This window comes from Candidatus Micropelagos thuwalensis (assembly GCF_000469155.1).
GTDB classification, from domain to species: domain Bacteria; phylum Pseudomonadota; class Alphaproteobacteria; order RS24; family RS24; genus Micropelagius; species Micropelagius thuwalensis.
The window spans coordinates 802,954-860,624 of record NZ_AWXE01000004.1 but is presented as its reverse complement, the minus strand read 5'-3'; the positions used below and the strand labels follow the sequence as shown (position 1 = coordinate 860,624).

General features: G+C 45.4%; 53 protein-coding genes, 2 tRNA genes, 1 pseudogene and 1 riboswitch (2 of these 57 only partly in view). Of the genes and pseudogenes, 21 read left to right on the top strand and 35 right to left on the bottom strand.

The features are described 5' to 3' along the window. The 18 genes and pseudogenes from gspF to RS24_RS10020 all read right to left on the bottom strand — a co-directional run. On the bottom strand, positions 1–120 hold the 5' portion of the coding sequence (gene gspF, locus RS24_RS08780) for a type II secretion system inner membrane protein GspF (RefSeq protein WP_021777853.1). 1,152 nt of this gene lie to the left of the window's left edge; 120 of the gene's 1,272 nt are visible here — the first part of the coding sequence; the start codon lies at positions 118–120; its stop codon lies off the left edge, out of view. Next, positions 120–1,640 carry a type II secretion system ATPase GspE gene (gene gspE / locus RS24_RS08775; RefSeq protein WP_021777852.1) on the bottom strand — a complete coding sequence of 507 codons (1,521 nt, stop codon included), beginning with the start codon at positions 1,638–1,640 and terminating at the stop codon, positions 120–122. Before gspE ends, gspF begins: the two co-directional genes overlap by 1 nt. 8 nt (positions 1,641–1,648) lie before the next feature. After that, complete coding sequence (gene gspD, locus RS24_RS08770) at positions 1,649–3,580, bottom strand: type II secretion system secretin GspD (RefSeq protein WP_021777851.1); 1,932 nt, start codon at positions 3,578–3,580, stop codon at positions 1,649–1,651. Positions 3,581–3,777: 197 nt separating this feature from the next. Beyond that, positions 3,778–4,605 carry a type II secretion system protein N gene (locus RS24_RS08765; protein ID WP_021777850.1) on the bottom strand — a complete coding sequence of 276 codons (828 nt, stop codon included), beginning with the start codon at positions 4,603–4,605 and terminating at the stop codon, positions 3,778–3,780. Between the two features lie 28 nt (positions 4,606–4,633). Continuing rightward, on the bottom strand, positions 4,634–6,280 hold the full coding sequence (locus RS24_RS10165; RefSeq protein WP_420885953.1) for a TonB-dependent receptor domain-containing protein: 1,647 nt from the start codon (positions 6,278–6,280) through the stop codon (positions 4,634–4,636). A 471-nt stretch (positions 6,281–6,751) separates the two neighbouring features. Further along, positions 6,752–7,171 (bottom strand): annotated as a pseudogene (locus tag RS24_RS10160) (TonB-dependent receptor plug domain-containing protein); the annotation flags it as partial. 83 nt (positions 7,172–7,254) lie between these two features. Next, positions 7,255–10,116 (bottom strand): hypothetical protein, encoded by a 2,862-nt coding sequence (locus RS24_RS08755; protein WP_021777848.1) that lies wholly within the window; start codon positions 10,114–10,116, stop codon positions 7,255–7,257. A 156-nt stretch (positions 10,117–10,272) separates the two neighbouring features. After that, positions 10,273–11,349 (bottom strand): CNNM domain-containing protein, encoded by a 1,077-nt coding sequence (locus RS24_RS08750; RefSeq protein WP_021777847.1) that lies wholly within the window; start codon positions 11,347–11,349, stop codon positions 10,273–10,275. Between the two features lie 107 nt (positions 11,350–11,456). Then, a tRNA-Phe gene (locus tag RS24_RS08745) sits at positions 11,457–11,531 on the bottom strand. Positions 11,532–11,644: 113 nt separating this feature from the next. Continuing rightward, positions 11,645–11,845: a DNA gyrase inhibitor YacG gene (locus tag RS24_RS09895; protein WP_021777846.1), complete on the bottom strand. Its 201-nt coding sequence runs from the start codon at positions 11,843–11,845 to the stop codon at positions 11,645–11,647. Then, positions 11,838–13,070 (bottom strand): Rne/Rng family ribonuclease, encoded by a 1,233-nt coding sequence (locus tag RS24_RS08740; protein ID WP_021777845.1) that lies wholly within the window; start codon positions 13,068–13,070, stop codon positions 11,838–11,840. Before RS24_RS08740 ends, RS24_RS09895 begins: the two co-directional genes overlap by 8 nt. A gap of 20 nt (positions 13,071–13,090) precedes the next feature. Beyond that, positions 13,091–13,729, bottom strand: coding sequence for a Maf family nucleotide pyrophosphatase (locus tag RS24_RS08735; protein ID WP_021777844.1), 639 nt, complete (start codon positions 13,727–13,729; stop codon positions 13,091–13,093). Then, a complete protein-coding gene (gene infA, locus RS24_RS08730; RefSeq protein ID WP_021777843.1) occupies positions 13,689–13,907 on the bottom strand; it encodes a translation initiation factor IF-1 in 219 nt (72 codons plus the stop codon). The genes RS24_RS08735 and infA overlap by 41 nt, the downstream gene beginning before the upstream one ends. Positions 13,908–13,956: 49 nt before the next feature. Further along, positions 13,957–14,445 (bottom strand): UPF0262 family protein, encoded by a 489-nt coding sequence (locus RS24_RS08725; protein WP_021777842.1) that lies wholly within the window; start codon positions 14,443–14,445, stop codon positions 13,957–13,959. Continuing rightward, positions 14,445–15,743, bottom strand: a complete 1,299-nt coding sequence (gene hisD, locus RS24_RS08720; protein WP_021777841.1) for a histidinol dehydrogenase — start codon at positions 15,741–15,743, stop codon at positions 14,445–14,447. Before hisD ends, RS24_RS08725 begins: the two co-directional genes overlap by 1 nt. Before the next feature lies 1 nt (position 15,744). Next, positions 15,745–16,194 (bottom strand): DUF2948 family protein, encoded by a 450-nt coding sequence (locus RS24_RS08715; RefSeq protein WP_021777840.1) that lies wholly within the window; start codon positions 16,192–16,194, stop codon positions 15,745–15,747. A gap of 27 nt (positions 16,195–16,221) precedes the next feature. Continuing rightward, entirely contained in the window at positions 16,222–17,496 is a 1,275-nt protein-coding gene (gene murA, locus RS24_RS08710) for a UDP-N-acetylglucosamine 1-carboxyvinyltransferase (protein WP_021777839.1), read from the bottom strand. After that, positions 17,496–17,633, bottom strand: a complete 138-nt coding sequence (locus RS24_RS10020; RefSeq protein WP_192814067.1) for a hypothetical protein — start codon at positions 17,631–17,633, stop codon at positions 17,496–17,498. The genes murA and RS24_RS10020 overlap by 1 nt, the downstream gene beginning before the upstream one ends. 76 nt (positions 17,634–17,709) lie before the next feature. On the opposite strand from RS24_RS10020, the gene RS24_RS08705 reads away from it, so the two are divergent. Further along, a tRNA-Thr gene (locus RS24_RS08705) sits at positions 17,710–17,784 on the top strand. A gap of 41 nt (positions 17,785–17,825) precedes the next feature. Here the strand turns inward: RS24_RS08705 and RS24_RS08700 are convergent. From RS24_RS08700 to RS24_RS08685, 4 genes are all read right to left on the bottom strand, one after another. Next, positions 17,826–18,512 carry a glutathione S-transferase family protein gene (locus tag RS24_RS08700; protein WP_021777838.1) on the bottom strand — a complete coding sequence of 229 codons (687 nt, stop codon included), beginning with the start codon at positions 18,510–18,512 and terminating at the stop codon, positions 17,826–17,828. A gap of 169 nt (positions 18,513–18,681) precedes the next feature. Further along, positions 18,682–19,641, bottom strand: a complete 960-nt coding sequence (locus RS24_RS08695; RefSeq protein ID WP_021777837.1) for a ribonucleotide-diphosphate reductase subunit beta — start codon at positions 19,639–19,641, stop codon at positions 18,682–18,684. 66 nt (positions 19,642–19,707) lie between these two features. Next, positions 19,708–21,540, bottom strand: a complete 1,833-nt coding sequence (locus RS24_RS08690; protein WP_051295636.1) for a ribonucleoside-diphosphate reductase subunit alpha — start codon at positions 21,538–21,540, stop codon at positions 19,708–19,710. A gap of 512 nt (positions 21,541–22,052) precedes the next feature. Further along, entirely contained in the window at positions 22,053–22,352 is a 300-nt protein-coding gene (locus tag RS24_RS08685; RefSeq protein WP_021777835.1) for a DUF1475 family protein, read from the bottom strand. 157 nt (positions 22,353–22,509) lie between these two features. Here RS24_RS08685 and msrB point away from each other — a divergent pair, with 157 nt between their 5' ends. Continuing rightward, a complete protein-coding gene (gene msrB, locus RS24_RS08680; protein ID WP_021777834.1) occupies positions 22,510–23,061 on the top strand; it encodes a peptide-methionine (R)-S-oxide reductase MsrB in 552 nt (183 codons plus the stop codon). Between the two features lie 20 nt (positions 23,062–23,081). On the opposite strand, the gene RS24_RS08675 is transcribed toward msrB, so the two are convergent. Beyond that, positions 23,082–23,999, bottom strand: coding sequence for an alpha/beta hydrolase (locus tag RS24_RS08675; RefSeq protein WP_021777833.1), 918 nt, complete (start codon positions 23,997–23,999; stop codon positions 23,082–23,084). A gap of 222 nt (positions 24,000–24,221) precedes the next feature. Here RS24_RS08675 and RS24_RS08670 point away from each other — a divergent pair, with 222 nt between their 5' ends. Genes RS24_RS08670 through RS24_RS08655 form a run of 4 tightly spaced genes read left to right on the top strand, consistent with a single transcriptional unit; the run spans position 24,222 to position 27,181 of the window. Further along, complete coding sequence (locus tag RS24_RS08670) at positions 24,222–25,148, top strand: sulfite exporter TauE/SafE family protein (protein WP_021777832.1); 927 nt, start codon at positions 24,222–24,224, stop codon at positions 25,146–25,148. Beyond that, the gene (locus RS24_RS08665) at positions 25,148–25,906 is read left to right on the top strand and encodes a TIGR02186 family protein (RefSeq protein ID WP_021777831.1); all 759 of its coding nucleotides are present in this window, start codon (positions 25,148–25,150) and stop codon (positions 25,904–25,906) included. Before RS24_RS08670 ends, RS24_RS08665 begins: the two co-directional genes overlap by 1 nt. 40 nt (positions 25,907–25,946) lie before the next feature. Then, positions 25,947–26,702, top strand: coding sequence for a cytochrome c biogenesis CcdA family protein (locus tag RS24_RS08660; protein ID WP_021777830.1), 756 nt, complete (start codon positions 25,947–25,949; stop codon positions 26,700–26,702). Between the two features lie 8 nt (positions 26,703–26,710). After that, on the top strand, positions 26,711–27,181 hold the full coding sequence (locus tag RS24_RS08655; RefSeq protein WP_021777829.1) for a DUF3429 domain-containing protein: 471 nt from the start codon (positions 26,711–26,713) through the stop codon (positions 27,179–27,181). Between the two features lie 16 nt (positions 27,182–27,197). On the opposite strand, the gene RS24_RS08650 is transcribed toward RS24_RS08655, so the two are convergent. Genes RS24_RS08650 through RS24_RS08635 form a run of 4 tightly spaced genes read right to left on the bottom strand, consistent with a single transcriptional unit; the run spans position 27,198 to position 31,317 of the window. After that, on the bottom strand, positions 27,198–27,812 hold the full coding sequence (locus tag RS24_RS08650) for a TetR/AcrR family transcriptional regulator (RefSeq protein ID WP_021777828.1): 615 nt from the start codon (positions 27,810–27,812) through the stop codon (positions 27,198–27,200). Positions 27,813–27,869: 57 nt separating this feature from the next. After that, positions 27,870–29,309 carry a quinone-dependent dihydroorotate dehydrogenase gene (locus RS24_RS08645; protein ID WP_021777827.1) on the bottom strand — a complete coding sequence of 480 codons (1,440 nt, stop codon included), beginning with the start codon at positions 29,307–29,309 and terminating at the stop codon, positions 27,870–27,872. Between the two features lie 2 nt (positions 29,310–29,311). Continuing rightward, positions 29,312–29,686, bottom strand: a complete 375-nt coding sequence (locus tag RS24_RS08640) for a DUF952 domain-containing protein (RefSeq protein ID WP_021777826.1) — start codon at positions 29,684–29,686, stop codon at positions 29,312–29,314. Between the two features lie 35 nt (positions 29,687–29,721). Then, entirely contained in the window at positions 29,722–31,317 is a 1,596-nt protein-coding gene (locus RS24_RS08635) for a lysine--tRNA ligase (RefSeq protein ID WP_021777825.1), read from the bottom strand. Between the two features lie 116 nt (positions 31,318–31,433). On the opposite strand from RS24_RS08635, the gene RS24_RS08630 reads away from it, so the two are divergent. Next, complete coding sequence (locus tag RS24_RS08630) at positions 31,434–31,859, top strand: tellurite resistance TerB family protein (RefSeq protein ID WP_021777824.1); 426 nt, start codon at positions 31,434–31,436, stop codon at positions 31,857–31,859. Between the two features lie 196 nt (positions 31,860–32,055). Here RS24_RS08630 and RS24_RS08625 read toward each other — a convergent pair whose 3' ends face one another. After that, on the bottom strand, positions 32,056–33,204 hold the full coding sequence (locus RS24_RS08625; RefSeq protein ID WP_021777823.1) for a 2'-deoxycytidine 5'-triphosphate deaminase: 1,149 nt from the start codon (positions 33,202–33,204) through the stop codon (positions 32,056–32,058). Between the two features lie 135 nt (positions 33,205–33,339). Next, a riboswitch (SAM riboswitch) is annotated at positions 33,340–33,418 on the top strand. Positions 33,419–33,481: 63 nt separating this feature from the next. Here RS24_RS08625 and metZ point away from each other — a divergent pair. From metZ to RS24_RS08610, 3 genes are read left to right on the top strand one after another with little or no spacing between them, the layout of a single operon-like run. Next, positions 33,482–34,702, top strand: coding sequence for an O-succinylhomoserine sulfhydrylase (gene metZ / locus RS24_RS08620; RefSeq protein ID WP_021777822.1), 1,221 nt, complete (start codon positions 33,482–33,484; stop codon positions 34,700–34,702). A 39-nt stretch (positions 34,703–34,741) separates the two neighbouring features. Next, a complete protein-coding gene (gene apaG / locus RS24_RS08615; RefSeq protein WP_021777821.1) occupies positions 34,742–35,134 on the top strand; it encodes a Co2+/Mg2+ efflux protein ApaG in 393 nt (130 codons plus the stop codon). Next, positions 35,134–36,582: a TrkH family potassium uptake protein gene (locus RS24_RS08610; protein WP_021777820.1), complete on the top strand. Its 1,449-nt coding sequence runs from the start codon at positions 35,134–35,136 to the stop codon at positions 36,580–36,582. Before apaG ends, RS24_RS08610 begins: the two co-directional genes overlap by 1 nt. A gap of 20 nt (positions 36,583–36,602) precedes the next feature. On the opposite strand, the gene RS24_RS08605 is transcribed toward RS24_RS08610, so the two are convergent. The 7 genes from RS24_RS08605 to RS24_RS08575 form a co-directional block, all read right to left on the bottom strand. Beyond that, complete coding sequence (locus RS24_RS08605) at positions 36,603–39,776, bottom strand: efflux RND transporter permease subunit (RefSeq protein ID WP_021777819.1); 3,174 nt, start codon at positions 39,774–39,776, stop codon at positions 36,603–36,605. Then, positions 39,776–40,984: an efflux RND transporter periplasmic adaptor subunit gene (locus RS24_RS08600; RefSeq protein WP_021777818.1), complete on the bottom strand. Its 1,209-nt coding sequence runs from the start codon at positions 40,982–40,984 to the stop codon at positions 39,776–39,778. Before RS24_RS08600 ends, RS24_RS08605 begins: the two co-directional genes overlap by 1 nt. Positions 40,985–41,049: 65 nt before the next feature. Continuing rightward, on the bottom strand, positions 41,050–41,544 hold the full coding sequence (locus RS24_RS08595) for a hypothetical protein (protein ID WP_131443765.1): 495 nt from the start codon (positions 41,542–41,544) through the stop codon (positions 41,050–41,052). 124 nt (positions 41,545–41,668) lie between these two features. Then, the gene (locus tag RS24_RS08590; protein WP_021777816.1) at positions 41,669–42,565 is read right to left on the bottom strand and encodes an Hsp33 family molecular chaperone; all 897 of its coding nucleotides are present in this window, start codon (positions 42,563–42,565) and stop codon (positions 41,669–41,671) included. Positions 42,566–42,579: 14 nt separating this feature from the next. Continuing rightward, the gene (argF, locus tag RS24_RS08585) at positions 42,580–43,509 is read right to left on the bottom strand and encodes an ornithine carbamoyltransferase (protein ID WP_021777815.1); all 930 of its coding nucleotides are present in this window, start codon (positions 43,507–43,509) and stop codon (positions 42,580–42,582) included. A 2-nt stretch (positions 43,510–43,511) separates the two neighbouring features. Continuing rightward, positions 43,512–44,741 (bottom strand): aspartate aminotransferase family protein, encoded by a 1,230-nt coding sequence (locus RS24_RS08580; protein WP_021777814.1) that lies wholly within the window; start codon positions 44,739–44,741, stop codon positions 43,512–43,514. 141 nt (positions 44,742–44,882) lie between these two features. Beyond that, positions 44,883–45,725 (bottom strand): ABC transporter permease, encoded by an 843-nt coding sequence (locus RS24_RS08575; protein WP_021777813.1) that lies wholly within the window; start codon positions 45,723–45,725, stop codon positions 44,883–44,885. A gap of 214 nt (positions 45,726–45,939) precedes the next feature. Here RS24_RS08575 and RS24_RS08570 point away from each other — a divergent pair, with 214 nt between their 5' ends. From RS24_RS08570 to speB, 11 genes are all read left to right on the top strand, one after another. Further along, complete coding sequence (locus RS24_RS08570; RefSeq protein WP_021777812.1) at positions 45,940–46,431, top strand: GcrA family cell cycle regulator; 492 nt, start codon at positions 45,940–45,942, stop codon at positions 46,429–46,431. A gap of 42 nt (positions 46,432–46,473) precedes the next feature. Beyond that, entirely contained in the window at positions 46,474–47,292 is an 819-nt protein-coding gene (locus RS24_RS08565; RefSeq protein ID WP_021777811.1) for an SDR family NAD(P)-dependent oxidoreductase, read from the top strand. Positions 47,293–47,436: 144 nt separating this feature from the next. Beyond that, complete coding sequence (locus RS24_RS08560) at positions 47,437–48,510, top strand: extracellular solute-binding protein (protein WP_021777810.1); 1,074 nt, start codon at positions 47,437–47,439, stop codon at positions 48,508–48,510. 293 nt (positions 48,511–48,803) lie between these two features. Next, entirely contained in the window at positions 48,804–49,478 is a 675-nt protein-coding gene (locus RS24_RS08555) for a TorF family putative porin (RefSeq protein WP_021777809.1), read from the top strand. A gap of 52 nt (positions 49,479–49,530) precedes the next feature. After that, positions 49,531–50,853, top strand: coding sequence for an ammonium transporter family protein (locus RS24_RS08550; protein ID WP_081696263.1), 1,323 nt, complete (start codon positions 49,531–49,533; stop codon positions 50,851–50,853). A gap of 76 nt (positions 50,854–50,929) precedes the next feature. Next, positions 50,930–51,268, top strand: a complete 339-nt coding sequence (locus RS24_RS08545) for a P-II family nitrogen regulator (RefSeq protein WP_021777807.1) — start codon at positions 50,930–50,932, stop codon at positions 51,266–51,268. Positions 51,269–51,277: 9 nt separating this feature from the next. After that, positions 51,278–52,594 carry an ammonium transporter family protein gene (locus RS24_RS08540; RefSeq protein ID WP_021777806.1) on the top strand — a complete coding sequence of 439 codons (1,317 nt, stop codon included), beginning with the start codon at positions 51,278–51,280 and terminating at the stop codon, positions 52,592–52,594. Positions 52,595–52,730: 136 nt separating this feature from the next. Then, a complete protein-coding gene (speA, locus tag RS24_RS08535) occupies positions 52,731–54,668 on the top strand; it encodes a biosynthetic arginine decarboxylase (protein ID WP_021777805.1) in 1,938 nt (645 codons plus the stop codon). A 14-nt stretch (positions 54,669–54,682) separates the two neighbouring features. Continuing rightward, a complete protein-coding gene (locus tag RS24_RS08530) occupies positions 54,683–55,888 on the top strand; it encodes a saccharopine dehydrogenase family protein (protein ID WP_021777804.1) in 1,206 nt (401 codons plus the stop codon). Between the two features lie 19 nt (positions 55,889–55,907). Beyond that, entirely contained in the window at positions 55,908–57,071 is a 1,164-nt protein-coding gene (locus RS24_RS08525) for a carboxynorspermidine decarboxylase (RefSeq protein WP_021777803.1), read from the top strand. Continuing rightward, positions 57,068–57,671, top strand: partial view of an agmatinase gene (speB, locus tag RS24_RS08520; RefSeq protein ID WP_021777802.1) — the 5' portion only. It continues 281 nt past the right edge of the window; only the first 604 of its 885 coding nucleotides appear in the window; it begins with the start codon at positions 57,068–57,070; its stop codon lies off the right edge, out of view. The genes RS24_RS08525 and speB overlap by 4 nt, the downstream gene beginning before the upstream one ends.

Below are 57,671 nucleotides of genomic sequence, written 5' to 3'. Positions count from 1 at the left end.
GACCGGAAATAATGTTTTCGATTGCAGGCGTTTTCTTGCATCACGCAAACTATCAGCAGCGATCACACCTTTTTTCTTTTTCCCTTGCGCATCCAGCGCCTCATATTGATATGCAGGCATTACTCCGACCCCTTGAGCCGAGAGACCCGCAATACTTCCTCAAGCGTAGTTTCACCCGACAATACAAGCTCACGTCCGCTATCGGCAAGAACAGGCAAACCTTCGGCAATAGCCTGTGCCTCGATATCCAATTCACCGGCACCATTCTGAATCATGCGACGAATATCGTCGTTCACCATAATGAGCTCATATATTCCGACACGGCCGCGATAACCTGTATTTTGGCAGTCAAGACAGCCAGTCGGTCGATATAACTTAAGCTGACGGCTTTTCAGTCCAAGCTTTGCCGCAGTGTCTTTGGAAGCTTGATAAGGTTGCTTACATGATCCACACAATTGCCGCACCAGTCGCTGTGCAAGCACAGCTTTTACAGATGAGGCAAGTAAAAACGGCTCAACACCCATATCGACTAGCCGTGTAATGGCAGCCGCCGCACTATTGGTATGGACGGTGGACAAAACCAAATGCCCTGTCAAACTGGCTTGAACGGCAATCTCGGCTGTCTCGGCATCTCGTATCTCTCCCACCATCACCACATCCGGATCCTGACGGAGAATAGACCGCAAACCACTTGAAAATGTCATGCCGACTTTGTTATTCACCTGAGTCTGGCTGACCCCTTTCAAAGCATATTCAATAGGATCTTCAACAGTCATTATGTTGCGCGATTGGTCGTTCAAAAGTCCCAAGGCAGCATAGAGAGTTGTAGTTTTACCCGCCCCAGTCGGTCCGGTTACCAACAAAATTCCGTTTGGTTCTGATAAAGCGCCCTCAAAACGTTTACATATTTTATCCGCCATGCCGAGATCACTAAGACTCAAAAATGCCTGATCCTTATCGAGAAGACGCATTACCACGCGCTCACCATATCGGATTGGTAACGTAGAAACCCGCACATCATAGCTTTTGCCGCCAAGAGTCAAAGACAGGCGACCATCTTGCGGAAGCCGTTTTTCCGCAATATCTAACCGTGCCATCACTTTTACACGCGAAACAAGATAGGGAGCCAATTTGGCTGATAATGCTGCGATTTCTGTCAAAAGCCCGTCTATGCGCAATCGGACAGCAACTTTGTCCTCAAATGGTTCAAGATGAATATCCGACGCCCCGGCACGCACAGCTTCACTAAACAAGCTATTGAGAAGCCGGATAACTGGCGCATCATCATCCCCAGCAAGTAAGTCAGCAGATCGCTCAACACCCTGCAAGACACTATCCAGGTCGTCCCCGTTTGCCTCAGACAAGCTATCAACCTCGGCGTCAATACCGCGGCTCGCATACATTGTAGAAAGTAGGCTTTCAAAATCTTCATCGGAAAGTGTCTTAACTATATTGACGTCACGATAAGCCCGAAACACTTCGGCAATCATTCCCCGGTCAACGGTTTGTGACAGGTTCAGGCAAAAACCTTTTTTTTCAGATGATAGAGCCAACCCATAATCCCTGGCGAAAGCATAAGGTAATATCTCAGAAAAACGTTCTGCCTCTGCATTGGAGATAATCTGTGACGATCTTACCATGTGGAGGGTTACTCCTGTTCCGAGGTGACGCCCACGACATCTTGCATCATGTCATCCAGGGAGAGTTTTGTTTTAGCTTTTTTCTGGCTGTCCGAAATATAACCATATTTAAGTTCCGTCACTGCACGAGCATCTTCTGATGTTCTTACGATTGTTGGGCGCAGGAAAACCATAAGGTTAGTGTTAGATTTTGATTTTTGCTCTGAACTGAAAGCTTTACCAAGTACAGGAATACTTCCGAGCAGAGGTATTTTGTCGACTGATATGGTCTCGTCCTGCTGGATAAGACCACCAAGCACAATTATTTCTCCATCGCCAACCCTGACGGTGGTTTCCATTTCTCGTTTATTTGTTATCAACTCAGTCGAGGTCGTTGCTATAGGACCGGAGACAGAGGAAACCTCCTGCCTAATCTTAAGGCGGATTTCATCGCCTTCATTAATTTGAGGAACAACCTCCAACTGTACCCCGACATTTTTACGGTCTATCGTACGGAATGGATTAGCATTGGAAGACCCAAGCGCCTCACCCGTCGTGATGGGAATTTCCTGACCAACAATGAATTTAGCAGGCTCATTATCCAAAGTCATAATCGACGGTGTGGAGAGGATATTACTTTTCACGTCTCCGGATAATGCATTCAGAATAACCCCGAAAATGCCGCCATCACTTCGCGTCCCCGCGGCACCAACCGCCAGCCCGTTAATGCCAAGCATGCTATCAATAGCGGCAGAACGCAGAACGCCCGACAGATTTTCCACCGTAGCAGAGCTGCTACTGTCTGACGAATCATCCAGCACCAACGCTCCAGTCGCAGCGAGAATATTAGGTGATGTATTGCTGTAATTAGAAACTGTAAAAGGTACTTTACTGTCTTCGCCCCCGGCGAGAACATATTGCACGCCAAGTGACTTGGCCGCATTATTGGAAACTTCGACAATGATTGCTTCGACAAGCACCTGCGCGCGCGGTGTATCGAGAGAGTAAATTAAATCAATAATTTTCTTTTGGGCATCAGCACTTGCCTTAATGATAATTGCATTAGCCTCTACGTAATTTGAGATTATAATTTTTTCTGCAGAAAATTTATTAACCCCTACATCAGGTGCGGCAATGCTGTCTGAAAGCGCCTGTAAAGTCGGCAACAAGGTTTCAGAATTTGCATATTTCAGTTTCACAACTTTTAGCGAACCGTTTGATGCATTTTCAAGATCGAGCTTTTCTATGATAGGAAAATATCTCTCCACTGTCTGTGATTGACCCTTCAATATTAAAGAGTTACTTGCAATTATAGGTATGGCTTTGACTGATTGATAACTTGATTGATTATTAGAATTCTCGCTGGCTATCTGACGGGCTACATCCGCCATTTCACGGGCAGATGTGTTTTTCAACTTAACGATTTTAACAACCGAATTATCGACATCAATTTCGGCGATTATTGACTGAATGCGTGTAAGATTATGCGCATAATCCGATACGACAATGGCTTGCAATCCCTCACGCGCAAAACTTAATCCCTTAGGATTAACATATTGTTGCACAACCCCCAGAACTTTTACCGGATCGGCATAACGAAGAAAAAAGACTTTGGTGGCAATACGATCACCCTTCGCGTCCTCCTCAACGCTATCTTTAAAAGCAATATTTACAGGAATTATTTTATAACCACCATCAACCGTGGATGTAGCCGCATACCCATTGACTTTCAGCACTGAAAGAAAAATTTCAAACAGTAATTCGGCGTCAACATTTTTACTAGAAACAAGATTAACCTTGCCGGCGACACCTGGGTCGATAATGAATGTTTTACGTGTGGCGAGGGCGACATCTTCGATGAATTCTCGCAAATCCGCGTCCTTGTAATTCAGCCCCCCTGAAATTTGTGCGTTTGCGGTAAACGATATAAGTGTAAACAACAAAACGAATAAAATTTTCATGAGTACCAAATCCTTTTACTTATTGTAATTTCTAGAAACAACCTGGTGACACATGGCCACTATTAATTATTAAGATCTGAATTCGATAAAAGATCTGACGATGGAGAGTAAAATACTTGTTCATGACAGTTTTGTGACAATCATGTGACAGATTAACATTTATTGTGAATGGTGGAAATTAACGTACCAATATGATTTTAACGGTTTGCAGTGCTTGGTGCCGGGACCATAAATGACATGCTTTGTTTGTTCCCGCGCCGCTCAATCGTCATATTAACTTTCTGCCCGAAACGGATACCTTCAAGAGCTTCGGACAAATTTTCATAATTGTGGACACGTTCACCATTTATTTCCATAATGACATCATCAAGCATAAAAGCCGTGCCGGACAGCATAGCTGCATATTCAGGTTGAAGGATAAAACCCGCCGTCACGCCATTCTCATTTTTTACAGGTTTAAAATAGCTGGTCGTTAAAAAAGGCGGTTGTGCCTGGTCTGTTTTAACATTTTCGTTTTGTTCGGGCGGCGGCGTCGGCTCCAGCAAACCACGCAAACGTGAGTTGACCTTGCCGAATGTTACAGTTTCAAAACGCCCATTATTATTGATTTCTATACGGTCATTAAAAACGGCAAGTAATTTAATCTTATCGGCCATTTGTTCACCGACACGAACGTTTTGCTGTTCTTGAGCACCTATTTTGTAAATAACGCTTCCCATGCCGTTACCGTCTGCGCGAAGACCAAATAATCTAATATCCAATGAAGACTCTGCGGCACGCACCTTCACAATTTTATCTTCACCCGCAGTCAATTCGGGGAAGAACATATTTTTAAAGTCATAGGATTGCGAAAATTGCTGCATATCCTTAGCGACGGGTGTTTGATAAGCAGAAATCTTAAGGCGGCTCTTGTCGTCCAGAAATGTCGCGACATAATGAGCCAAAAGAAACGCCGCCGAAACAACAAGGACAATTTCTAGCGCATTAACGATAAACTTTGTCGACGGTGATTCAGCGGCGGTCATATTATCCAAAAGATTTCCATAAAAACTATCAGAATGAGTAATTCAGACCGATAGAAAGTGTTGTGCCAATATCATAGGATTCAGCTATCTCTGAACCTTGAAGCCTCTCAGCCCCTTCGTCCAGAAGATTCTTGACCTTTACAGACAAACCAACAGGGCGGTCATAAGCTGTATAAATATCACGGCTGTAAACCAGATTCAGCTCGAAAGGCGGTTTTTCAATTAGGTCAGGTCGCGAGTTTGTACCCAAGCGATAAACCCGTTCATCGACATAGTTAAGCACGACGTTAAAGAATTCGTTATGCTCAATATTCTCAAAGCCAAACTGAATATTGGCAAGTATCTCAGACTGGCCCTGCATAGGACCCACGAGATTTGTTACCTCACCAAAATTGGCAGCGCTACGCATCACTTCTGAGTCAATATATGTCGTATTGGCTTTTAAGAATAAATCGCGATTCATATATTTACCAAGTTGCTTTTCTATCTCGACTTCAATACCTGAAAGCTCAGCTTCATCGGCATTTGCCACTGTATCAAGCTGACCCTCACCGCCGATGGAAGCAATGGAGTACTCGATTGGATTTGTGATGTCCTTGTAGAACACTCCAACAGTTACAGAGTCACTATCACCAAAGTACCACTCATAACGAATATCGTAGTTCTTGATTTCAGCAAATTGTAAATTTGGATTACCTTCTTCCGTCCGGCCATCTTCACGAATGAAACGGGCAGGAGATAACTCACGGCTATCAGGACGGTTAATGGTTTCCGAATAACCAAAGCGCAATTGCATATTATCTGCAAATTCCCAAGTAAGAGTTGCTGACGGGAGGAAAGACTCTATCTGCTGTGTAACGAGAATAGGTGTAAGCGTAGACCGATCAGTCGCACGCACCAATTGCTCGCTGTCTTCGTAACGATAACCGGATGATATGCGGATAGTATCTGTCAAACGCGTGTCGATTTGCCAATAGGCTTGGTCATTCTTAAAATCAGCAGAGAAACTGTCGGCAGCACGTGTTAAAGACTGTAAATAAATCCCATTTGGGTCGATATTGACTGAACCAAAAATTACTTCAGGAACACGGAACAGTAAATCACGGTTCGTAACCTGGCCCATATTATAGTGGTAAGTCAGGTAGTAACTAGAACGCTCTTTTTCGTTATAAGCCGCACCGGCTTTAATGTCCGTTTCAAAACCAAACAGATTCGTAGCCTGCGTGAGATTAACAACAAAGTCGCGGGACTCATCTTCCATATAACCATATTCGGTTAGATTACCATCTGTCCGAGTACTGATACGAAAAGCACCAGGACCGTCATCGTAGAAATATTTATAACGACGACGTAACGGAACATCCCGAGAAGCGTTGGTTATATTGAGCGACCAATCAAGCATTGTCTCGCCAGCATCAATTAGATCAAACGTATGTTCACCCGATACCGCATTAGAAATAACTTCTCGCTCTTTCCAATCCAGACGTGTCGTATTTTCAAGATCATTGGAGTCGGTAGACCCGCCTTTTATCTGTACCTGCTTCTGGCTCGAACGAAGCAAAACACCTGTATATTTAATCTCACTATTCGCGTCGATTTCCCAGCCAACAGACAACAGTCCGTTCAAATTTGTGTTCCATGAGGTTGTATTAAAACCACAATATTCGGTACTCACACCCTGGCCTACACAAACACTATCTGAAAAGTTTTGTTGAATAACCAGACCGGCATCAGTTGCGGAATAAGAAAATTGCTCACCAAAATGGTTACGATATTCACTGGTATAATCGAGGGCAAAAATTACCCCAATTCTTCCATTATCGGTATCACGGTTAGTACCACCAGAAATTTTGGCCGAAACATCAGGAAGATTTTCATCAAAATCGATAGACCAAATATTCGGGATTGCTTCACCATATTGCTCTAAAGACGCAGGTGTCTGACTGGTAAGCTGATAATCATTTCTGAATATGCTTGGAAGTTCTCTATGACCATCATCAAAAGTCAGCCAGTCACGATCACTGCCATAATAGGAAAGTCCGTCTTCTAAAGTCGATTCTGAATTATAACCCGTTGATAAGCTTATGTTTAAAAACGGTTCATCTGGAACACTTTTTGTCCTAAGGTCAATAACACCGCCACCAAAAGCGCCAGGATATTCAGCAGAATATGTTTTCTGGACAAGAACATTTCCGATAATACTTGTCGGAAAAATATCAAGCGGAACAGCTGTTTTCAAAGGGTCAGGTGATGGCAATTGTGTGCCATTCAGAAGGGTGGATGTATATCTTTCTACCAAACCTCTGACGACGACATATTTACCCGTCGTATCAGGAGAAAGACCCGGAAGGCGCGTCAAGGCGACAGCTATATCGCTATCTCCAGCGAGTGAAAAGTCCTCAGCTTCCAGAACATTGGAAATCTCGGAGGTATTACGTTTTTCATCGGGAATAAAAACCCCTATGACCTGAATTTCATCAATATCCTGAGCATTAGTAAGAGCCGGAAAAGATACCAGCAAAGCAAAAGCGGCTAAGCTGGAATTTATTTGTTTAAAATTTGTCATTTTGGCAACCTGATTTTGAAGGCATAAACCGAAGAGTGAGTTGGCCGCCGCAGCAAAACTGCGACGGCCAGTATCCGTAAGGACTAGTCGTTCAACCAGACCGTCCAACCGGACGTCCAGTTGTCGGAACTCTGTACGGCTCCAACAAAACCAGCATCTTCAAAGAAGGTACCGAGAGCTGTTGGATCGGTATCAGTAATACCGTTTTCAGTTGCACCGTTAATGTAGCGCTTCTGTCCAGTCGTCGCACCGCTGAGAGTGGTTAAAGAGTTAGCCGTCGTGCTGTCATTATTGGCGTCTTCAGCTGCAAACCAAGCCCCGAGATCAAAGCCAGCGGCTGTATCGTCTTCACCGGCAGCTGTATCATCACCGAAAGCCGTATCTGCATCAATAAACACGGACTTAAGATTGATACCAGTTGTGGCACTATCACGATTTGCGTAAGTTGCTGCATCGTCAATGTCGATACCGTCCTGGAAACCAACCACTACAGTATTGTATATATTAGCGCCCGTACCCTCTCGTAACAGGATACCGATATCGGATTCTGCACCAGTTGCGGCTGGGAAGGAACCGACAAGTGTCAAGTTTGACAAGGATGGGAAGGCCCGTGGCAGAGCATCATTGTTGGATGAGTTACTGTCCGCTTCAATACCCTGATCGGTGTTACCCTGATTGGCACCGTTTTGAACAACGATTGCGTATTGGATATTACCAACATAACCGTTCGTCCAATCGATACTGTCATCATCAGCACCGGTCACGACAAGGTGCTTGGCATTTACCGTGCCGCCGAAGAACTCAATACCGTCATCAGCGCCGTTATGGACTTGGACGTAATCTACTTCCGTTCCGGAACCGACACCTTCAAAGGCAATGCCGTTCAGCTCGTTATCTGCGGTAAATGCATAACCTGCATATTTGACGACTGTGTAGTAAATTTGACCACTATCATCGGCAGCATCGTTACCACCGTATTTACCGCTATCGCCTTCACCATCGCGCTCACACAGATTGGTAAGAACCTCACAGTTTGTCCCTTTGTTGATTGGCGCACGACCATTTATAACTAGTCCGCCCCAAAGACCCGTATCCGAGTCAATGTTTCTTGAAGAGTCATCTTCAACCGTAAAGGTTACAGGTGCGGATGCTGTACCGTTTGAGTTCAATTTAGAACCGCGTGCGATAACTAGATAAGAAAGCGGGTTTTCGCGAGCAAACACAGAGACACCCGGATCAATTGTCAGCTCAGCTTTGTCACAAGTTGCGAGCTCGTTATCTTTGTCGGGGCCACAATCGACGCCAACGACAACCTTGCCGCGCAAGAAGTAACTAAGACCAGATACTAAATTAATGTCATCTGTAATAACGCCTGAAAGCTCACAACCTGTTGAACCGATAGCTGTTGTTCCGGTTGGGCAAGATGGCGTCGGGTTGATGCCATATGTCCAGTTGAGGGTCCAGTTATCAGTAGCTGAAGAGCTTTTCACTGCACCGATATAGGTTGCAAATTCGAACCATGTCAGTGTTTCTTCAGTGTTAACATTTACGGAAGTTACAGAGTTTTCATTATTACCGTTAATGAAACCATTCGACAATGTGCTGGCCAATTCAACATTATTGGCTCCGGCGGCGAATTTAGCAGCAAGACCTGTTCCTGCGGCTGTATCATCTTCGCCAGCACCTGTGTCATCTTTGAAAGAGTCCTCACAATCAAACAATACAGATTTCAAAGTAATGCCTGTTGCTGTTGTGCTGTTTGTGTAAGTTGCTGTCCCATCAATATCCCAGCAGTCTTCAAAATTGGAAACAACAGAGTTATAGATGCCCGCACCAGTACCTTCGCGAAGCAAAATCCCGATGTCAGACTCAGCAGGACGCGCACCAACGAGTGTCACGTTTGACAATACAGGACGAGCACGCGGCTTAGCATCATTGTCAGAAGAGTTACTGTCAGCCTCAATACCTTGGTCTGTATTTGCTTGGTTAGGGTTTTGCATGACGATCGCATATTGGATGTAACCGCGATAACCATTTGTCCAGTCGATACTGTCATCATCTGCACCGGTTACAACAATATATTTTGCGTTAGCTGTACCACCGAAGAATTCGATACCATCATCCGCGCCATTATGAACATGAACATATTCAATCGTCGTGCCGGAACCAACCCCCTGGAAGGCAATACCATTCAGCTCATTATCTGCTGTAAACGCAAACCCCGCGTAACGGACCTGCATGTAACGGAATGTACCGGAGTTATCCGTGTCATCGTCACCACCGTAAAGGCCGCTATCGCCTTCACCTTCACGCTCACAAATGTTGGCAGCAAGCTCACAATCGGTGCCTTTGTTAATAGTTGCTAGACCATTAACCACAATCCCGCCCCATTCACCGGTTTCAGATTCTTCAAGGGCAATTGGAGATGTACGACCACGCAGGTGATCTTGTTCGGAGGTGAAGATAATTGGTTGTGTTTCAGAACCAGTAGCTTCCAAACGAGAACCACGGGTAATAACAAGGTAAGAGGTCACACCAGAGGTCGGCGTTTGCTTACCGATAATTTTTGTTCCGGCTGGAATGGTCAGAACAGCATTAGTGCCGCCTGTACCATCTTTGGCTTCATTTTCACCGACGACTACTTTACCGTCCAACATATAAATGTTCGAGGCGCTGAGTGTCAGATCGGAAGCAATCGTGCCAGAAATAGAGCAAACTTCATCATCATTACTTAGTGTGACTTGAGTTAACCCGTCTTCACAATTGGCAGTTGCGCCACTGGAACCGCTAGAACTACCGCCAGAAGTAGTACCACCTGCGCCGGGGTTAGGACCGACCGTGCCAAGAGAGGCCAGTTCGGTATTACTGTCGCCATCACATGCGGCAACTGCCAGACCTAGAACGGCCGACATCATAAATTTACGAAAAAGAGTGAAAGATGGCATTTTGCCCTCCAATGGAATGTTGTACCAATTAATGGGCTCAATAAAACTTTAGAACATTACAGAAGTTTTACACTCATGTAACAATTTGTTTTTTTCAGGGAATAATTATCTTTTTAAAAGTTTTTCTCAATGAAAGTGAAGCATTTTTAAGGGTTGTCAGTCTTTCTTTTTAGTCATTTCCATATTCTCGGGGTTAATACCCATGCTTTCCATACGCGCCCGCCAGCGTTTGCGCGCCAACTTTTGCATATCATCTACCTTGTCCGACTCATCAATAATCTCCAAACCGATAAGGGTTTCCAGAACATCCTCCATTGTCACAATACCCTGCATCGTGCCGTATTCATCAAGAATTAAAGCAATTTGAGTTTTTCCATGTATCAGACGATCGAAAATGGTTGATGCATCCAACACATCCAAAAACATTAAAAAGGGCCGACGAAACTCTGATAGTGATTTGTCAAATTCATCTCTCGCTTGAGCCATCAGCAAATCATTTTTAAGCACATAACCCGTTATATCATCTTCGTTTTCTGCATATACCGGAATACGGGAAAAAGCATTTTTCGAATGAGTAGTGAAAAAATCTCTAACAGTCATTTTTTCTGAAGCAGACAAAACAACCGGCCTCGGGGTCATGATGTCACGAACTGATAATTGACGCAGGCGCATCAAATTCATCACTATTTTCAACTCTTTTGACTCTAACAAGCCCTCATCAGCCCCTATTTGAGCCATAGCCTCAAATTCGTCGCGACTGAAAGCATGACTACCGGCTCGCGACCGAGATAACATGCGTGTCAGCTTTTCAGACAACCAGACAAATGGAAGCAAAAGTTGCGTCAGCCCCTCTATAAGAACAGCAAAAGAGGGAGCCAGTTGCCGCCAATATACAGCCCCCAAAGTTTTAGGAATTATTTCAGAAAATATGAGGATTAAAAAAGTCAGAATTGCAGATGTCAGACCAATATATTGATTACCAAAGACAACCGCTGCTTGTGCGCCAACACCTGCCGCACCAACCGTATGAGCAATCGTATTTGCCGTAAGGATTGCTGCAAGAGGCCGATCAAGATTATTACATAATTTTTTGAGTTTCTTACCACTTCCCGACCCTTGGGCCTCCAGCAAAGCTATATAAGAAGGACGCACAGAAAGAAGGACAGCCTCTGCCACAGAGCAGAAAAAAGAAACCAGCACTGCGAGCAGTAAGTAAAAAATAAGTAGTGTCATTATTTAAACTTAAAAGATGCTTACCCAACTGTCACGCTCATCCCATTGCAATAGCGAAGAGAAAGCATTTTCCTTTGAAAGGCATCAATATTAATTTGAGAAAATTGTGGTGCCCGGGGGCGGATTTGAACCACCGACACGCGGATTTTCAGTCCGCTGCTCTACCCCTGAGCTACCCGGGCACTCTTAAAAGTGATGCGTACAGCCATAGAGCCGTTACCACCGCGTGTTTATAGGAAATTGGTGTGGTTCTGTCCACCATCAAAATGAGAGGTTTACCCGCAATTCGATATGATTAATGAATTTCACTAAACGTGTCTTCATCATCTGAAAAATGATCGGGCGGCTCAATAGCCGGCACACTGTAATGCCCTCCCAACCAGCGATGCAAGTCAACATTGGCACATCGTTCAGAACAAAATGGCTTAAAGGATTGAACGCTGTAATTCTCCTTACATATCGGACAGGTTACAGGCTTGTTGGTACTCTCAGTCATCTTCACCCTCTGTATTATCAAAATACCCTGCTGGCAAAGATTTCAACAAAGAAAGACGGTCACGCTTGCGGGTCATTTCAATCACACCGAAATTAGACATTTGACCAATACGCACTGGCACACGATCATTTTCAAATGCTGCCAGCAGACTGTCTTCTATTTTTTTACCGTCGGCTTCGTCCTGCATATCAATAAAATCAATTGCAATCAGCCCGCCAATAGCGCGTAACGGAATCTGACTGGCAATCTCGGTAACCGCTTCCAGATTAATCGCGAGCGCCGGATCACTGTGACTACCGGAATTCACGTCAATCGTTGTCATGGCCTCAGTGGTCTCAATCGTTATCCAGCCCCCCGATGGCAAATCAACACGTGGGCTGAGTGCCTTGTCGATTGTACCATTAATATCATAACGGTCGAACAGGATTTCACCGGACTCGCTCTGCGTGATAAGCGCTTCGGCCTGTGGCATGACTTTCTGACAATAGCTTCGCGCCATTCGGAAAGCCGCTTCGCCTTGAATTATAACAGATGCCGTATCGGGGCGGATAAAATCACGCAACCCACGCTCAACCCCACCCAAATCCTGATGTAAAAGGCAGGGCGGGTCATTATCATCCCCCTTATCCAGAATATCTGTCCAGATACCGGCAATCATTTCCATGTCTTTTTCGAGCAGTTCATTATCGACACCCTCTGCCGCTGTTCGCAACACCCAACCGGCAAGCCCGTCCATACCTTCAATACCCAACCGATCGCGTACCGTCTCGGCAAGATCAATCAATCTTTGTCGCTCTTTGTCATCTTCTATAGAACGCGAAACGGAAACTTTTGTACGGCAAGGCGTAAGAACTGCATAACGCCCAGGCAGGCTAATATCTGCAGTCAGTTGTGGCCCCTTATCACCATCGGCTGGACGGTTAATCTGAACCAGAACCGTATCGCCATCATGCACACAATCTTCAATCGGGGTGTCGCGGTCAGCATTGACGAGAAGCGTCCGGGCTTCACGCGCACCGAGAAACCCGTCTGAGTCTTCGCCAATATTGACAAACGCCGCCTGCAATCGCGGCACAACACGCGCAACTTTTGCAAGATAAATCTTTCCGACATCTTGATTGTCAGATCCAACCGGCTCAATACGCAAATCAATAAGTTTTCCGTCGTTAACATTTGCAACGAATACATGGCCATACTCAACTGACATTAAAACTTCATGCCCCATGCGCTTCTCCTCAATAACCCTCAATCATTATGTTCATTTTGTCCGCCCTTAAAACCGATACCAGCTAACAGCGAAGATGTTTCATATAAAGGTAATCCGACAACATTTGAGTAGGATCCATTTAAGGATTTTACAAATGCATCCGCCCGCCCTTGAATTGCGTAACCGCCCGCCTTGCCACGCCACTCCTGACTGTCCAGATAGGTCGTAATCTCCTCGGCAGACAATCTTTTCATGACCACGCGTGTATCTGCAACCCTGAGCATGCTCTTACCTTTATATATGAGACAAACACCGCTAAAAACCCTATGCGCCCGCCCTGATAACAGTTTAAGACACGCTTTTGCAGTTTCCTGTGTCTCTGCTTTTGGCAAAATTCTACGTCCCTGTGCCACGACTGTATCTGCCGCCAGAATAACCCAGTCTTCATTTTCGGGAATATGCGTCAGGACGGCAGCAGCCTTTTCTAAAGCGAGGCGGCGCGCCAATTCTCTGGGCGTTTCAGCAGATTTAGGTGTCTCGTCAATATCAGCAGGGCCAACATGTTCGGGCTTGATACCTATCTGAGCAAGCAGGTCAAGCCGACGCGGTGATGCGCTGGCGAGCCATAATTTCTGCCTATTTGTATCTATAGGTGATGCGCCCTTTTGTAAGATCATATGGAGTCATTTCTACAAGAACCTTGTCGCCAGCCAGAACACGAATACGGTTTTTCCGCATTTTTCCAGCAGTATGGGCAATGATTTCATGATCATTTTCCAATTTCACACGAAAGGTTGCGTTCGGCAAAAGCTCAACAACAATTCCCGGAAATTCAAGTAATTCTTCTTTAGCCATATATTTTTCCTGTTTAATTGCCGGAGAATGACCATAAAATAAGTTAAAATCAACCCCTCATTTGCAATACGCAAATCAGGGTAAAAAGGCGACGTGCCGTATCAAAATCCATTGTAATCACATCTGACAACTTCTCTTGAAGTAAGGTTGAGCCTTCATTATGCAGGGCTCTGCGTCCCATATCTATTGTTTCAATTTTATCGGGCGAAGCAGACCGGATCGCCTGATAATAATTTTCACAAATCAGGAAATAATCCTTCACAAGCCGCCGGAAACTCATCAGAGAAAGTTCAATATCCTTCAAAAGGTTATCCTCAAGGTCACACAGACGGAAATTAAGACCCTTTTCGGTGAGAGAAAGTGTGACACGATAGGGGCCGGGTGCGCAGTCTTTAGGCGAAAAACTGTTTTCTTCCAGCAAATCGAAAATAGCAACACGGCGTTCATGTTCAACATCAGGATTTCGGGCAATCAGCGCGGGATCATCCAAAGATAGATGAACAATTCTATTCGGGCTATCTTCCGGTGCGTCATTCATCAGTTTTTGTTCAATCTTATCGCAACAGATCGCGCATGCGCAGAAAGCCCCTCGGACTCAGCTAGACGAATAGCATCCATTCCAATTTCTCTTAAACTATCCACCGAACACGAAACGAGCGAACTGCGTTTCATAAAATTCAAAACGGAAAGACCTGATGCATATCTTGCAGCACGCGCTGTCGGCAGGACGTGATTAGGCCCGGCGATGTAATCACCAATAGCTTCCGGCGTATAACGCCCCAGAAAAATAGCACCGGCATTCCTTATATTATCAGACAAACTTTCCGGGTCTCTCACCGCCAGTTCAAGATGCTCCGGCGCCAATCGGTCAATTAGCACTGGCCCGTCTTGTGTTAAATCCGGCACAAGAACTACCGCACCGAAATTTTCCCAGCTTTGACGGGCAATCTCTTCACGCGGTAATTCACTTAATTGACGTTCCACTTCGCCACAGACGGTTTCAGCAAACACCTCATCATCGGTCATCAAAATAGATTGCGCCACGCTGTCATGCTCTGCCTGGGATAGAAGATCAGCAGCAATCCAAGCAGGGTCATTTTCAGAATCAGCAACAACCAAAATTTCCGAAGGGCCCGCAACCATATCAATGCCAACACTTCCAAAAACCTGTTTTTTTGCTGCTGCCACATAAGCATTGCCCGGGCCGACAATCACATCAACTGGCTGGATTGTTTCCGTGCCATAAGCAAGCGCTGCAACGGCTTGCGCCCCGCCGACTTTATATATCTCATCTACACCGGCACGTTTTGCTGCCGCGAGCACAAGCGAATTAACATTACCGTCAGGCATAGGAACAACCATAACGAGGCGCTCAACCCCAGCGACTTTTGCAGGTAATGCGTTCATCAACACAGATGAGGGATAACTCGCCAGTCCGCCGGGTACATAAATGCCTGCCGCGCTTACCGCCGTCCAGCGATGGCCTAATTCGACCCCCTGCGCATCTGTAAAGCGTTCATCCTGTGGCTTTTGACGCGCATGAAAATCCGCAATTCTTTTTGACGCAACATCCAGCGCTTGCAGGGTTTCTTGCTCACATTCTGCTTCAGCACGGTCAATCTCATCAGCCGATACGCGCAACATCTCTGGGGTCATATCATTGCGGTCAAAACGCTGTGTATAGTCACATAAAGCCGCATCACCCCGTTCGCGAACATCATTAATAATATCGCTCACAGCAAGATTGACGTCCTCATCCTGTTCCCGTTTCATATTAAGAAGTCGGGTGAAGTCAGAGTCAAAATCTGTATCTGTCTTATTTAGTCGCAAGACCATATTAGTTCTCGTTTCTCGGCTCATCATCATGTTGTGGTCTGCTTGAAGCAGACCATCCGGGCGTAACATCCTGCATTACCATATTCAATGCGTCTATTGTGAGACGAATTTCAGATCGCCCAGAAAAAATTATACGCAAAATACCTCCAGGAGGTTCTTGCGCCACAAATTCCATCGCCAGCAAAGATAAAATCTGATCACGACCAAACTCAACATCGCGGTAGGAAACCTTACGCACATCCGTAAAATGCACCCCTACCCTTACCCGTTGTTGAGTATCCTCATCCTCGACCTCCCAGCAAAAACGGTTCCCCATTACCGCAAAAAGCCGCATAGATTTATCAAATACCATATCTGAGGCGTTAATAATGCAATCCTGCATCATGGCAGAGATGACTTTTAAATCATCTTTATCGCAGGCTACCAGATGAAGCGGTTTATATGAGCTCATTCTATTTTTTAGACCTCTCTGCCATCCTCAAGAAATTCGGCTGATATCCGCTCCACAGCCAGACAGTTTTTTCTCAAGATTTTCATAACCTCGATCAAGATGATATACGCGTTGTATCGTCGTCTGGCCTTCGGCAATCAAACCTGCAATTACCAAAGTCACCGAGGCACGCAAATCAGTTGCCATAACGGGTGCGCCTTTAAGTGCCTGCACACCAGTTACCCGCGCCGTATCTCCTTGCAGCTGAATGTCAGCCCCCAGCCGTGCGAGTTCTTGCACATGCATGAATCTATTCTCAAAAATCGTTTCTCTAATATGGCTCACCCCATCCGCAACGCACATCAAACCCATAAAAGGTGCCTGTAAGTCAGTGGCAAAACCCGGATAGGGTTCCGTCACGACATTCACAGGACGTATATCTAATGTGCCTTTGACCAATAATCCGTCAGCTTTTGTTTCAAAAGTGGCGCCTGCTTGTTGCAACACAGGCGCTAAAGCCCCCAGCAAATCTTCATCTGCTCCCGTTAGCGTCACTTCGCCATTTGACGCAACAGCCGCACAGGCATAGGCGCCCGCCTCAATTCTATCGCGAATAACAGTATGAGTCGTCCCATTCAACTTTTCAACGCCATCAATAATCAGTGTGCGTGTCCCCAGCCCTTCAATTCGCGCACCCATGGCCTGCAAGCATCGTCCGACATCCATAACCTCAGGTTCACTCGCCGCATTATTGATAATGGTTTGCCCGTCCGCCAGGCTTGCCGCCATCATCATCACATGAGTAGCCCCCACAGAAACGAAGGGAAAATTAATTTGTGCGCCGGTCAAGCGATTAGATGGCGAGATTGACTTGGCATTCACATAGCCATCAACAACATCAATATCTGCGCCCATTTCCTTTAGACCTTGCAAATAAAGATTTACAGGGCGCGTACCAATCGCACATCCCCCAGGGAGAGACACGCGGGCCTGACCACAACGCGCGAGGAGCGGGCCGATTACCCAGAAGCTCGCCCGCATCTTTGACACCAGTTCATATGAAGCCATGGTTTGTGCAATGTTAGGGGCGTGAACTGTAAGCCCCTCGCCCTTGCCTTGTCCGAAAAGCTCAACCCGCGCGCCCAACTCTTCTAAAACATGGCCGAGTGTTGTTGTATCAGCCAGCCGAGGGGTACCCACAAGCTTGAGCGTTTCATCAGTCAAAAGTCCCAATATCATAAGTGGCAAAACAGCATTTTTTGATCCGCTTATTGGTAAACTGCCGATCAATCTGTTGCCGCCATTTATGACAATTTTATCCATTATTCTTTTTCCTTACCTGCCTGTTTTTGAGCCTTTTTCCGCCCCTCTTTGCGACGCTGAAGATTGGCCCGCAGTGCCGCACCCAGTCTTTCTTTGCGATCAGGCTTTGACCCTGATGAATTATTAGATGGTGACATTTGAAACCGTTAAAAGTGATTTGAATGAGACTTGCCTAATTGAACGTGCTGTGGCAGTTAAAGGCCTTAATAACAAGCTGCCGTAGCTCAGGGGTAGAGCACTCCCTTGGTAAGGGAGAGGCCGAGAGTTCAATTCTCTCCGGCAGCACCATTTCCCAGATTTTACCTCACGCGCCATGCCCGGTTCTCCGGTTACTTCTGCACCAGCTTTTCGGCTTCTTTGGCGAATTGCTCTGCATCCTTGCCTTCAGCCTTTAAAAGTTCAGTAATATCAAATGGTATCTTTGTTCCCGCCACGCATTTTGGCCGAGCTTCCATGGCATTTTGCCAACGCTGCAGATGATCTAAATCGCGGCTTTCAACACCTGACCAACTCGCCGTCCGTATCCAGCACCAATTCGCTATGTCAGCAATGGAGAAATCCTTTGCCAGCCACTCACGTCCATCCAGATGGGTGTTAAGCACCTCAAAAAGACGCCGTACCTCATTTTGATAACGGTCAATCGCTGGCTGTATTTTTTCTGGGAAATATCTGAAGAAGACATTAGCCTGCCCCATCATTGGGCCAATGCCGCCCATCTGAAACATCAACCACGACATTACCTCGGCCCGGCCTTCCGCTTCTGTGGGCAAAAGCTTTCCAGTTTTTTCAGCCAGATGGATCATAATCGCAGCGCTTTCAAACACTCTTAGGTCGTTCAAATCGCGATCTATAATAGCCGGAATCCGTCCATTCGGGTTAATGGCAAGGAACTCAGGTTTCTTTTGATCACCCGCCTGAATGTCAATCACATGAAAATTATAATCGAGTTCAAGCTCTTCAAGCGTGACGGAAGCTTTATATCCATTCGGAGTTGGAGATGTATATAAATCAATCATTCGTTACCTCATAATCAAAGGCAATGATGACCTGAATTTCAGGGACTTACAAGGGGCTAAAGTCAGCCGCTATAAGACAATTAGCCGACATATACATGTATGACAAAAAGGCAGTATCAGGGAGCCATTAAGGCTCATCCTGATTTGCTGTGGGTTTTGGCTTATGCGTTTATCCGAAGGCCTCGTCCCAAGTGCCCGTTGTAGATGCTTTCGAATATTCCGTGGCACGGTTCTCGAAGAAATTAGTATGCTCGATACCATTTAACATCTCGTCCATCCAAGGAAGGGGGTTTTTTTCGATGTCGTAAATCGGATTCAGATTAAGTTGGGTTAGACGACGATTGCCGATATAGCGGATATAATCTTTCACTTCACTTGGCTCCAGACCTTCAACACCACCCATCTCAAAAGCGAGGTCAATAAAGGCATCCTCATGTGTAACGACTGTTTCACAAGCCTTGTACAAATCTTTTTTCGTTTCTTCCGTCCAGATTTCAGGATTCTCATTAACGAAAGTGTTAAACAGACGAACAATAGAGTTGGTATGCAAGGTCTCATCCCGAGCAGACCAGGTTACAATTTGTCCCATGCCTTTCATTTTATTGAAACGCGGGAAATTCATCAAAATCGCAAAACTGGCGAAAAGCTGCAGGCCTTCTGTAAAACCACCAAAAACCGCAAGCGTTTTTGCGATGTCGGTTTTGGTTTCCACACCCCATTCCTGCATATAATCATATTTGTCTTTCATTTCGCCATATTTGAGGAAGGCTTCATATTCAACTTCAGGCATGCCGATTGTGTCGAGCAAATGCGAATAGGCGGCAATGTGAATGGTTTCCATATTTGAAAAAGCAGATAGCATCATTTGTACTTCTGTGGGTTTAAAAACCTGAGAATAGTGCTTCATATAGCAATTATTCACTTCCACATCTGCCTGTACGAAAAACCTGAAAATCTGCGTCAGCAAGTTTTTTTCACTTACTGTCAGGGTTTTGTGCCAATCTTTAACATCCTCAGCAAGAGGAACTTCTTCGGGCAACCAGTGAATACGTTGCTGGGTGAGCCAAGAGTCATACGCCCACGGATAAAGAAATGGTTTATATACAATACGGTCTTCTAGAAGTGACATGACACACGTCCTCTTAGTTTGATTTTTGTCTGTTCTGCATCCAAAAAAGTAAACCTTATCATAGACTTACTGGCAGGAAGCACATTCTTCATAATCAATGGTCGACACAGCAACAGTTTTTGCAGCATCCTGATCGGTAGGCGTTTCGCTGTCACTTCTTTCAGCACGTTGAATAGAGAGTGAGCGACAATAATATAAGCTCTTCACACCGCGCTTCCATGCCTGATAATGAATTTGATGGAGGTCACGCTTATGAATATCAGCAGGTAAGAATACATTGAGAGATTGCGCCTGATCAATCAGCGGTGCACGATCGCCAGCAAATTCAATCAGCCATCTCTGGTCAATTTCGAAAGCTGTCTTGAATACAGCTTTTTCTTCATCTGTCAGGAAATCAAGGTGCATAACCGAGCCACCACTGGTCACAATTGATGACCATGTATCGTCATCATTACGGCCTTTTTCATCCAGCAATTTAGCCAGATGGCGGTTACGGACATTAAATGAGCCTGAAAGGGTTTTATGCGTAAAGCTGTTACCGGCAATCGGTTCAATACCTGGGCTCGCTCCCCCGCAAATAATTGAGATAGATGCCGTTGGCGCAATCGCTGTCTTATTCGAAAAACGTTCCTGCATGCCACATTCCGCCGCATCCGGACACGCACCGCGTTCTTCTGCCAGTACGCGTGAAGCATGATCAACCTGCTCTTTAATGTGAGAGAAAATACGGTTGTTCCAAACTTTCGCCATGACCGATTCCCATGGAATCATGTTGGCTTGCAAATAGGAATGGAACCCCATCACGCCGAGCCCGACGCTACGCTCGCGCATCGCGGCATATTTCGCTTTTGCCATACTATCGGGCGCACGTTGGATAAAATCCTCAAGGACATTATCAAGGAAACGCATGACATCCGGCAGGAAGTTTGGGTCATCCTGCCAATCTTCAAATTTCTCGACATTAACGGATGACAGACAGCAAACGGCTGTTCTGTTTTCACCCAAATGGTCTTCGCCGGTAGGGAGCGTTATTTCAGCACACAGATTTGATGTTTTAATCTCAAGATTCAACAGCTTTTGATGCTCTGGACGTTGATTATTCACCGTATCCCGGAAAATCATATAAGGTTCGCCTGTCTCGATACGTGCTGTAAGCATACGAATCCACAAATCGCGCGCTTTTACAGAGGCTTGCACTGAATTGTCTTTAGGACTGCGAAGCGCCCAGTCCTCGTCATTTTCAACGGCACGCATAAAAGCATCAGAAATCAGAATTCCGTGATGCAGATTTAAAGCTTTACGATTCGGGTCGCCACCGGTCGGACGTCGGATTTCAATAAATTCTTCAATTTCGGGATGGTCGACCGGTAAATAAACCGCCGCCGAACCACGACGCAACGAACCTTGGGAAATTGCAAGGGTCAAACTGTCCATAACACGAATGAACGGCACAATGCCGGAGGTCTTACCGTTTTGACCAACCTTCTCACCAATCGAGCGTAAATTCCCCCAATAAGACCCAATACCGCCACCACGTGCGGCAAGCCAGACATTCTCATTCCAAAGATCGACAATGTCTGAAAGGCTGTCATTGGCTTCATTGAGAAAGCAGGAAATCGGCAGACCTCTATTTGTACCCCCATTCGATAGAACAGGAGTTGAAGGCATAAACCACAACTTTGAAATATAGTCATAAAGACGCTGAGCATGCGCTTCATCGTCACCATAAAAAGATGCAACGCGCGCAAATAGACTTTGATAAGTCTCACCGGGCATCAAATAACGATCTGTCAGTGTAGCTTTACCAAATTCAGTCAAAAGAGCGTCGCGAGAAGAATCAATTTTAACGCTCGGACGGTCTTCAAACTGGACAGTTTGACTGCCCCGTTCAAAATCCATCTGAGGTTGCGCGGTCACATCATGACCTTCGGCCTTACGGCTGCCTCTCAATTCCTGCGATGCTGTTTTCAACACGTCCTGAACCTGCTGCTCGGCAGCCTCTATCTGACCATCTTTTCTGTCGGTATTATTAAACATTCACCCGTCCTCAGTGCCAAAGATAAATTCCGATCAGACGAAAATTCATCTTAATAAGCTGTGTATTGCCATATTTTAGGTCTAAATTTGGGGGCAATTTACCGGCAGGTGCGTACATACACACCATGAAAAACGTCAATCATGGCCAAGAATTAGTCCCCAAATCTGACCCGTCACAAAATCCGACAAATCAGCAAAAACTACAAGATATAGTGTCTCAAACCATTTGATGCGTCAACAGGTAGTATATGTTTTTTTTTATATTTTTTAAGACTCATGCCCTAGTCATTGAAATTACTGGAAAATATTCTTAAAAAAAATTTCACCTAAACGCATTCATAGTCCTGAAACAATTGAAGCGACTTATCCACAGGTCATTTTGAATCAGTGATTTGGTCTAAACGGGTCAGAATCCAGACAGCCGTGACGATATTTCCGAGAAAATAAATCGGCACGGACCACATGGCCGCTTTTTTCCAGTCACTTTCAACTGTAAAAATAACTGCAGTCATACACACAACCCCGAGCACCAGATCCAGTATGGTTACTAGCCCCCACGGCTCCGCAAGCACTTTGTCAAAGCCACTCCACCCGACTGCCAGATAAGCCAGCACACAAGCCACCAAGAAAATAGACAAAGCAAAACCAACAATAATTTTTAATTTTTGAGACATTATATCCACCCAATTTCTTTCAAACGGTAGGCAGCATTTTAGGACTGCACAATTTCGTCACAATCAGGGACATAAAAAAACCACATCCCTTATTTAAACAATAATACATAGATGAGACGGGAAGCCAAAACCGTTATCTATTCATAAGGAGACTTACATGACAAAAAAGCCAAAAATGAAACCTATGCAGCCACTCGTGATAATTGTCCTTTTTATTTTTGCCGGCTTTGCTCTGCCTTCCGTAGCCTGGGAAGCACAGGGTTATGTCAAACCTGATGACGCAACCCTGGAGAAGCAACTCACCCCATTACAATATTATGTTACGCAGGAAGATGGCACGGAAAAGCCTTTTGACAATCTTTACTGGAACGAACAACGCGACGGCATATATGTCGATGTCGTTTCTGGAGAACCCCTTTTTTCCTCTAAAGACAAATATAAAAGTGGAACCGGTTGGCCGTCTTTTATCCGCCCCCTCGCGCCGGGCAATCTTGTCGAGAAGCCGGATAATTTCCTTTTCATAGAACGCACGGAATTACGCTCCAAACATGCGGACAGTCATTTAGGGCATGTGTTTGACGACGGCCCTGACCCAACTGGTTTGCGATATTGTATTAATTCAGCAGCCCTGAGATTCGTTCCTGTGGAGGACATGGCGACTGAAGGTTATGAGAATTATCTCGCACCTTTTGCATCATCAGAACAATAAAACCTCAGCCCTTCACTAAATCAGGCTGTCTCATCGGTTATCAGTGAGGCAATATGTGACGCAACAGCATCCGGTTTTTCAAATGGAAGGAAATGCGTCGTGTCCTCGACTGTTTTAAACGTCACAGGCTGACGGGTTTTCAAAAACGGCTTATTGGAATAAACCGTTGAGTCTTTTGCCGCTTGCACCAGCATCACATGACATTCCAACGCTTTGATGGCACGCGCCGAATTGTGCCGCTGAGCAATGTAGTTCTGTGCCTCCCATTCAGGTTGACAACAAAGACCTACGCCACCCGCCTTAGGTTCAATCGCTGAGTCGAGATAGGCATTAAGAAACCCGTCATCATCTGTCGTGAAAGCGCCGCGCCCGAAATAGGACTGTGCAATCTCAGAACGAGATTTAAAAATTTTGCGGCGGCGGCTGGATCGACGAATTAGATGACCAACGGGATGCGGAAGCTTGAGTTGATGTAAAAAGCCGGAGAGCCAGCCAAGATGATAAGGAATAATAACTGGATCAACGAGCACAAGCCCCGCGACAAGATCAGGCCGTTCGGCAGCAGCAAGGATAGATGTTGTCGCTCCGAGACTGTGACCCGTGAGATAGATTTTTTGTCCGTGCCTATCTGCAAGTTTCTCCACAAAACGAATCATGTCGTCCTTATAGATGTTCCAGCTTTTTAGGTCTTTCGGATTAGCAGGTAGTTTGGTCGACCCGTGGCCGCGAGCGTCCCAGGCATAAATATGAGCAATATCGGTAAGTCTTGAAAGTAACGGCGCATAGGTGCCACCACTAAAACCATTCGCATGAGCCCAATGCATAACAGGTGCATTTTTATGAGCATCCCAATGCAAATAATTTATACTGTCCTCGAAATAGCCGTTTGGTTGACCGTGCAATGGCATTTGTTGTTTTTGAGCTGATAGAGGTGACATGTTCTTCTCCACCTTACTAAATAAAAATTCAAGCTTAAAAACATAAATAGATTTATTTATCGGCGCGGCGAGTTTAAAAAGCGGATATTTGCCCCCAAAATGCACAGCACATTATTTCCTATAACTTTTAAGAGAACCCAAAACTCTGCACCTTAAGCTCTCTATGCAAATCGAGACCTGCGTGATAAATCATAACTTTGAACCACAACACAACAAAACCAGATGCAAATTTACTTACCCATTGCAGAGACCAGCGTTAGTATATACTTGCTGTTGGGTCTTGGTGGCCTCGTAGGCTTTTTATCCGGCATGTTTGGTGTTGGCGGCGGGTTTCTTATGACCCCGCTTTTAATTTTTGTCGGCATCCCCCCTACCGTAGCTGTTGCGAGTGAGGCCAATCAAATTTTGGCTTCTTCTATCTCTGGCGGAATGGCTCATTTTCAGAAACGCGGCGTTGATATACGCATGGGATGCGTTTTGTTGGCTGGTGGGTTGTTGGGTTCGGCTGTTGGCGTTCAGCTTTATGCTGTGATGTGGGAAATAGGTCAGATAGATCTCATGATATCCCTTTGTTATGTGGTTTTTCTTGGTGTTATCGGCTTACTCATGATGATAGAGAGTATTCGCGCCATCCATGCCCGACAAATTGGACGTCCCATACCCGCAAGAAGGCCCGGGCAACATAATTGGATACACGGTCTGCCTTTTAAAATGCGGTTTAAGGTTTCTCATCTTTACACCAGTATTATCCCGCCAATTCTTATCGGTTTTTTTGTCGGTATCCTGGCGGCAATTATGGGCGTCGGCGGAGGCTTCATCATGGTTCCAGCGATGATTTATCTGCTACGTATGCCGACAAATGTGGTGATAGGCACATCCTTGTTTCAAATTATTTTCGTTTCGGCAGCAGTGACGATTATGCATGCTGTGAAAAACCAGACGGTTGATGTCGTGTTAGCCACCATCTTGATAATCGGCGGTGTCGTGGGCGCGCAGATAGGTGCCCGTCTCGGACAAAAACTCAGAGGCGAACAATTAAGAGCCTTGCTGGCCCTCATTGTACTGGGCGTAGGCCTTAAAATGCTGTGTGATTTACTTTTCATGCCTGCCGAAATTTACTCACTTTCATCACTAGGGATGATGCCATAATGCGCGGGGGTATCACCACATGCCTTATAGTATGTATGTTGCTTACCGTCCCTGTATCAGCGGTCATGGGGAATGAGCTTGTAACCGACCTCTCCACGTCCGAAGTTGACATTCAGGCAAATTTTGACGGTGAAACAGTTTTACTTTTTGGCGCTTTTGAAACCTCAAGGAAAAATGCTTCGCCGGATATTGTGGTGATACTGCGCGGGCCTGATGAAGAATTAAAAGTCAGACGCAAGGGCAAAATCTTCGGTTTATGGGTGAACGCTGAGTCGCTATCGATCTCCTCAACACCCTCTTATTATGCAGTTGCCGCATCGCGGGGATTAGCTGATATCGCCTCTCCTGCAACACGACAAGAAATGGGTATCGGTCTGGATTATGTGCCCACAAAGCTTGCCTCAACCCATAAAGATAATGATTTATTTCTTAAAGGTCTTATCCGCAACAAACAAAGCCGTGATCTATATTCTGAAAACCCATCCGGTGTGAAAATTATCGGCAACCGTCTCTTCAGAACCGAAATTGCACTTCCTCCGGGCGTACCAATGGGAAGCTATGACGCAAAAATCATCTTATTTGACGCCGGAAAAGTTCTCAGCATGCATAATAACACGATAATTGTCGGCATTGCGGGCTTTGAACAATTCCTTCACCGCTTGGCGCATCAGCTTCCCATTCTATATGGTATCACAGGTGTATTGATTGCCGTCTTTTTTGGATGGATAGCAACAGTACTTTTCCGCCGCAGAAACTAGAGCACAAAACTAATAACAAGAGGTTTAATAATGGTGATACATGGATGAATTCGGGTTTTCCCTCGGGGCAGCTTTTCTAGGAGGTTTGCTGAGTTTTCTCTCGCCTTGTGTCCTTCCACTTGTACCTGGCTATCTCTGTTTTGCTGCAGGTATTGGTTTTGAAGAGCTAACAGAAGCGGATGAAAACGTCATCTGGGGACGTATTCTCCCTGGTGCGCTGGCCTTCGTGGCGGGCTTTTCAGTCGTCTTTATTTCTCTCGGCGCAGGCGCAGCTGCAATCAATCCGTTTATTTTGGGTCATAAGGATTTACTCGCCAAAATTGCTGGCGTCTTTATCGTCATACTCGGTCTTCATATGGCGGGTATTTTTAGAATTTCTTTTTTACAACGCGAACTTCGCGTCACCAAACCTGTCAATAGTGGCGAGAATAAAGGCGAAAAACAGCTTTTAACGGCTTTCGGTCTCGGCCTCGCCTTTGCATTTGGCTGGACGCCATGCATAGGCCCTATTTTGGCAACTATTCTAACGCTTGCGGCATCCAGCGACAGCTTGCAACAAGGCGTCGGACTATTGGCAACTTATGCGGCAGGTCTCGGTGTGCCTTTTGTTTTATCGGCAGTTGGCGTGGGATATTTTCTGCAAAGCTCACCTAAAATCAAACAGAGATTAGGCCTATTGGAAAAAATAACCGGTGGCTTGCTGATTACAACCGGAATTCTGATTTTTTCTGGTTCACTTCAAAACCTCGCCACCTATCTTCTGGATTGGTTTCCTGCGCTCTCTAAACTTGGCTAATTTAAAAGATGATGGAAGACACCCTGCAAGACACAGAGGCCATTCCGCCAATAGCTTTATGGCTTGGGATAGGTGGCCTCATTCCATTCCTCGCGCCCGCATTGCTTATCTGGATGCCCCCATCACAGGGCTGGCAAGGCATTGCTGGTACTTTTGGTATGGTTTACGGCGCAATTATTCTGTCATTCCTGGGCGGTGTCCGATGGGGTGGCGCGTTGAACCATCTGGATAGCCGCACCTTCATATTGAGTGTTTTCCCCGCTTTGCTGGCATATGGTGTTTTGGTTTTCCCGGCCATCCCGTTAGGGCCTTTGCTTCTAGCCGCATGCCATAGTGTGCAGGGGCTGTCCGATATCAGCGCCGCACGAAATGGCATGTTGCCGGTCTGGTATGCGCGTTTGCGCGCAGGACTTACGCTGGGCGCTGTATCATCATTATTATCAATTGCTTTGAATTTTTATCTCGCGGCGAATGCGTGAAACGATAACTCGCGCTTTATTTAGTCACAAAAGAACGAACGCCGCCAAGATAAAGCCGAGACGCAAAGCGGGCAGTCTGAACCGGGTCAGGCGGGGTTCGTGTCATCATTTCATCAAGTATGGAAAAGGCCGAGCCACTAATGGCGGATGTCATAAAATCCACATCCAAATCTGGAACAATGCCAGCCTGAATGGCTTGCAACAAATCCTCACGTAACTCCTCTAGACCCGCACGGGTTTGCGGTCCGGACAAATACCCCCCCTCGCGTCCACGATTTGAACGAAGCAAGCCATAATCATCTGGATTATTTGCATAATAGGAAAAATAAGCGAGGAAGCTTGTTTCAATAAAATCTTCAAAATTTTTCGCATCGGCGCGAACTGACCGCAGCTGCGCGCGCAATCTTGCACCAATATCGTCAATCAGAGCTACAAAAACTTCTTCTTTACCAGTGAAGTAATTATAAAACGTTCCGCTTGCCAGCCCCGTACGCCGGATGATATCGCGCACCGTTGTGCCACCAAATCCGATTTCGGTAAAAACCTCACGCGCCGCAATCAAAATGGCATCTTTATTATTTGCGCGCGTTGTGGCTCTTTTTCCAGCGACAACGGCTTCGGTTTTAGACATATCCCCTCCGAAACGTCTTTTGACTATACTCTCTATTTTCTTCTCTTACCCTGTATTTCATGCAGACAAAAGAGGTAATACATTCTCTGGAGGTCGCCCAATTGCTGCACCATTGGGCGTCTCAACAATGGGTCGCTCAATCAAAATCGGATTTTCCGACATGGCCTTTATCAAAACGGCCTCGTCATCAACCTCAGCAAGCTTTAATTCTTTATACAAGTTTTCATTTTTACGCATGGCATCACGCGCCGAAAGACCGAGTTTTTTCAAAAGCGCTTTAATTTGCTTTTCAGTTAATGGCGTTTTGAGATATTCAACAATATCTGGGCTCGTTCCATTTTCTTCTAAAAGGGCGAGCGTCTGCCGCGATTTTGTACATCTCGGATTATGTAAGATTTTCACTTTCATTTGTGTCCCCTTCTCTTTTGTCTCATTTGAACTTTCAGGTGAGACATCAACGCCTATCGCATCTTCGAGCGACTCAAAGCCTTCTTCGCGCAATAACTCAGCCAAATCGCGATTCAGCTTCTTAATCAGTCCCGGGCCTTGATAGACAATTGCCGTATAAAGTTGAATGAGCGACGCACCTGATTTAATTTTTGCCAGAGCATCGGCAGCATCGCTAACCCCGCCGACACCTATCAGCGTTAACTTACCTTTTGTATGTTTGTAGAATTCTTGCAAAACCGCCGTGGATTTTTGCATTAAAGGTCGTCCCGACAAACCGCCCTCTTCCCATTTATAAGGAGAGCTTTTAAGCCCATCACGATCGATCGTGGTGTTTGAGACAATAAGAGCCGCCGGTTTCACCTTGAGGGCAACTTTAGCAATCTCTGCAATGTCGTTATCCGTTAAATCTGGTGCAACTTTCAGGACTACAGGCACATCACCGGCAACTTTTTTCACCTGAGTAATAATTTGTGTCAACGCTTCAGCAGTTTGTAAATCCCTCAAACCCGGTGTGTTGGGAGAAGACACATTTATTGTCAGATAATCGGCAAGCTCAGAGAAAACTTCTGCGCCGATGCGATAATCATCTATACGGTCAGATGAGTCTTTATTGGCACCGATATTTACACCCACCGGAAACCCATGCGGCAAAAGTGCTTTATATGAAGACAATCTCGTCCGAACAATCTGATGCCCTTCATTATTAAACCCAAGTCGGTTAATAATGCCCTCATCTCTGGTCACACGGAAAATGCGCGGCGTTGGATTACCGTCCTGAGGTTGAGGGGTTACTGTTCCGATTTCGGTAAAGCCAAAACCCAGCCGACTGACAGCTTCAGGCAACTCACCGTTTTTATCAAACCCAGCCGCCATACCAAACGGGTTTGAAAATTTAAGACCCATCGCCGAGACTGAGAGGATATAATCATCGCGTCCGGGAGTAGGAATAAACTTACCTATTGTCGATAACACGCGAACGGTCAAGCGATGCGCCATCTCGGCGGGCAAGCAGAAAATTAACGGGCGTATTATTTTATATAATCGCATTATTACTCCTGATAGGCCGTTTCTCTTGTCATATCTTCAGGAAAAATATGTTTACGACCGTTCAGCCGTAAAGACCAGACTCTATCTGCAAGTCGCGGATCCAACGGCGCATAAAAATGTGGAAACAAAATATTGTCGCGCGATGCTTCCCATTTTAACGCCGCACTCAAACTGGCTACTGGAAAGCGCACCAGCACCAACCCATCCTGACCGGCAAAATATTTTGCCGCTGTCGTCTCGACTTCTTCAGGCGGAGAAAAATGGATAAACCCATCCTCAATGTCAATTTGTGTGCCAGTAAAAACACCCTTTTCGACTGCAGAACGCCAATCCTGTTCTGGGCATATTTTGTAGATAAAAATCACTTTAGAAGTCACGCGCCTGTCTCATCCTTCTAATTGCGCCGCCCTGATTAATCACCGGTTAAATCACCATCCAAAGCTTGATTAATCAGTTCACACGTGCGTTCCAGCCCATAGACAGCGATAAATGAACCAAAGCGTGGCCCTTGTGATTGCCCCAGCAGAACCTCATAAAGCGCTTTGAACCAGTCTCGCAAATTATCCTCAAAATAGGTTTTACCAATCGCATAAACTTCGGTCTGGATTGCTTCCGCATCCAAGTCATCTGATAAATCTGCAAGCTTGTCCCTTAAAGTTATCATGGCTTGCTTTTCAGTATCGTCTGGATCGCGATAGCTTTTCGTCGGCTTTACAAAATCATGATAATAAGCCACGGCATAATCTGCCATCGCATCCAACATGGGCAGCTCTTCGGGAGATGCCTCCGGCGCATAATTCTTGATAAAGCCCCAGAGTACATTTTTATCATCTGCATTGCTGACATTGACGAGATTCAACAACAGCGCAAAACTGACCGGCAAATCACCAGACGGGGGCTGACCGCCATGAATGTGCCATACTGGATTCGTCAGTTGCTCTTCTGCTGATTGAGTCGGAAACTTATTTAAAAATGTCAAATAATCGTCAACGTTTTTTGGAATAACATCAAAGTGCAACCGTTTTGCCTTACGCGGGCTTTGAAACATATAAAGCGACAAGCTCTCTGGCGCTGCATAAGTCAACCACTCTTCAATGGTTATACCATTACCGCGAGATTTAGAGATTTTCTCGCCATTTTCATCCAGAAAAAGCTCATAGTTAAACCCTTCAGGTGGTGAACCACCTATCGCGCGACAAATTTTTGAAGAAAGCGTTACGCTTTCGATTAAATCCTTACCAGCCATTTCATAATCCACGCCAAGCGCCACCCAGCGCATCGCCCAATCAGCTTTCCATTGCAATTTGCAAGCGCCGCCAGTGACAGGTGTTGTTATGTCTTCACCACTTTCAGGGTGGGTGTAACTTATGGTTCCTGCCGCTTCGTCGCGATCCGTTAACGGCACCATCAAAACTTTTCCGCTTGTCTGGCAAATCGGCAGAAACGGACTGTATGTTTTGCGGCGTTCCTCGCCTAGCGTAGGCAGAATAATACCAGTGACGGCTTCATAATTTGCGAGAATTTTCAGTAATGTTTCATCCATCCGGCCTGAAAAATAATAATCAGTGGCACTGGCGAATTCATAGTCAAATTCAAATCTGTCCAAAAACGCCTGTAAGCGGGCATTATTATGAGCGCCAAAACTATCATGTGTTTCAAATGGGTCAGGCACACGGGTCAGGGGCTTTTCAAGATGCGCCGCCAGCATATCGGCATTTGGCACATTATCAGGGACTTTTCGGAGGCCATCCATATCGTCGGAAAAACAAATTAGTCGCGTTTTCACATCCGGTGCCAGCGTTTCAAGAGCCTGGCGTACCATGGTGGTACGGGCCACTTCCCCAAATGTGCCAATATGAGGGAGGCCACTCGGCCCGTAACCTGTCTCAAACAGCACATCTCCTCGGCCTGATGCTTCTATGCGTTTCAGGATTTTTCGTGCTTCCTCAAAAGGCCAAACTTTACTGTCGGCAGCCAGAGTTTTCCAGTTTTCCAAATCTGATGTCATATAAATATCTTCTTAGATTTCAGTCGGCAATATTTCAAATATATGCGAGAAACTAGCGATTGAGAAAAGCTTGTCAAACAACATTATGTCCGTCACCATAAATTTAAGGAAGAGACATGACTATTCAGACCCCTATGACAGAACAACAGGTTCTTATTCATCTAATGCTGGCTATGGCCGCAGCCGATGAGGCAATCAGCGATGCCGAGTTGTCTCGGGTAGAAAGATTGATTGATTTTTTGCCGGTATTTGAAAATTTTCCGCCCGAAGATCTGGATATTGTCACAGAAAGTTTTGTCGAATTAATGTCAGTGGAGGAAGGACTCGACAGCTTGATGACCCTGCTTGCCAACACTTTACCTGATGAATTGCATGAAACCGCTTATGCGCTGGCTGTTGAAATTGCCGCTGCAGATCTGACGGTCACGCCGGAGGAACTTCACCTTCTTGATATGATCAGAGATTTTTTAAAAGTAGATAAGCTTGCCGCAGCCGCGATTGAGCGTGGCGCCCGCGCCAGATTTCACAAATTACCACAGTGAGGCATGCATTCATACAAATCGCAATAATCGCTATGACTTCATCAAAGACATTCTTGGCCTGTTTTCTATCTGGCTTCTTGCTGGTTTCATCACCTGTCGCGCCTTAGCACAACTTTTTTGGAAACCGTTTGTCTGGGAAAAGACAAATCACACCCCTATTAATTCAGGTATGAGATAGGCGAAAAAAATACAGCCCCTAGTCTTGAATAAAATGCTTTGAGAGCCGGAGCCCTTGACGCTGGTAGTTTGACTCAAGCGATTTGCCGTAAAGCACTTCCGGCCTGTCCGTCAAGCGTTCATAAATCAGCCGCCCTATAATCTGTCCATGTTCCAAAATAAACGGCACTTCACGGGAGCGCACCTCCAGCACGGCGCGGCTACCTTTGCCTTCAAGGCCAGCCCCGAAGCCGGGGTCAAAGAACCCGGCATAATGAACACGAAACTCACCTACCAGCGGATTGAACGGCACCATTTCTGCCGCATGTGTAGGTGGAATGGTGACGGACTCACGTGAGGCTAGAATATAGAATTCATCTGGATCTAGAATGAGCTGGTTCTTACCATGATTATAAATAGGCTCCCAATATTCATTCAATGGGAGTGCATTCACACGATCCACATCAATGAGCCCTGCATGTCGTTTGGCGCGGTAACCAATAAGCCCGGTTTGCTTATCTCCGGCGAGATCAATCGACAGCGCCAGCCCACCATCAATATTAGCATGCCCGTCAACCAGTGCACTTTCCTGATGCAAACGCTTAATTTCGGCATCTGAATGGGCGGGATTGCCGCGCCGAAACCGAATTTGAGATAACCGCGATCCCGCCCGCACCAGAATAGGAAACGTGCGGGGGCTAACTTCAAGATATAGGTGACCTTTATAACCAGGCGGAGCTTTATCGAATTCAACACCAAAATCCGTAATCACACGCGTGAATACATCAATTCTGCCGGTTGAACTTTTCGGGTTTGCAAAACCGCCGGTACGCTCCGGCAAGGCAAGTGCTTCCATCAACGGCACGAGATACACACATCCGGTCTCAAGCACAGCACCATCCGTTAAATCAATTTTATGAAATGCTAGCGTTTCAAGCTTTTGCATCACCTGACCAGAGACACCAGGCAGAAAACTTGCTCGAATCCGATAGGCCGTGTCACCCAACCGCAAATCCAGGCTTGCCGGCTGTATCTGGTCATCCAGAACCCCTGATTTTTGACCATTTACTGCCCAGATTTGCTGATCGCGTATCATGTTACGAATGCCATGGGCAGGTAATATACCTGTCGCGTGCGTTTGCCCGGGAGCTGTTAAAGGTGTTTGTTCTTCTTCTGGAAACAGTTGCATATAAAATCCTGAAAATCCGATTACGATTCGCTTTCCCATATTAAATGGTTGCGCAGCTTCCAAAACAAGGGCTGAGCTAAAATACACAGTGGATAACAGCACACTTGACGAAAACAGTTTTTTTCGTCATTTTCCGGAGATGGGTGTGGTGATTTGAGCCGGTCGGCTTGCAGCCACGTTAAATAAATGGCTAAAAGGACCGGGTGACACCCCGGTCCCTTGGCCGGGTTTTTTTATAAATGGCCTGTTTTTGAAAAGGGCCGACGGAAAGTATTTGATGTCAAAAGACAAAAATAAATGGCGTAAAAGTACAAATCTTGTACATGAAGCCGAACCGCGCACGGCCTATGGGGAAACTGGAGAAACATTGTTTCTAACCTCAGGCTATGTCTATGACAGTGCCGAACAGGCCCAGGCACGTTTTTTGGGTGAGGATAACGGTTATCAATATAGCCGCTTCGGGAATCCGACAGTGCGAAGCTTTGAAAAGCGAATGATTGCTATCGAAAGCGCTGATTTTATCGCCGATACTGGTTTTGAAATTGACGCCCGTGCGACTGCCACCGGCATGGCTGCCGTGACTGCCACAATGCTGTGTTATTTAAAAGCAGGTGATCATGTGGTTGCTGCCGAGGCACTTTTTGGCTCCTGTCGCTATATTGTCGAAACCTTACTGCCACGCTACGGCATCAAAACAACCCTGATAGATGGCACAGATTTAAATGCATGGGAGCACGCCGCCCTGCCCGAAACAAAAATCTTTTTTCTGGAAAGCCCGACAAATCCGATGCTTGATATCCTCGATATTGAAGCCATATCTGAGATTGCTCATCGCCATGACGCGCTCATGGTGGTCGATAATGTATTTGCTACGCCGGTTTTGCAAAACCCTTTCACCTTAGGTGCAGATATTGTGATTTACTCGGCAACCAAACATATTGACGGCCAAGGCAGATGTCTCGGCGGTATTGTGTTGGGACGCAAGGATTGGATAGATGATTATCTTGCCAATTTCATTCGCCAGACAGGGCCTTCTATCAGTCCGTTTAATGCCTGGGTGATGTTGAAATCTCTTGAAACTATGGAGTTACGGGTTCACGCACACTGTGACCGTGCGGAAAAACTAGCCGAGGTGCTGAGCACACATCCAAAAGTTTCACGGCTGATTTATCCGGGTAATCCCAATCATCCCCACTACAAATTGGCACAAAAACAGATGCAACGTGGTGGTAACCTGATTTCATTTGAAGTATCAGGCGGGCAAAAAGCCGCTTTTCAAGTCGCCAATAATTTGCAGCTTGTTAAAATTTCCAATAACCTTGGAGATGCTAAATCGCTTATCACGCATCCGTCAACAACGACACATCTGAAGCTTGAGGAGCAAGAAAGGCTTAAAGTCGGTATTACGCCTGGAACGTTGCGGGTTTCAGTCGGTTTGGAAGATCCTCAAGATTTGATAGATGATTTTGTGAAAGCCTTGGAGTTACTTGGGTCTTAAAATGCGTCTCCTCATGGCGCCTCTTAACCGGTCGGGAAAATGTTTGAAGCCATAACAGAAAATATCAAGGTTATTGTGGAAACCCGTTTTATTGACGACCAGTCTGACCCTGATGAGGGATATTATGTATGGGCCTACAGAATAACGATTGTCAATTTAGGTGATGAGACTGTCCAATTACTTGCCCGTCACTGGAAAATCACAGATGCCTTAGGCCGTCTTAAAGAGGTTAAAGGTGATGGCGTAGTGGGCGAACAGCCAACACTCCTCCCGGGGGCGGATTATACATATTCTTCCGGAACACCCCTCACCACGTCCAGCGGTTTTATGACTGGTCGTTATTTAATGCGAACGGCAAGCGGAAGAGATTTTGATGTTGAAATACCAGCCTTCTCGCTGGTCAGCCCATTTGCCAAAACCGCGCTTCACTGATGAATGAGTTTCGCACAGTATTGTTTATTATCGGCCTGATGCTGGGCAGTCTTGCCGTCGGCATGCTTGTCCCTGCTGTGACAGGACTTTTTCAAACCAGCCCCGATTGGCAGAGCTTTATCATCAGTGCTTGTATTACTGGTTTTTTTGCCGTTGCACTCATTTTGACAAGTCGTGGTGAGTTGCGCCCACTGACGGTTAAGCAGGCTTTTGTGTTGACCGGATTCTCATGGTTGACGCTCACGGCATTTGCAGCATTGCCTTTGAATTTCAGCCTTATTGGCCTGACTTATACAGATAGTTTTTTTGAAGCAATGTCAGGCTTAACAACAACCGGCGCAACAATCATAACCGGGCTGGTTACAACGCCGCCAGAAATTTTATTATGGCGCGCTATGTTACAATGGTTTGGCGGTATCGGAATTATTGTGATGGCGATATCCGTTTTACCCATGCTGAATGTTGGCGGTATGCAACTTTTCAGACTTGAGTCCTCAGACAATTCCGAAAAAATATTACCCCGCGCAACTGAAATTGCCGGATCAATTGCAAAAATCTATCTGCTCATATCGTTATTATGTGCCTTTGCCTATCTCATTGCAGGGATGAGCTTGTTTGATGCCATTACTCACGCCATGACGACAATTTCGACAGGCGGTTTCTCGACATCTGACAACTCACTCGGACATTTCAATAGTTTGGGTATCGAGTCCGTCGCCGTGTTCTTCATGATAATTTCCAGCCTGCCATTTGTCGTATATCTGCAGGCGATACAAGGCAATCGAGAGCCGCTTTTCACTGATGCCCAAATAAGAGGGTTTTTATCTCTGCTCGTGACCATCATCACGACCTTGTGGCTATATCGCATACTTACACAGGATGTTTCCGCTGCAACAGCCTTGCGAGAGGTGATTTTCAACACGACATCATTGCTGACAGGCACCGGCTACGCTTCGAGCGATTACGGTCAATGGGGTAATTTCGCGATTTGCCTGCTGTTTATAGTTTTGTTTATTGGCGGGTGCGCTGGATCAACTTCATGCGGCCTCAAGGTGTTCCGTGTTCAGGTCGTGCTTAAAAGTCTGCGCCGTCAAGTGCAAGAATTAGCTTACCCCAATGGTGTGTTTGTGATGAAATATAATGGTAACGCCCTGCCAGATACGGTGACAGCGTCGGTACTGACATTTGCTTTTACCTATTTCACTCTATTTGGCCTCATTGCGCTTGTATTAGGCATGCTGGGATTAGATGCACTGACAGCCCTCTCAGCTGCCGCCGCAGGTATTGCGAATGTCGGTCCTGGCATGGGTGAGGTTATCGGTCCGCAAGGAAATTATTCAGAGCTTCCGATTGCGGCTAAATGGGTATTATGTCTCGCAATGCTTCTGGGGAGGCTGGAACTGTTCAGCGTATTAGTGATGCTGACACCTCGGTTTTGGCGCAACTAATTATTCTGCGAGAGCGCGACTTATTCTGCGAGAGCGCGCCGTTGCTTCCGCTGCTGGAAATAGTTACTAATATCACATTGAATACCCAAAATAGCTGGAACCAGCAAAAGCACCAGAAATGCAGATGAAGCAAGACCCCATGCCATTGTTATGACCATTGGTAGAAGAAACTGCGCTTGAGTACTGGTTTCAAACAGCATTGGTGTCAAACCCAGAACGGTAGTCATTGATGTCAAAACTACTGCTCTTAGTCTATCATTTACACCATTTATGACCGAGTCCTCGAAATCTTCTCCACTCGAAATACGTTCATCTATTCGGCTAATTAGAATAATTGAATTATTAACTAGAATTCCCGATAGACCAAGAAGTGCAATCATGCTCAAGAAATTAAACTCATACCCCTGCACATAATGGCCGAGTATTGCTCCAATCATTCCAAATGGGATTACTGACATAATGACCAGGGGTTTTGAGTAGCTCGAAAATACAAGTGCAAGAATTATGTAGATAAGACCTAAGCCTATAAAAAGACCAATTAAAAGTTGAAGAAAGCTTTCATTCATATCCTCCTGTTCCCCTCTGACAACTTGTTGGACATCATATTTTTCCAAAATAGCTGGTAACTTAGTTTTAGAATATTCTCTAATTACATCTGCTGGATTACCTGAATTGTCTGCAAATCCTGCCCGAATTACAACCTCTCTAGCTCCTCCAGCCCTCTGGATAGAAGCAAATCCAGGTTTTTCTGATACATCAACAACTTGCGCAAAAGGAACATACCTAATAGGTGAACTTCCTGGCACAGCCAAAAAGAAGTTATCAAGACTTTGTGGTTTTCCAAAATCACGGGGTAACATAACCCGAATTGTAACTTCATTATCACCACGTGCAAATCTTCGCGCTATAGCGCCCTCATATGCATTTCTAAGTTGTTGCCCTACTATTTGGTTTGTAAAACCAAGCGCGGCGCCATTTGCATTAACTTCTATTAAAATTTCTTGTTTTCCAAAGAATAAATTATCCCAAGGAAAAATTACTGACGGGAAAAGCTTAAGATCTTCAACAACTTCTCCTGATGCTTTTTTTAAATTGATTAATGAGTCTCCCTGAAGTCTTAACTCTATTGGTGAAGCCCCGGGACCATCTCCTAATTCCTCAACAGTTGTATATCGGATTCCAGCCATTGGCGGAAAGTTTTCTTTCCATTTTTTTATAAAATCTTTAGTTCTTACAGTTCTCAATTCTGAGGCAATTAGCTCTGTTTCTATGTAAGCCAAGTGATTACCTGAGCTATACCCTATACTTCCTAAACGTGAAAAATGTTCATTTATTAGGGACTTATTACCATTTCTAAGTTGTTTATCAGTTTCATGAAGGGCCAGCTCCACTGCTTCCATACCTTTTTTTGTAATTTCTCTTGGTGTTCCAGAGTGGAAAATAATTGTTGCAGCTATTCTTTCCATTTCTGGAGCAGGGAAAAACCTAAATTGCAATCTTCCTCCAGCAAATAACGAAATTGCAATAATAAAACACGCTACAGCAATACTGAGTGTCGTGTAGCGGTTCTTATATGCATATATTGTTAATTGCTTAAAGCGTCCATGACGAAACTCCTCAAACTTATCAAGGAAACGTTTTCTAAAACCTGTAGGAGGTTTTTCAGGTTGAGTTAATGCATGTTTTAAGTGTGATGGCAAAATGAAGAAACATTCAATTAAACTTGCTGCCAAAACCGCAAAAACTATTATCGGAATTGGACGAACTAAATCTCCAAAAATATTATCTAATGTAAGAACTGGGAAAAAAGCAGCTAGAGTTGTTAAGCCTGCCGCAAAAATTGGCTTAGACATTCTAATTGCACCCCGTTCAGCTGCATATTCAGGGGTTGTTCCTCTTTTAAAAACAGTTGCTGAGTGTTCCCCAACAACAATTGCATCGTCTACAATAATTCCTAGTGTCATAATGAAAGTGAACATAGAAAGCATATTTAATGTGCGATCAAGCGGCCACATAAAGCCTAATGTAGCCATTATAGAAATAGGTATTCCCAAAGCCACCCAGAAGGCAATGCGAGCATTTAAAAATAGAAACAATGTAATTAGCACGAGTACCATGCCGCCCAGACCATTGCGAAGAAGCAATCCTAGACGTTGAGCAATTTTATCGGCCAGGGTATCATAGACTTTCAATTCCATACCTTGAGGAAGTTTTGTCTCTGCTTCTGAAGCAAACTCTCGAAGTATATTTAATGTATCAAGTGAGTCCGATGTCTCTGAACGGAAAACCTTTAACTGAACAGCACGTTTTCCATCAGTCCATCCAGTAGACTGGTCACTGTTAAAATTTTCTGAAACCCTTGCTACATCTTTGACTAGCACACGCTCTCCGCTTGTCAGTGCTCGAATTTCAATTTGACCTATCTCCTCGGCTGTTTTCTTTAATCCTGTTGCACGAATTTGTTTTTCTGTTTCTGCACGAACCAACCCTCCCGGCATATCCAGAGAACTGGAGCGAATAGCACTTGCAATTTGATTAATAGTTAAGTCATACCTTCTAATTTGGTCTATTCTTACCTCAACCCATATTTCTTCATCTCTTGCACCAACTACATCGACTTTATCTACACCTGCGTCAAGAAGACCATCTCTTAACTTTAAGGCGTAACTCTTAAGCGCACGCTCTGGGAACTTACCACTTAATAAAATGTTTCCTACAGGATCATAATTTACGTATTGCCTTACAATTGGTCTTTCTATGTCTTTTGGTAATGTTGTAATTTGACTGATAGCGGCTTCAACATCATTTGTTGCCTGAGACATGTCAAAGCCACGTTTATAATTAATATTAAAGGTTGCTAACCCAAATCGGGACCTACTCTCAAGTTCATCAACACCTGCTAGAAAACGTAATTGTGCCTGTAAAGGTTCCACAATATTAACATCAACATCTTCTGCACTCGCACCTGGCCAAACAATTGTAACACCAACAACTTCAATTTCTATTTCTGGAAAAAATTGGGTGTTAAGTTCTCTTAAACCCAGAAAGCCAAAGATGATCATCGACAACATAAGCAAGTGAGCAGCATTTCTATGTGAAATGAAAAATCTCACAAGCTCGTTAAATGTTGAATGCCTCTCATCTTTTGGAACTTCTGAGGATGGAGGAGTTTCATGAGTGATGTTATCGTTCATTATGGAATATTTACCAGTACACCCTCAGCGGCTTCTGTAAACCTTGTGGTTAAAACATTCTCTCCATCTAAAACACCCTCAGAAATAAGAATATTTCCGCCCACCTTCATCAAGCTTTTTACTCTTCGCACCTCAAGACGATTGTTAGTAATTACGTAAACGAATTCAACATTTTCATTATCTGTAAAAAGTGCATCCTCAGGGATTGAGGCAACATTATTTAATTTATTGCCTTGCATAATAACTTCAACAAATGCCCCACCACGAATTTGAGAATTACCTACATCTTTAACATCTGCAATAACATCTACACCACGAATAGACGGGTCGATGCGGGCGCCGACATATTTAACACTACCCTCTAAAGAAATTTCTTTATTACCAACCTTCCAAAGTGCGATTACTGGTTGGCCTAAAATATGTGTTTGCGTAGAAAGTAATGATCCGTATTCACTATCTGATAAATTAAAGCGTATCTCATAACTAGAGGCATCACTCAAAAGTGCAATGTGATCATTTCTATTAACTAGCCTACCTTCATCAACTGTGACTTTGCTAACATATGCATCAAATGGTGCAACAACTTTAGTATTGTCTAAGTTTCTTTGTGCGCGCCTAACAACAATTTTAAGACGATCAACGTTTGCTCTTTTTACTGTCAAATCTGTTTTTTTCTCATCAAGATATCTTAGCGCAACTGTTCCTTTTTCAAACAATTTCTCAGCCCGCTCGTAATCTTGACGGCTCATCTTTAAAGAGGCCTCCGCACTTATAAGCTGAGCTTTGGCTTCTCCAAGGGCGTTTTCATACTCAAACGGATCAATAGTTAGAAGTTTTTCTCCCTTTTTAATAAATGCTCCCTCATGTAAATCATCGGATACAGAAATTACTTCACCATCAACCAGAGCACGGAGAAAAATATTTCTTTCAGCCATTACCTCGCCGAATGATTTAAACTCTGGAATTGTAGCACCAAAAACGACACTATGAGCCTTAACATCCCAGCTTTGTTCACGCGGTTCAAAAGTTTTTGTTTTTGGGTTTGTAACCACCATAAGGGCATAAAACAGTACAGAACCACTAATTATTGATACAGGAAGCCGCGCCTTTTCAGGTAATGGTGACAAAAGTCTATAGACCAGCTGTGCAAGATTTTGCACTGCAGGAAATACATACTGTCTCCATAAATTTTCAAGTTTTACCAACATATTCGCCGTCCTAGTGATTATATAACGCCCGTATTGCTGATTACCAGTTCCTACAACTCGGCTTTCTATATTATTTTTAGTTTTTTAAGCACGCCCTGCATTTGTTTATCAAATTCAACAGCCAGATCACTGATTAGCATAAAATATGCCTCATCAAGCATATTTAGGCTATAAGCCCCAGAAACGGCCTTATCTGACACGATTTTAACACGCAAATCACTCCGCAATCCCTGATTAATATCCTGTTCAAGGGGGTAGAAAGCCACATCCACCACCAGATTAGCAGAAAAAATCTGTTTTTTGGACGCCAAGAACCCAAAAGTTGATTGATTTGTCTCCTCCGTTCTTATAACCCGCCCATCAATCACGGTCAAAACCAGCTTTGCAGATGACCCGGACTGAATTTCCAGACGATCATTTACCCATTGCTTTACCACCATGGTCGGATTTTGCGGCTTTTTTGTGTCTATGTGATTTTCTGCCTCATCCGGCTGATAAGCAGATTTCAACACAATCGACCCAGCTGCAATTTGTAATCTGGGCAGATGTTGATATGTCAATTCATAACTTGGTGGCGCGGGAGGAGCTGATGCACAAGATATAAGTACTAAAATGAAAGGACATATAATCAGCGCTCTTGTCATATATTTCGAGAAACTTTCCAGAAAAAGACTGGCAAAGATATTATGTAATCGGATCATCCTTAAGCAATTGTGCATCAAACTGATAAACCTCACTGCAAAACTCACATGTGACGGTGACGAGACCATCTTCCTGCATACTCAGAATATCTTCTTCCGGAAAAGAATTTAGCATATTTTGTATGCGCGTTCGGGAGCAACCGCAATTGAAACTGAAATCTTTAACGTCAAAAACCCTAACTCCATCTTCATTATAAAGACGATAAACAAGCTGTTCGGGACTTAGCTCAGGATCCAGCAATTCGTCCGGCTCAGTCGTTTCCATTAAAGTTTGCATCCTCACCCAATCATCCTGTGTGCTTGTTCTTCCTGTGTCAGAGCCACCTTGAAGCGCGGTCTGCTGAATCATAATTCCCCCTGCGCGCCACTCCATATCCCCGCCAGGCCGGAACAGAGGCATCGCTGTCAGCTTCACATGGGTCTGCACCTGCTCCGAACCAGCAAAATAAGCAAGCGCCGCCGTCAACAAATTATCTTCTAGCGGCACAATACCTTGATACCGCTCCATATCCGCACCTTGATCGACAGTGAAAGCAATATGCCCAGTGCCCAGCATATCCTGTTGGGTCGGGCTTTCGCCAAGCGCCGCAAAAGCTTCTTCATCAAGCTTGGCATAACCCCGCAAACTGCCATCCGCCCGGGCATCGCAAACGAGCATTGAAACGGGCCCGTCAGATTGAGTTTGAATGACAAATCGACCCTCAAATTTCAGAATTGAAGCCATCATAGCGGTGAGAACAACTGCTTCGCCCAACAAAGCCGAAACAGGCTCAGGGTAATCATGGCGCGAGAGTATTTCATTAATGACTGAGCCCAGCCTGACCACACGACCATGCGCACTGACATTCTCGATTTTATAAGGGAGAGAAATATTATCCATATTGTGCCGGAGGCTTATCCTTCAAAACACCAAAGCAGAATTGCTTTTTGTATATGGTTTCTATTTTCCGCTTCGTCAAATACCACCGATTGCGGCCCATCTATGACACGCGCTTCTACCTCATTACCACGATAGGCTGGCAAGCAATGCAAGAAGACACCATTATCCGACAAGTTCATTAATGCTTCAGTCACGCGGTAAGGTTCAAAAGCCTTAGCCCTTGCCGCCGCTTCCTCAGGGTTATCACTCATAGACACCCAGCAATCCGTATTAACCGCTATTGCTTGATCCACTGCTGCTTCGGGTGAGTTAGAAAAAACAATTTTAGCATCTCTCTCGGCAGCCCATGACAAGACATCCTCTGGCGGTCTGAAATTCTCCGGTACGGCAAGGTGCAATTCAAAATCCAAAAGGCTTGCCGCATGTATCCACGAAACGGACACATTGTTGCCATCACCCAGCCAAGCAATTTTTTGACCCTTTATGGGACCGCGGTGTTCTTCAATCGTCAAAATATCTGCGAGAATTTGACAAGGATGGCTGAAAGCAGTGAGCCCGTTTATCACCGAGACACTCGCCTCTGCCGCAAGCTCCGTCAGATTTTCATGTGGGCCCGTTCTCACCATAATGGCATCTACATAACGACTGAGCACCTTTGCCGTATCCGAGAGTGGTTCACCTCTGCCAAGTTGCATATCATTATGGTTTAGCATCAGGGTGTCCCCGCCCAGCTGCCGCATGGCAAGATCAAAAGACACACGCGTCCGCGTGGAAGGTTTGTCAAATACCAAGGCGAGTAACTTCCCGGCAAGGGGTTGATCTGCGTCAGGTGTGCCATTTGGCAAACCAGCGCGTGCCTCTTTACGATGTCTGGCTTCGTCAACAATGTCTCTGACGGTATGCGCAGTTAGATCAGATAAATCTAAAAAGTGCTTCGGGGTCATACTTAAACCTCCTCCACTTTCTTATCCATCGTCTTCTCAGTAGCGCGTAAATCCTCGCATGCCGACTCCAGCGCTTTCACAGCAATATCTACTTCTTCCAGCGTTATGGTCAGGGGGGGCAAAAGTCTTACCACATTGTCCCCCGCGCCAACTGTGAGCAGTTTTTGACCCCGTAGCGCCTCAACAAGTTTTTTATTTTCAATCACGGCCTTTAGTCCGAGCATCAGACCTTCACCGCGTATTTCAGAGAGAATATCTGGAAAGCGGTCGATGACTGAATCAGTTTTCTGTTTTAACGCCAAACCATTTTGACAAATTGTCTCCAGCATTTCAGGCGCGGCAATCGTGTCGATAACAACTTTACCAACAGCCATCCCCAGTGGATTACCGCCATAGGTGGACCCGTGTGTGCCCGGAACCATACCAGCCGCCGCCTCTTCGGTTGCAAGTATCGCACCGAGGGGAAAACCTCCCCCTATACCTTTGGCAACGGACATTATATCAGGTGTGATATCTGTCCATTGATGCGCGAAAAGTTTCCCCGTCCGGCCAATGCCGCATTGCACCTCGTCAAAAATAAGGAGCAAACCATGTGAGTCGCAAAGCTCTCTTAAGTCTTTTAAAAAAGGAAAAGGCACTGGCACAACCCCGCCCTCACCCTGAATGGGCTCAATTAATATCGCCGCCGTGGCAGGGGTAATAACCGCTTTAACAAGTTCTATATCAAAGCTATCAACATGTTTGAAACCTGCCAAAGGCGGGCCGAAACCGTTAAGATAACTCTCATTACCCGTGGCTGCCAACGCTGCCAGCGTACGCCCATGAAAAGCCCCCGCAAAACAGATTATTTCATAACGACTATCCTCACCTTTATCGGCAAAATATTTCCGAGCCGTTTTAATTGAGCCTTCAATGGCTTCAGCACCTGAATTGCAAAAAAAGATTTTCTCAGCAAATGTGAGCTCTGTGAGCTTCGCCGCCAACGCTTGTTGTTCCGGCACAGTATATAGATTTGAGACATGCCAAAGCTTCTCAGCTTGAACCTTAAGGGCAGCGACAAGTTTTGGATGCCCGTGTCCTAGCGAATTGACTGCAATGCCCGTAGTAAAATCTAGATATTTGTCACCAGTTTCTGTTTCCAGCCACGCGCCATCCCCCCTGACAAATGACAGAGGACTGCGATTATAAGTACCCATAACCGGGTTAATCCCATTATCGTTGTGCGTTTGCATATCTGTAAAAGACCAAATTAGATTGAAACAAAAAACGCCCGACACTGTTTAGGGCAGGGCGACTAATAAAAATCCAACAAATCCTATTATCCCTGAAAAACCTCAGCTTTGTCAATGAATTAAGGGGTTGTGAGATCGAGTTTAGGCTTTAATACGATAACCGCGAGCAAACATGATGTAGCAACTCATCCATAGAATGATATTCAATGCGGTCAGAAGAAGCACCCCAACCAATAAATTTCCTTCCGGCTGTCCAATAAAGCCATAGCGGAAGCCATCAATCATGTAAAAGAAGGGATTAAAGGATGAAAACACCTGCGCCGGTTCAGGTAATTGTTCCACTGAGTAAAAAGTACCGGATAAAAATGTCAGAGGCGTAACAATAAAATTAGTTATTGCCTGCATATGATCAAATTTTTCAGCCCAAATTCCAACCAACATGCCTAAAAATGACATTAACAGCGAGCCGGATACTGCAAAGTAAAGCACCGCCCATGTATGGCTCAGAGAGAAATCGACAAAAAAGGTCATACCTATAAAGGTAAAAATGCCGACAATCAGCCCCCTTGTCAGCCCGCCCAACGCAATCGCCGTGGTTAGTTCGCCAGCAGATAAAGGCGGCATAAGAATGTCAACCACATTACCCTGAACTTTACCGATTAATAAAGATGACGAGGTGTTGGCAAAAGCATTTTGCAACATTGCCATAATCACCAAACCCGGTGCGAGATAGTTTGTGAAAGGTGTACCGCTAATATCGGGGCGTAAGCCACCCAGAGCCAGAGAAAAAATTGCTAAAAATAGCAAGGTTGTTACAACCGGCGCACCCACTGTCTGAAAAACGACTTTCCAAAATCTCCGAACTTCACGCAGGTATAGCGTCCATAACCCGACCCAATTCACAAAGCCAAAGCGTCTAGCACCTTGGGCGGGCCAGGTATGGTGAAAAGTTGAATTATCCGTGTTCTGCAGTTCAGATGACATGTCTTAGCCATAAATTATCTCCGCGTTTCAGGCAATAGCCGATTTTGGGGGTTTAAATCTGGGGAAAACTATGTTTCTTAACATTTCATCTGTGGATAATGGTCTTCAGTATATTGACGTTATTTCTACATCTTGTAGATTTTAAGACATTAACCACTAGATGTAGTAAATTTTTCAATATCGGTATCAGACGCGCAGCATTCAGGAGACAATCATGGCTTGGACAGAAGAAAGAGTAGAATTACTCAAGAAACTTTGGACAGAAGGTTTAAGTGCGAGCCAGATAGCCAGGCAAATGGGCGGAGTGACACGCAATGCGGTAATTGGTAAAGTGCATCGTCTTGGTCTCTCAGGTCGTGCGACACCTGCGCGGGTATCAACCGCCAAAGTAGGTACCCAGACCACTCGAACACGGCAGTCCCAACCAAGCATTGCCGGAACTAAGCTCTCCTATGATAAAGATGAGAGTTTACACGAAATGAAATATGACCCCGCGCCTGAGCCAATTTTATCGCCAGAAGAACGTGCCAGCGTGTTGAATCTTACGGAACATACCTGCAAATGGCCAATCGGTGATCCGGGCACGTCTAGCTTTCATTTTTGTGGCGCGAGAAGCAAACATGGTAGCCCTTATTGCGAAACTCATATTGTTTTGGCTTATCAACCAGTCGAACGACGTCGCAGAAAAAGTTCAGGGCAAGGTTAATCTTCGTGGTAATCTCCTGAAGCTTTAAAAAGGGGATTGTATATGACTCAGCTCAATGGAAAAGTTTTCGTCATTACCGGGAGCGGCGATGGCATTGGTCGCTCAACAGCCCAAGTCGCAGCCCAAAAGGGCGCCCATATCATTGTTAACGACCTCAATCCAGTGGCGGCAGAGGATACCGCGAAGCTAATTCAAAATGATGGCGGAAAAGCTGATCACTTCCAGCTTGACGTTACCGATAGAGATGCCGTGTTTGAACTTGCCAAGCGTGTCGAAACAGATTTCGGTGGGGCCGATCTCTTACTAAATAATGCGGGCGTATCCATGCGCGTAACTGTTGAAAAAATGACAATGGAAGAAATGGAATGGATGATGGGCATTAATGTCTATGGCGTTCTTAATGGCACTCAGGCTTTTCTTTCTCAAATCAAAGAAAATAATGGACATATAATTAATGTCTCAAGCATTCTTGGATTAATCGGCATGTCCACACAATCGGCTTATAATGCCGCTAAATTTGCCGTTGCCGGTTTCTCTGAAGCGCTTCGCCTCGAAATGCTGGAGCATGATGTTCGCGTCTCAACTGTTTTCCCGGGAGGTGTAAGAACCAAAATCGCCACACGCACCCGCCTCCCCCAAGATGAAGACACCGAGGAAGCCCGCAGTGAACTGCAAAAAGGGTTCAATCAGATGGCCTTCACGACACCCATGGATGCAGGTAAAATTATTGTTAAAGGCATAGAAAAAGAAAGTCCACGAATTCTCATCGGACGCGATGCAATGCATATTGATATTATGAGAAGACTTTTCCCCGCGCGTTATGCAAAATATCTGGGTCTAACGCGGGGATTAAATCCTTAGTGCCACTGAAATTTGGTTTCAATTTAAGGTTTTTGCGAGAGCACATTATTAAAAATAGTAAATGAAATAAGATTGCTATTGCAACTTATTATCAATTAGAATAATGGATGAATTAGGTTTTACTTCTCAAGTGGAGATTTCAAAATGCTTACATCCATTATTCGTGAGAAAAAAATATTTTTAAATTTACTCCATAGCAAACTCTTTATTGTTTATTTTCTATTAATATCATCTTTCATAGCAAGTTTCTTATCCGCTGAAGAGTTGAAAAAAGAAGTAAATGTGTACTCTTATCGCCAACCTTTTCTGGTGAAACCCTTATTTGACAAATTTACGAGCCAAACTGGGATTAAGGTCAACGTCATATTTGCCCAAAAAGGCCTGCTGGAGAAAATCAAACTTGAGGGGCGGCGCAGTCCTGCAGATGTTCTACTGACCGTGGATATTACCCGACTTCTCGAAGCATCACAGACGATTGCACAAGAAGTAAACTCGGATGTTTTAATACAACACATCCCACCAGCTTTTCGCGGACAACAAAATCGCTGGTTCGGTCTGACACAACGCGCCCGGGTAGCCTTTGTTTCCAATCGCTTGCCGGAGGTAACACAACTCACCTATACCGATTTGGCAGATCCCAAATGGCAAGGGAAGATATGCACCCGTTCCGGGCAACATCCTTATAACCTTGCCATGTTTGCCGCTTATCTAACCAAACATGGCGAAGCGGCAACTCAAGAATGGCTTAGCGGCCTGAAACAAAACCTCGCCCGCAAGCCTTCAGGCAACGATAGGGCGCAAGTCCGTGCGGTATATGCCGGGGAATGTGATATCGCCATCGGCAACACTTATTACATGGGAGCCATGGTTGAAAATGACAAAAACCCGGAGCAAAAAGACTGGGCCAAATCCGTTCATATGGTTTTTCCGGATAATCACACCACAGGAACACATGTTAATTTGTCCGGGATGGTGATGGCTCGTTATGCGCCTAATAAAGATAATGGGCAAAAACTCATGGAATTTCTAGTTTCGAAGGAAGCCCAGAAAATTTATGCAAATTTAAACTACGAATACCCCGTCAGAGCCGATACCTTACCCTCGCCGCTTCTTCAATCATGGGGCATACTGAATCCAGACACGACCCATGCGGCTGATATTGCCGCTAACCGGACAAAAGCGAGCCGATTAGTCGATATTGTTGGCTATGATAGATAATGATCACGCGTTATTTTCATTAATCTAAACTTGTCAGCCGAACCGTTTAAAATATGCTCAATATTTAATCATATATCTTATTTGATTAATTAATAGGCAAAATATACAGGTCTTCAGAAGCATCATATAGGCTTAAAAAACTATCTGGAAGCCATTTATTTGAAATTTAATCAATAATATCAATTATTTATAAAATATAACCCTCACATAATAAATTTTTGGCACAGTTCGTGAATATACACGTACATGCAAGCCCTCCTTGCATATTGAACAACATTGAAAGGATTTTAAAAATGTTAATTTCACTCAAAGACCATTTGGTAAAAACAACAGCAATTGGACTTTTGCTTGGTTCTGCATCTTTGGCAGCCCCAGCAAAAGCAGAGTCTTCACTAGAGGGTAACATCGGTTTCACGAACAATTACGTTTGGCGCGGTATGACTCAGACCGATGACCAAGCAGCCATATCTGGTGGGCTAGATTTCTCTGCTGGAGGCTTCTATGCAGGCACTTGGGCATCGAACGTTGATTTTGCAGATGATACAAACTCTGAACAAGATGTTTACTTCGGTTACGCCGGTGATGCTGGAGATTTTAGTTATGACGTTGGTTACATTGCCTACATGTATTCAGGCGGTGACGACCTCGATTTCTCAGAAGTATACCTCTCAGTCGGGGCATCAGGATTTTCATTAACATACTCATATCTTGTAGATGCAGATTATGATGCTGATAGCGGAGACGAAACATACTTGTCATTCGATTATGAACTTCCATTGGCTGGCGATTTCGGTGTTAGCCTCCATTACGGAATTTATGACAAAGACTCCGAGGCAGATGAGCAAACTGACTTCGGAATGACAATTTCCAAAGACGATTTTTCACTCACATTTAGTCAAGTTGATGATGAGTTTTTCGCCAACGATGAAGACATGAAAATCTTCGTCTCTTACGGAATTGGTTTCTAACAATCATTTAATTTTTTAACGACTGTATTTTCATTTTAATAATAGGGAGTAAATGATGTCTTTTATTAAAAAACCTGGATTTCAGTTTTTTATCTTCTTTGGAATTTTTGCATTAATTGCCGGAATTGCCCATGCAGAGGTAAGCGCTGAAACCCAATATGTATTCAATACTTTCCTCTTCCTTGTGTGCGGTTTCTTGGTCATGTTTATGGCTGCAGGCTTCGCCATGTTGGAAGCAGGTAGTGTTCGATCTAAAAACGCTGCAGCGATTTGTATCAAGAATATCTCGCTGTATTCCACAGCAGGCCTTCTTTATTGGCTCGTTGGTTATAACCTTATGTATGGCGTCGATGAAGGTGGATTTGTCGGAGGTTTAAGTGTTTGGACAGCTGATGATCTGGCTGTTGGGGCTGAGACACCAGATTATTCTGGTGGTTATGCATCTGGCTCTGATTGGTATTTCCAGATGGTTTTCTGCGCAACAACTGCCTCAATAGTCTCAGGAACAATAGCCGAGCGTCTAAAAATATGGCCTTTCCTTATCTTCACGCTTGTTCTAACTGGTTTCATCTATCCGATTGTTGGAGGATGGGAGTGGGGCGGCGGTTTCTTGGATGCTAACTTTGCATTCTCTGATTTCGCTGGTTCAACTTTGGTACACTCTACAGGTGGTTGGGCAGCTCTTGCTGGTGCAATCGTCATTGGCTCACGTACAGGTCGCTTCAATGAAGACGGGTCAGTAACATCTTTTCCCGGTTCGTCAATCCCGCTAGCAACACTTGGTGCATTCATCTTGTGGCTCGGCTGGTTCGGCTTTAACGGTGGATCACAGCTTGCATTGGGTTCAGCACTGGACTCAGTCGCTATATCTAATATTTTCATTAATACCAACCTTGCTGCTGCTGCAGGTGTGATGTTTGCAATGATTACCTCACAACTCCTTTACGGCAAGGTTGACATTGTAGTCGCCCTTAATGGTGCTATTGGTGGTCTGGTTGCTATTACAGCCGAACCTCTTGCCCCTAGTATTGGCGCGGCCGTATTCATCGGTGCCGTAGGTGGTATACTTGTGGCTGTCACGACACCACTATTGCTGAAAATGAAAATTGACGATGTTGTTGGCGCTATTCCTGCTCACTTGGTTTGCGGAATTTGGGGCACCATGATTGTCCCACTAACAAATGGCGATGCGAGCTATTTCGGTCAGTTTGTGGGCGTTATTAGTGTTGCAATCTTCGCCTTTGTTGCCAGCTTCATTACATGGACGGTGCTAAAATATACCATCGGTCTGCGTGTGACAGTCGAAGATGAACTTGCAGGTATGGATGTTACCGAATTCGGTCTAGAGGCCTATCCGGAATTTTCTAAGTCCTGATAGTCCACATTATTGCCCTGGGGGATCTATCTCCCGGGGTTTTTTTTAACGATAAAACATAAACTGGGAGAGAAAAATGAAACTCATTATTGCCATTGTCAAACCGTTTAAACTTGACGAAATCAGACAAAAACTCGCAGATATTGGGGTTTCAGGCATTACGATTTCCGAGGTCAAAGGATATGGACGCCAAAAAGGGCAGACCGAAGTTTACCGTGGGTCTGAATATGAAGTGCATTTTATGCCTAAAATTCGGATGGAAATTGTCATCGACGACGACATGGTTGCACCTGTCAGCGAAGCTATTGTTGACGCTGCTAAAACCGGTCAAATCGGAGATGGAAAGATATTTGTTCTATCAGTTGACTCAGCCACGCGCATTAGAACCGGAGAGACCGGTTCAGATGCGATATAGGAGAAAAAAATGATTAATTTACCGAAATTCCTTACATGCCTATCGGTCACTACACTCGGACTCGTTCTCTTCGCTGGACCAGTTCAGGCTGAAACTACAGCAGCGGAGTCTGCTTATGTATTTAATACATTGCTGTTCCTTATGTGTGGATTTCTTGTCATGTTTATGGCCGCAGGTTTTGCCATGCTCGAAAGCGGCATGGTTAGAGCAAAAAATGTCGGCACGATTTGTGTCAAGAATATCTCGCTCTATTCAGTTGCAGGCATCATGTTCTATCTGGTTGGTTACAACCTTCTTTATGGTATTGACGAAGGCGGTTATCTCGGCAGCCTCAGCATTTGGGGTGGCGATGACTCTGCTCTTACAGCTGACACACCTGATTTCTCAGGGGGCTATTCTACAGGCTCAGACTGGTACTTCCAGATGGTGTTTGTGGCAACAGCCGCCTCTATCGTATCAGGAACAGTCGCTGAACGTATCAAGCTCTGGCCTTTCCTAGGCTTTGTTATTTTGTTGACTGCATTTATTTACCCAATTCAGGCCTCATGGGTTTGGGGCGGCGGCTGGCTTTCTGCTGCAGGTTTCTCAGATTTCGCTGGTTCAACACTCGTTCACTCTGTGGGGGGTTGGGCTGCTCTCGTAGGAGCAATTCTGCTCGGCGCACGCGCTGGAAAATATGGTGCTGACGGATCCGTAACACCTATCCCTGGTTCATCAATGCCACTCGCGACATTGGGTACATTTATCTTGTGGCTTGGCTGGTTCGGATTTAATGGCGGTTCACAACTCGCCCTGGGCTCAGCCATTGATGCAGCAGCCGTTGCAGATATCTTCATCAACACAAATATGGCCGCTGCAGCGGGCGTTGTAGCCGCGATGATTGCAACACAGCTTCTTTATGGCAAAGTTGACCTCACAATGGCTCTTAACGGCGCGATTGGTGGTCTGGTTTCCATCACGGCTGAACCACTGGCGCCGTCAATAGGTCAAGCCCTATTTATTGGTGCAGTCGGCGGCATCTTAGTTGTTCTTGCTGTTCCATTGCTAGACAAGCTTAAAATTGACGATGTTGTCGGCGCAATTCCAGCACATTTGGTTTGCGGCATTTGGGGTACGATGATTGTACCATTGAGCAATTCAGGCGCAGCTTTTGGCACTCAATTCCTCGGCGTGGTTTCCATCGGAGTCTTCGCGGTTATTGCGAGTGCCATTGGTTGGATGCTCCTTAAATTTACTGTCGGTATTCGCGTCAGTGAAGAAGAAGAGCTAAACGGGCTAGATAAATCTGAATTGGGCATTGAAGCCTATCCGGAATTTACTCGTTAAGTTTAGCTCAAAACAACAGGTCCACCCTCCTTCCTGTTAAGTTTGACCCCGGGAGCGATGCTCCCGGGGTTTTTATTTATTGTTGACCTTATCCTTGCAAAGATTTATGCGAAAACATGTTTATGAGGAGGGCGTTATGTCTGCTGGCATCACTATTTCTGATTATTTCGATAAAGACCTACTAACCGAGGATATATACGGTATCTCCCGCTGGGGTGATGGCCTTATCACAATACTGGAAAATGGTCATATCGGCCTGTGCCAACCCGAAAAGCCTGACAGTATACCAACCGACCTAACCGAGATTATCAAGAACCTTGACCAGCGGGGAATTACGGCCCCAGTTTTATTGCGTGTCACAAATTTCCTCAGAAGCCGTATTGACCAAATTAACATTTCATTCAACGCAGCGATTGATGAACTGGCCTATAAAGGCAAATATCGCGGTGTATTTCCGGTCAAAGTGAACCAGCAAGCCCCTGTCGTAGACAGGATTGTTGAATTTGGGCGGCCCTATGATTTTGGTCTGGAAGTCGGCTCTAAAGCAGAACTTTTGATTGCCCTGTCGCATAATCTCTCAAAAGAAGCCGCGATTATCTGTAACGGTATCAAAGATAGTGAATTTGTTAGACTTGCCCTCATGGCGCAAAAGCTGGGCTATAATTGTTTTCTGGTGCTCGAAAGCCCACGCGAACTCGATCTGGTGCTTGATGTTGCAAAAGAAACAGACATTATCCCGCAACTCGGTATCCGCGTGAAACTGACTTATACTGTCAGCGGCAACTGGGCAAAATCCAGCGGGGATCGCAGCACTTTCGGTTTAAGTATTCCACAGGTCATGGATGTTGTTGAAAAACTTCGCCAGCATAACGCGCTTGATTGGCTGGTCCTGCAACACTCGCATCTGGGCAGTCAGGTACCTAATATTATTGAAATCCGTCACGCCACACAGGAAGCGGCTCGGTTTTTTGTCGAATTGCAACGCGAGGGCGCACCGCTGACTCACCTCGATCTTGGCGGCGGTCTTGGGGTTGACTATACGGGTGAACATGTCGCCTCTGCAAATTCGGTAAATTATTCTTTGAGTGAATATTGTTTGAATATTATTGAGACCGTGAAAGATATGATGGACTCCCATGACCTGCCGCATCCTGTGATTGTTACGGAAAGCGGGCGCGCCTGTGTTGCGCAATCCTCAATGCTGTTATTCAACGTTCTTGAAGCAACCCATTTTGACAGCACATTAAAGGTTGATGCGGCAGATGATGACCATCCGCTTTTAACGAAAATGCTAGAAATTGAGACCTATCTTACACATGAAAGATTACAAGAATGCTGGAACGATTTGCAATATTACCGCGATGAGGTGCGGAGTCTTTTCCAAAGCAATCAGATCAATCTAGCAATGACCGCAAAATCCGAACGGACATATTTGTATTTGATGAACAGGATTAAAAACCTGCTTCTACCCGCCCATCAATGCGATACAACCAGCATTGGTGAAGATATGGTTAATGCGCTAGAACAAGCTGCCGATATTTTCCATTGCAATTTCTCTCTATTCCAAAGTTTGCCAGATATATGGGCGATAGATCAAATTCACCCTATTGCACCCTTACAAAGGTTAAATGAAAAACCTCAAAGAGAAGCTATTCTTAGTGACATTACATGCGATAGCGACGGCAAAATTGATCGCTTTGTCCTCGAAAAAGGCGTATCCAACGCCCTCCCTGTGCATGACCTTATGGCAGGTGAAGAATATTATCTGGGTGTATTTTTTGTCGGCGCCTATCAGGAAACTCTGGGTGATTTGCACAATCTTTTTGGCGATACGAATGTTGTAACCATTGAGTTAAAACCAGATGGAAGTTTCGAGATGATGCATGAGCAAGAAGGCGATACGGTTTCTGAAGTTTTGAGCTATGTCGAATATGATCCGCGCCGTATGGTCGATACATTTAAGGTGATTGTTGAAAATGCTGTCCGCGCCGGGCGCGTCAGCGCGGCAGAAAGAAAGGAAATGATTTCCACTTTCAAAGATAGCATTCAGGGCTACACCTACTTTGAGCATTAAATCTGGAGGGCAATATGTCTAAAGTTCTCGTTATCGGTGCCGGGGGCGTCGGCTCTGTTGCGGTCCATAAAATGGCAAAGTGGCCAGATATGTTTTCAGAAATCACGCTTGCCAGCCGCCGTGTTGCCAAATGCGACGCGATAGCTACCAGTGTTAAAAGTCGCACCGGCGTTAGCATAACAACGTCTGAACTAGATGCGGATAATGTCGAAGCGACAACACGGCTTATCGAAAAGACAGGGGCATCACTCGTAGTTAATCTGGCTTTGCCCTATCAGGATTTAAATATTATGGAAGCCTGCCTTGCTGCCGGCGCCGATTATCTGGATACGGCAAATTATGAGCCATTGGATGAAGCAAAATTTGAATATCATTGGCAATGGGCCTATCAGGAAAGATTTAAAAAAGCGGGTCTAACAGCCCTTTTAGGCTCGGGCTTTGACCCCGGTGTGACCAATGTGTTCACAGCCTATATCGCCAAACACCATATCCAGAATATGCAGACGCTGGATATTCTGGATTGTAACAGTGGTGACCACGGACAACATTTTGCCACTAATTTTAATCCCGAAATTAATATCCGTGAAGTGACAGCCCCCGCGCGGCACTGGCAAGATGGCGCCTGGGTCGAGACTCCGGCTTTAAGCCATAAGCAAACTTTTGATTTTCCCCAAGTCGGCAATCGCAACATGTATCTGATGTATCATGAGGAACTTGAGTCCCTTTCCAAACATTTCCCCGAACTGACCCGTGCCCGTTTCTGGATGACCTTCGGGGATGCCTATCTCACGCATCTTAATGTGCTGGAGAATATCGGCATGACCTCGATTGAGCCGATAATATATGAGGGCCAAGAAATTGTGCCACTTCAGTTCCTGAAGGCCGTTCTCCCCGAACCTTCAGGGTTGGGAGAGACCACAAAAGGCAAAACCTGCATTGGTAACATTATCAGTGGGACACATGAGGGAAGACCGAAAACTGTTTATCTTTATAATGTCTGCGACCATGAAGCGTGCTTTGCGGAAGTCGGTAGTCAGGCCGTGAGTTTCACAACAGGCGTGCCTGCAATGATTGGCGCGTCTTTAATATTAGATAAAAGCTGGCGTAAACCCGGAGTCTGGAATATGGAACAATTTGACCCCGACCCGTTTATGGACAGGTTGAATATTTATGGTTTGCCATGGCATATCACCGAGTTGCCCGCCGCTTTAGATTTTTAATCATGTTGGATTTTTGATTATGTTACCAACTCAGTCATCTGGTGCCGGAAGATTTGCTGAACTTGATTTGTCGAGACTCCCCAGCCCATGTTTTGTCATTGACGAAATTAAACTGACAGAAAATCTGCAAATTCTCAAAGACATAGCGACTGCCGCTGACACAAAAATACTACTGGCCTTAAAAGCCTTCTCCATGTGGTCGCTCGCGCCGCTAATCAGTGACTATCTTGCAGGGTGTTGCGCGTCGGGTTTATGGGAAGCCCAACTTGCCAGAAAATATTTTGCCGGTGAGCTCTCCAGCTTTGCGCCTGCTTTCAAGCCGTCAGAAATCGAAGAAATTGCAACTCTTTCCAGCCATGTGGTTTTTAACAATTTGAGCCAGCACGCAAATTTTGCAGATATAACACGCCAACAAGGGGCAGACACCGGTTTGCGTATCAACCCACAACATTCAGAGGGGCAGACAGCAAAATATGACCCGAGCATGACCGGCTCGCGGCTCGGTCAACCACTAGAACAACTCATGCAGCTTGACCTGCCAGAGATAGACGGTTTGCATTTTCATAATTTATGCGAACAGGGTCTCGATCCACTTGCACGCACCGTCGCCGCCATTGAACCTTATCTGGCGGCACAAAAGGGGCGGTTTAAATGGCTCAATCTCGGTGGCGGTCACATGTTGACGCAACCAGATTACGAGACAGAAGCTCTTATCACCTTATTGAAAAGACTGCGCTCTGACTATGACGCGCAGATTTATCTTGAGCCCGGCACTGCAATTGCGTTTGACGCGGGTATACTGGTCGGCGAAGTCCTGGATGTGGCAGATAATGATGGCCCGATTGCTATTTTGGATATTTCGGCAACGTGCCACATGCCGGATGTGTTGGAAGCCCCTTACCGCCCGGCTCTCATCAATGAGACGCCAGGAGATGGCGTGACCGTCACGCTGGGTGGGCCGAGTTGTCTCGCCGGTGATGTTATCGGTACCTACACACTCCCTGAACGACCCATAAGTGGGCAACGCCTCGCCTTTCTGGATCAAGCGCATTACTCAATGGTCAAAACAACCACTTTTAACGGGATGAAGATGCCATCCATCGCTATCTGGAACAGCCAGACGGATGCGCTTAAACTAGTTAGGGAATTTGATTTCGGTGATTTTGAAAGGCGCTTATCATGACGTCTCAGTTTTTAGGTTCAGAACTCACCTCATCTGAAAATCAACAAGCCGACGCTTTGTTTCAGATTATTCCCTGTGGACTGGAAGCCACGGTCTCTTATGGCACAGGCACGCACAAAGGGCCGGAGGCTATTTTGCAAGCCAGCGACCAGCTGGAGAGGAATGTCTTGGGCTTCGAGCCATGCGAACAGGGTATTTTCACGCACCCTGAACTTGATTGCACCCAACCGATTGAAAAGGTCATGCAAGACTTACGCGACCTAACCACCAATATTTGCGCAAAGGGACATATTCCGGTGACACTTGGCGGCGAGCATAGTGTTAGCTATGGCGCGGTAATGGGCGTCATGGATGCATTACATCGGAAAGGTGAAAAACTTGGTATCGTTCAGATTGATGCCCATGCGGACTTCCGTGTGGCCTATCAGGGTCATCATCACTCTCATGCCAGCGTTATGCATCTACTTGCGGAAGCGGGACTGCCAATTGTCTCTCTGGGCGTTCGCGCGCTCAGCACAGAAGAAGAGCTTGCCCGCACCAAACACGGGGTCATCACCCATGACGGGCCAATGCTGGTAAGAAACAATATCAGCCAAATTG

What these genes read in the sequence shown, in the direction of transcription:
- RS24_RS08560 (WP_021777810.1), top strand. Translation starts at nt 47,437, where the DNA reads ATGCTTACATCCATTATTCGTGAGAAAAAAATATTTTTAAATTTACTC.
- RS24_RS08670 (WP_021777832.1), top strand. Translation starts at nt 24,222, where the DNA reads ATGCAAATTTACTTACCCATTGCAGAGACCAGCGTTAGTATATACTTG.
- RS24_RS08685 (WP_021777835.1), bottom strand. Translation starts at nt 22,352, where the DNA reads ATGTCTCAAAAATTAAAAATTATTGTTGGTTTTGCTTTGTCTATTTTC.
- RS24_RS08635 (WP_021777825.1), bottom strand. Translation starts at nt 31,317, where the DNA reads ATGACATCAGATTTGGAAAACTGGAAAACTCTGGCTGCCGACAGTAAA.
- RS24_RS08625 (WP_021777823.1), bottom strand. Translation starts at nt 33,204, where the DNA reads ATGCAACTGTTTCCAGAAGAAGAACAAACACCTTTAACAGCTCCCGGG.
- RS24_RS08550 (WP_081696263.1), top strand. Translation starts at nt 49,531, where the DNA reads ATGATGTCTTTTATTAAAAAACCTGGATTTCAGTTTTTTATCTTCTTT.
- apaG (WP_021777821.1), top strand. Translation starts at nt 34,742, where the DNA reads ATGTTTGAAGCCATAACAGAAAATATCAAGGTTATTGTGGAAACCCGT.
- RS24_RS08650 (WP_021777828.1), bottom strand. Translation starts at nt 27,812, where the DNA reads ATGTCTAAAACCGAAGCCGTTGTCGCTGGAAAAAGAGCCACAACGCGC.
- RS24_RS08690 (WP_051295636.1), bottom strand. Translation starts at nt 21,540, where the DNA reads ATGGATTTTGAACGGGGCAGTCAAACTGTCCAGTTTGAAGACCGTCCG.
- hisD (WP_021777841.1), bottom strand. Translation starts at nt 15,743, where the DNA reads ATGGTCTTGCGACTAAATAAGACAGATACAGATTTTGACTCTGACTTC.
- RS24_RS08655 (WP_021777829.1), top strand. Translation starts at nt 26,711, where the DNA reads ATGATGGAAGACACCCTGCAAGACACAGAGGCCATTCCGCCAATAGCT.
- RS24_RS08540 (WP_021777806.1), top strand. Translation starts at nt 51,278, where the DNA reads ATGATTAATTTACCGAAATTCCTTACATGCCTATCGGTCACTACACTC.
- RS24_RS08605 (WP_021777819.1), bottom strand. Translation starts at nt 39,776, where the DNA reads ATGAACGATAACATCACTCATGAAACTCCTCCATCCTCAGAAGTTCCA.
- murA (WP_021777839.1), bottom strand. Translation starts at nt 17,496, where the DNA reads ATGGATAAAATTGTCATAAATGGCGGCAACAGATTGATCGGCAGTTTA.
- gspE (WP_021777852.1), bottom strand. Translation starts at nt 1,640, where the DNA reads ATGGTAAGATCGTCACAGATTATCTCCAATGCAGAGGCAGAACGTTTT.
- msrB (WP_021777834.1), top strand. Translation starts at nt 22,510, where the DNA reads ATGACAAAAAAGCCAAAAATGAAACCTATGCAGCCACTCGTGATAATT.
- RS24_RS08565 (WP_021777811.1), top strand. Translation starts at nt 46,474, where the DNA reads ATGACTCAGCTCAATGGAAAAGTTTTCGTCATTACCGGGAGCGGCGAT.
- RS24_RS08725 (WP_021777842.1), bottom strand. Translation starts at nt 14,445, where the DNA reads ATGAATGACGCACCGGAAGATAGCCCGAATAGAATTGTTCATCTATCT.
- RS24_RS08630 (WP_021777824.1), top strand. Translation starts at nt 31,434, where the DNA reads ATGACTATTCAGACCCCTATGACAGAACAACAGGTTCTTATTCATCTA.
- RS24_RS08755 (WP_021777848.1), bottom strand. Translation starts at nt 10,116, where the DNA reads ATGCCATCTTTCACTCTTTTTCGTAAATTTATGATGTCGGCCGTTCTA.
- RS24_RS08735 (WP_021777844.1), bottom strand. Translation starts at nt 13,729, where the DNA reads ATGATCTTACAAAAGGGCGCATCACCTATAGATACAAATAGGCAGAAA.
- RS24_RS08545 (WP_021777807.1), top strand. Translation starts at nt 50,930, where the DNA reads ATGAAACTCATTATTGCCATTGTCAAACCGTTTAAACTTGACGAAATC.
- RS24_RS08765 (WP_021777850.1), bottom strand. Translation starts at nt 4,605, where the DNA reads ATGACCGCCGCTGAATCACCGTCGACAAAGTTTATCGTTAATGCGCTA.
- RS24_RS08665 (WP_021777831.1), top strand. Translation starts at nt 25,148, where the DNA reads ATGCGCGGGGGTATCACCACATGCCTTATAGTATGTATGTTGCTTACC.
- RS24_RS08645 (WP_021777827.1), bottom strand. Translation starts at nt 29,309, where the DNA reads ATGCGATTATATAAAATAATACGCCCGTTAATTTTCTGCTTGCCCGCC.
- RS24_RS08530 (WP_021777804.1), top strand. Translation starts at nt 54,683, where the DNA reads ATGTCTAAAGTTCTCGTTATCGGTGCCGGGGGCGTCGGCTCTGTTGCG.
- RS24_RS08525 (WP_021777803.1), top strand. Translation starts at nt 55,908, where the DNA reads ATGTTACCAACTCAGTCATCTGGTGCCGGAAGATTTGCTGAACTTGAT.
- infA (WP_021777843.1), bottom strand. Translation starts at nt 13,907, where the DNA reads ATGGCTAAAGAAGAATTACTTGAATTTCCGGGAATTGTTGTTGAGCTT.
- speA (WP_021777805.1), top strand. Translation starts at nt 52,731, where the DNA reads ATGTCTGCTGGCATCACTATTTCTGATTATTTCGATAAAGACCTACTA.
- RS24_RS08600 (WP_021777818.1), bottom strand. Translation starts at nt 40,984, where the DNA reads ATGTTGGTAAAACTTGAAAATTTATGGAGACAGTATGTATTTCCTGCA.
- RS24_RS08660 (WP_021777830.1), top strand. Translation starts at nt 25,947, where the DNA reads ATGGATGAATTCGGGTTTTCCCTCGGGGCAGCTTTTCTAGGAGGTTTG.
- RS24_RS08580 (WP_021777814.1), bottom strand. Translation starts at nt 44,741, where the DNA reads ATGCAAACGCACAACGATAATGGGATTAACCCGGTTATGGGTACTTAT.
- RS24_RS08555 (WP_021777809.1), top strand. Translation starts at nt 48,804, where the DNA reads ATGTTAATTTCACTCAAAGACCATTTGGTAAAAACAACAGCAATTGGA.
- RS24_RS08675 (WP_021777833.1), bottom strand. Translation starts at nt 23,999, where the DNA reads ATGTCACCTCTATCAGCTCAAAAACAACAAATGCCATTGCACGGTCAA.
- RS24_RS08695 (WP_021777837.1), bottom strand. Translation starts at nt 19,641, where the DNA reads ATGTCACTTCTAGAAGACCGTATTGTATATAAACCATTTCTTTATCCG.
- gspD (WP_021777851.1), bottom strand. Translation starts at nt 3,580, where the DNA reads ATGAAAATTTTATTCGTTTTGTTGTTTACACTTATATCGTTTACCGCA.
- RS24_RS08570 (WP_021777812.1), top strand. Translation starts at nt 45,940, where the DNA reads ATGGCTTGGACAGAAGAAAGAGTAGAATTACTCAAGAAACTTTGGACA.
- RS24_RS08750 (WP_021777847.1), bottom strand. Translation starts at nt 11,349, where the DNA reads ATGACACTACTTATTTTTTACTTACTGCTCGCAGTGCTGGTTTCTTTT.
- metZ (WP_021777822.1), top strand. Translation starts at nt 33,482, where the DNA reads ATGTCAAAAGACAAAAATAAATGGCGTAAAAGTACAAATCTTGTACAT.
- RS24_RS08590 (WP_021777816.1), bottom strand. Translation starts at nt 42,565, where the DNA reads ATGGATAATATTTCTCTCCCTTATAAAATCGAGAATGTCAGTGCGCAT.
- RS24_RS08700 (WP_021777838.1), bottom strand. Translation starts at nt 18,512, where the DNA reads ATGATTGATTTATATACATCTCCAACTCCGAATGGATATAAAGCTTCC.
- RS24_RS08715 (WP_021777840.1), bottom strand. Translation starts at nt 16,194, where the DNA reads ATGAGCTCATATAAACCGCTTCATCTGGTAGCCTGCGATAAAGATGAT.
- RS24_RS08610 (WP_021777820.1), top strand. Translation starts at nt 35,134, where the DNA reads ATGAATGAGTTTCGCACAGTATTGTTTATTATCGGCCTGATGCTGGGC.
- RS24_RS10020 (WP_192814067.1), bottom strand. Translation starts at nt 17,633, where the DNA reads ATGTCACCATCTAATAATTCATCAGGGTCAAAGCCTGATCGCAAAGAA.
- argF (WP_021777815.1), bottom strand. Translation starts at nt 43,509, where the DNA reads ATGACCCCGAAGCACTTTTTAGATTTATCTGATCTAACTGCGCATACC.
- RS24_RS09895 (WP_021777846.1), bottom strand. Translation starts at nt 11,845, where the DNA reads ATGACTGAGAGTACCAACAAGCCTGTAACCTGTCCGATATGTAAGGAG.
- RS24_RS08740 (WP_021777845.1), bottom strand. Translation starts at nt 13,070, where the DNA reads ATGGGGCATGAAGTTTTAATGTCAGTTGAGTATGGCCATGTATTCGTT.
- RS24_RS08575 (WP_021777813.1), bottom strand. Translation starts at nt 45,725, where the DNA reads ATGTCATCTGAACTGCAGAACACGGATAATTCAACTTTTCACCATACC.